Annotated in this window: 42 protein-coding genes; 11 read left to right on the top strand and 31 right to left on the bottom strand. The window is 43.8% G+C overall.

Features of this window, described 5'->3' with window-relative positions:
• The 13 genes from Q5866_RS15545 to Q5866_RS15485 all read right to left on the bottom strand — a co-directional run.
• Positions 1-459 (bottom strand): hypothetical protein (locus Q5866_RS15545; RefSeq protein ID WP_303181187.1); only part of this gene is annotated, 459 nt, incomplete at its 3' end.
• Between the two features lie 44 nt (positions 460-503).
• Complete coding sequence (locus tag Q5866_RS15540; RefSeq protein WP_186978532.1) at positions 504-1,430, bottom strand: hypothetical protein; 927 nt, start codon at positions 1,428-1,430, stop codon at positions 504-506.
• A gap of 12 nt (positions 1,431-1,442) precedes the next feature.
• Entirely contained in the window at positions 1,443-2,927 is a 1,485-nt protein-coding gene (locus Q5866_RS15535) for a RagB/SusD family nutrient uptake outer membrane protein (RefSeq protein ID WP_186978531.1), read from the bottom strand.
• 22 nt (positions 2,928-2,949) lie between these two features.
• Positions 2,950-6,525, bottom strand: a complete 3,576-nt coding sequence (locus Q5866_RS15530) for a SusC/RagA family TonB-linked outer membrane protein (protein WP_303181185.1) — start codon at positions 6,523-6,525, stop codon at positions 2,950-2,952.
• Positions 6,526-6,630: 105 nt separating this feature from the next.
• Positions 6,631-7,800 carry a FecR family protein gene (locus Q5866_RS15525; protein WP_303181183.1) on the bottom strand — a complete coding sequence of 390 codons (1,170 nt, stop codon included), beginning with the start codon at positions 7,798-7,800 and terminating at the stop codon, positions 6,631-6,633.
• Between the two features lie 112 nt (positions 7,801-7,912).
• Complete coding sequence (locus Q5866_RS15520) at positions 7,913-8,857, bottom strand: HipA domain-containing protein (RefSeq protein WP_303181181.1); 945 nt, start codon at positions 8,855-8,857, stop codon at positions 7,913-7,915.
• A gap of 2 nt (positions 8,858-8,859) precedes the next feature.
• Complete coding sequence (locus Q5866_RS15515) at positions 8,860-9,189, bottom strand: HipA N-terminal domain-containing protein (RefSeq protein ID WP_303181179.1); 330 nt, start codon at positions 9,187-9,189, stop codon at positions 8,860-8,862.
• Entirely contained in the window at positions 9,186-9,404 is a 219-nt protein-coding gene (locus Q5866_RS15510) for a helix-turn-helix transcriptional regulator (RefSeq protein ID WP_303181178.1), read from the bottom strand. The genes Q5866_RS15515 and Q5866_RS15510 overlap by 4 nt, the downstream gene beginning before the upstream one ends.
• Positions 9,405-9,511: 107 nt before the next feature.
• A complete protein-coding gene (locus tag Q5866_RS15505) occupies positions 9,512-10,063 on the bottom strand; it encodes an RNA polymerase sigma factor (RefSeq protein WP_303181176.1) in 552 nt (183 codons plus the stop codon).
• Positions 10,064-10,085: 22 nt separating this feature from the next.
• Entirely contained in the window at positions 10,086-11,666 is a 1,581-nt protein-coding gene (locus Q5866_RS15500; protein ID WP_186978528.1) for a lytic transglycosylase domain-containing protein, read from the bottom strand.
• Positions 11,667-11,676: 10 nt separating this feature from the next.
• Positions 11,677-12,390: a DUF5683 domain-containing protein gene (locus tag Q5866_RS15495; protein WP_303181174.1), complete on the bottom strand. Its 714-nt coding sequence runs from the start codon at positions 12,388-12,390 to the stop codon at positions 11,677-11,679.
• 8 nt (positions 12,391-12,398) lie between these two features.
• Positions 12,399-13,289 (bottom strand): ParB/RepB/Spo0J family partition protein, encoded by an 891-nt coding sequence (locus tag Q5866_RS15490; protein WP_227217740.1) that lies wholly within the window; start codon positions 13,287-13,289, stop codon positions 12,399-12,401.
• 96 nt (positions 13,290-13,385) lie between these two features.
• Positions 13,386-14,156 carry a ParA family protein gene (locus Q5866_RS15485; RefSeq protein WP_186978526.1) on the bottom strand — a complete coding sequence of 257 codons (771 nt, stop codon included), beginning with the start codon at positions 14,154-14,156 and terminating at the stop codon, positions 13,386-13,388.
• 144 nt (positions 14,157-14,300) lie between these two features.
• On the opposite strand from Q5866_RS15485, the gene Q5866_RS15480 reads away from it, so the two are divergent.
• Complete coding sequence (locus tag Q5866_RS15480) at positions 14,301-15,017, top strand: DNA alkylation repair protein (RefSeq protein WP_186978525.1); 717 nt, start codon at positions 14,301-14,303, stop codon at positions 15,015-15,017.
• 51 nt (positions 15,018-15,068) lie between these two features.
• Positions 15,069-16,937: an ABC-F family ATP-binding cassette domain-containing protein gene (locus tag Q5866_RS15475; RefSeq protein ID WP_303181172.1), complete on the top strand. Its 1,869-nt coding sequence runs from the start codon at positions 15,069-15,071 to the stop codon at positions 16,935-16,937.
• 70 nt (positions 16,938-17,007) lie between these two features.
• On the opposite strand, the gene Q5866_RS15470 is transcribed toward Q5866_RS15475, so the two are convergent.
• The 9 genes from Q5866_RS15470 to Q5866_RS15430 form a co-directional block, all read right to left on the bottom strand.
• Entirely contained in the window at positions 17,008-19,668 is a 2,661-nt protein-coding gene (locus Q5866_RS15470) for a zinc-dependent metalloprotease (RefSeq protein WP_303181171.1), read from the bottom strand.
• 82 nt (positions 19,669-19,750) lie between these two features.
• Entirely contained in the window at positions 19,751-20,860 is a 1,110-nt protein-coding gene (locus Q5866_RS15465; protein ID WP_303181169.1) for a TlpA disulfide reductase family protein, read from the bottom strand.
• An 8-nt stretch (positions 20,861-20,868) separates the two neighbouring features.
• Complete coding sequence (locus tag Q5866_RS15460) at positions 20,869-21,801, bottom strand: hypothetical protein (RefSeq protein WP_099291912.1); 933 nt, start codon at positions 21,799-21,801, stop codon at positions 20,869-20,871.
• Between the two features lie 18 nt (positions 21,802-21,819).
• Positions 21,820-23,313: a RagB/SusD family nutrient uptake outer membrane protein gene (locus Q5866_RS15455; RefSeq protein ID WP_303181166.1), complete on the bottom strand. Its 1,494-nt coding sequence runs from the start codon at positions 23,311-23,313 to the stop codon at positions 21,820-21,822.
• Positions 23,314-23,323: 10 nt separating this feature from the next.
• Entirely contained in the window at positions 23,324-26,968 is a 3,645-nt protein-coding gene (locus tag Q5866_RS15450) for a SusC/RagA family TonB-linked outer membrane protein (RefSeq protein ID WP_303181164.1), read from the bottom strand.
• A 168-nt stretch (positions 26,969-27,136) separates the two neighbouring features.
• Positions 27,137-28,303 (bottom strand): FecR family protein, encoded by a 1,167-nt coding sequence (locus tag Q5866_RS15445; protein ID WP_303181162.1) that lies wholly within the window; start codon positions 28,301-28,303, stop codon positions 27,137-27,139.
• Between the two features lie 120 nt (positions 28,304-28,423).
• Positions 28,424-28,987, bottom strand: a complete 564-nt coding sequence (locus tag Q5866_RS15440) for an RNA polymerase sigma-70 factor (RefSeq protein WP_099291908.1) — start codon at positions 28,985-28,987, stop codon at positions 28,424-28,426.
• Positions 28,988-29,106: 119 nt separating this feature from the next.
• Positions 29,107-29,349 carry a hypothetical protein gene (locus Q5866_RS15435; protein ID WP_303181160.1) on the bottom strand — a complete coding sequence of 81 codons (243 nt, stop codon included), beginning with the start codon at positions 29,347-29,349 and terminating at the stop codon, positions 29,107-29,109.
• Positions 29,350-29,659: 310 nt separating this feature from the next.
• Entirely contained in the window at positions 29,660-31,801 is a 2,142-nt protein-coding gene (locus Q5866_RS15430; RefSeq protein ID WP_303181158.1) for a Tex family protein, read from the bottom strand.
• 165 nt (positions 31,802-31,966) lie between these two features.
• On the opposite strand from Q5866_RS15430, the gene Q5866_RS15425 reads away from it, so the two are divergent.
• The 4 genes from Q5866_RS15425 to Q5866_RS15410 all read left to right on the top strand — a co-directional run bounded on the left by Q5866_RS15425 (position 31,967) and on the right by Q5866_RS15410 (position 34,451).
• Positions 31,967-32,614, top strand: coding sequence for an ABC transporter ATP-binding protein (locus Q5866_RS15425; protein ID WP_186978516.1), 648 nt, complete (start codon positions 31,967-31,969; stop codon positions 32,612-32,614).
• 69 nt (positions 32,615-32,683) lie between these two features.
• Entirely contained in the window at positions 32,684-33,286 is a 603-nt protein-coding gene (locus Q5866_RS15420; RefSeq protein ID WP_099291904.1) for an FKBP-type peptidyl-prolyl cis-trans isomerase, read from the top strand.
• Between the two features lie 108 nt (positions 33,287-33,394).
• Positions 33,395-34,006: an FKBP-type peptidyl-prolyl cis-trans isomerase gene (locus Q5866_RS15415; protein WP_186978572.1), complete on the top strand. Its 612-nt coding sequence runs from the start codon at positions 33,395-33,397 to the stop codon at positions 34,004-34,006.
• Between the two features lie 70 nt (positions 34,007-34,076).
• Entirely contained in the window at positions 34,077-34,451 is a 375-nt protein-coding gene (locus Q5866_RS15410; RefSeq protein WP_099291902.1) for a DUF3127 domain-containing protein, read from the top strand.
• A gap of 37 nt (positions 34,452-34,488) precedes the next feature.
• On the opposite strand, the gene menA is transcribed toward Q5866_RS15410, so the two are convergent.
• From menA to Q5866_RS15395, 3 genes are read right to left on the bottom strand one after another with little or no spacing between them, the layout of a single operon-like run.
• On the bottom strand, positions 34,489-35,409 hold the full coding sequence (menA, locus tag Q5866_RS15405) for a 1,4-dihydroxy-2-naphthoate octaprenyltransferase (RefSeq protein ID WP_303181156.1): 921 nt from the start codon (positions 35,407-35,409) through the stop codon (positions 34,489-34,491).
• 43 nt (positions 35,410-35,452) lie between these two features.
• Complete coding sequence (locus tag Q5866_RS15400; protein WP_303181154.1) at positions 35,453-36,289, bottom strand: S1 RNA-binding domain-containing protein; 837 nt, start codon at positions 36,287-36,289, stop codon at positions 35,453-35,455.
• Between the two features lie 48 nt (positions 36,290-36,337).
• Complete coding sequence (locus Q5866_RS15395; protein WP_099291899.1) at positions 36,338-37,252, bottom strand: AraC family transcriptional regulator; 915 nt, start codon at positions 37,250-37,252, stop codon at positions 36,338-36,340.
• Between the two features lie 388 nt (positions 37,253-37,640).
• On the opposite strand from Q5866_RS15395, the gene Q5866_RS15390 reads away from it, so the two are divergent.
• Genes Q5866_RS15390 through Q5866_RS15380 form a run of 3 tightly spaced genes read left to right on the top strand, consistent with a single transcriptional unit; the run spans position 37,641 to position 43,023 of the window.
• Positions 37,641-38,672, top strand: a complete 1,032-nt coding sequence (locus tag Q5866_RS15390; protein WP_303181153.1) for an efflux RND transporter periplasmic adaptor subunit — start codon at positions 37,641-37,643, stop codon at positions 38,670-38,672.
• The gene (locus tag Q5866_RS15385) at positions 38,672-41,746 is read left to right on the top strand and encodes an efflux RND transporter permease subunit (RefSeq protein WP_303181151.1); all 3,075 of its coding nucleotides are present in this window, start codon (positions 38,672-38,674) and stop codon (positions 41,744-41,746) included. Before Q5866_RS15390 ends, Q5866_RS15385 begins: the two co-directional genes overlap by 1 nt.
• A complete protein-coding gene (locus tag Q5866_RS15380) occupies positions 41,743-43,023 on the top strand; it encodes a TolC family protein (RefSeq protein WP_255469644.1) in 1,281 nt (426 codons plus the stop codon). The genes Q5866_RS15385 and Q5866_RS15380 overlap by 4 nt, the downstream gene beginning before the upstream one ends.
• 125 nt (positions 43,024-43,148) lie before the next feature.
• Here the strand turns inward: Q5866_RS15380 and Q5866_RS15375 are convergent, their stop codons facing one another.
• The 3 genes from Q5866_RS15375 to mazG all read right to left on the bottom strand — a co-directional run bounded on the left by Q5866_RS15375 (position 43,149) and on the right by mazG (position 47,786).
• Entirely contained in the window at positions 43,149-46,379 is a 3,231-nt protein-coding gene (locus Q5866_RS15375) for an FAD-dependent oxidoreductase (protein WP_303181150.1), read from the bottom strand.
• Between the two features lie 106 nt (positions 46,380-46,485).
• Positions 46,486-46,836, bottom strand: a complete 351-nt coding sequence (locus Q5866_RS15370) for a hypothetical protein (RefSeq protein WP_099291897.1) — start codon at positions 46,834-46,836, stop codon at positions 46,486-46,488.
• 152 nt (positions 46,837-46,988) lie between these two features.
• Positions 46,989-47,786 carry a nucleoside triphosphate pyrophosphohydrolase gene (gene mazG, locus Q5866_RS15365; protein ID WP_099291896.1) on the bottom strand — a complete coding sequence of 266 codons (798 nt, stop codon included), beginning with the start codon at positions 47,784-47,786 and terminating at the stop codon, positions 46,989-46,991.
• Between the two features lie 103 nt (positions 47,787-47,889).
• On the opposite strand from mazG, the gene Q5866_RS15360 reads away from it, so the two are divergent.
• Both Q5866_RS15360 and Q5866_RS15355 read left to right on the top strand, forming a co-directional pair.
• Complete coding sequence (locus tag Q5866_RS15360; protein ID WP_186978511.1) at positions 47,890-48,837, top strand: PhoH family protein; 948 nt, start codon at positions 47,890-47,892, stop codon at positions 48,835-48,837.
• Positions 48,838-48,857: 20 nt separating this feature from the next.
• Positions 48,858-49,808 carry a phosphoribosylaminoimidazolesuccinocarboxamide synthase gene (locus Q5866_RS15355; RefSeq protein ID WP_303181148.1) on the top strand — a complete coding sequence of 317 codons (951 nt, stop codon included), beginning with the start codon at positions 48,858-48,860 and terminating at the stop codon, positions 49,806-49,808.
• 31 nt (positions 49,809-49,839) lie between these two features.
• Here Q5866_RS15355 and Q5866_RS15350 read toward each other — a convergent pair whose 3' ends face one another.
• The 3 genes from Q5866_RS15350 to ftsY all read right to left on the bottom strand — a co-directional run bounded on the left by Q5866_RS15350 (position 49,840) and on the right by ftsY (position 53,058).
• Positions 49,840-51,435 (bottom strand): S8 family serine peptidase, encoded by a 1,596-nt coding sequence (locus tag Q5866_RS15350; protein ID WP_303181147.1) that lies wholly within the window; start codon positions 51,433-51,435, stop codon positions 49,840-49,842.
• A gap of 52 nt (positions 51,436-51,487) precedes the next feature.
• Positions 51,488-51,961 carry a low molecular weight protein-tyrosine-phosphatase gene (locus Q5866_RS15345; RefSeq protein ID WP_303181145.1) on the bottom strand — a complete coding sequence of 158 codons (474 nt, stop codon included), beginning with the start codon at positions 51,959-51,961 and terminating at the stop codon, positions 51,488-51,490.
• Positions 51,962-52,107: 146 nt separating this feature from the next.
• Positions 52,108-53,058, bottom strand: coding sequence for a signal recognition particle-docking protein FtsY (gene ftsY / locus Q5866_RS15340; RefSeq protein ID WP_303181144.1), 951 nt, complete (start codon positions 53,056-53,058; stop codon positions 52,108-52,110).
• Positions 53,059-53,239: the final 181 nt, after the last annotated feature.

Genomic DNA, 53,239 nt, shown 5'->3' with positions numbered 1-53,239 from the left:
ATAACTCGGTATACCAAAACCAAGCGACGGCATACGGGTTATTCCCCAAGCTAAATGCGTACCCGGCATGAAGTTTCCCGCATGCTTCCGAACAGAATAGAAAAAACCTTGATCATCATTATTATCTGTTGTATCCGGTTTTATCGTTAAAGTAGATTGAAACTTGAAAGCTACAAAACCACAATTTTCAGGAAGCGTGTACGTACCTTTCCAAATATCTCCCTCTCGTTTTAATACAACATCACCAATTGTCCACTTGTAACAATCATACGTATAAACGATTCCCACGATATCATGCTTCCCTTCCAAGGGACCACCTTTAGGATTATACGCCAAGTTTATCACACAACCTGCTACCGGTTTTTGCGGTTCGACTTCCAAACGGGAATCTTTTTGTTGCCCGAACGCAGTTGCGATTACCAGTAAATACACAATTGAAATACAAACAATTCTTTTCATTACATCCATATTTTAATTACATAATTTTTTCTTTCATTTCGCTATTACTCGTAAGTTGTATTACCTATCTTTCGGATATCTATATTGTATTTCTCCTTATAATAATTAATTAACACATTCCATTTGTTCTGAATTAATTTATACTCGGAGTTATTTAAATAGATTTCCATTTGTTCATCACTCCGGGAGAATAAATGATACAAAAAGGATTTTAGATCATTTGTTACTGCATACTTCCAAGAAGAAGGATACACGTACCATTCTTCCGCATAATTATCCCCATAATAACGACTAGGGAGAAAACCTCTTTTTCTATATGTATCCAGAGTCTTTTCTGTTAAAGGTAATTCTGGAGCTGTATTATAATCTGTTCCATCGTAAAATTCTTCAGGGATATCCAATATACCTTCTGCGATATAATAATCCCACATGGCAGTTATCAATTCCAGTTTTCTCGCCCTTTTAGTCTCGGCATTCATGGTAGTCAAATTCGCATTCATTCCTGATATCGCAACAGAATTACCATTTAACATGTAATTGTAGAGTATAAGACGTGTCATCTGAGGGGTGGAGCGATCCAAATAAATAGAATCTGCTAAAAACACGCGATAAGGTAATCCTCCTTTCTTCAAAAATTCAGGAGGAAAAAATTGCAACCAAATGGCGTCAATATAATTCAACATGGCGTCAACGTATTGTACGTCTCCCATGCTAATAACATATTTTTGAACAGCACCCGTTCCCGCTGCTTGTTTCCATAACGCATCTTTTTGTGTATAGTTATAAAGCACGTATGAATCATATGTCTCATATATCTCTTGAATACGGGCATTGGCTTCTACCGATGCATTACCCTGCGGTAACTTGTAATCCTCTATAATTTCAATAGGAATTCCTACTTCCTTGTCTTCATTACAAGAAAAAATATTCATCGAAATCAATCCTAAAATAAAATATATAGTTTTTTTCATGATTTTTACTTTTTATATTATAGTATTTCCTTGTCTATCTCCATTTTCTCTTGATGAATTTTGCAAAAGCCCAGAATTTTGCAGAAGTAAACTATTAGGCAAAGGAATCGTATAGAGAGGATCTTTTGCTTTCAACACGAAATTGTAAAGAGTACCTCCTTTTTCAAATTTATACGAATGTTTAATTTCCGGCATTCCTTGACGGCGTAAATCAAACCAACGATGTCCTTCAAAACAAAGTTCCTTTCTACGTTCCAATCGAATTTGTTCAAGAAGCTCTTTCTCGCCATAATTCTCGTCCGTGTATCCGATAATACGCTTTTTTCTGAAATTGTTTAATTCTGCCAAAGCAGATTCATTATCTCCCAGCAAAGCGTATGCTTCCATCCTATTCAAAACAGCTTCCGCAAAACGGATTGATTGTCCGAAATTATTTCCCCCGTATGGTTTAGTCATTAACACATTATTAGTAGGTATATCATTATAATCCTTTTGGGATTTGAAATTATTAGCTAAGAAACGTTGGTCATTTATTTCATCCCATAATTCCCTGAATTCGGGAGCTGTACCAGGCTGATAAGCGTAAGCACTGGAAACGGCAGATGGACCAAAAAGCCATTCTACTTCTGGATTATCATACGTGATGGGATAATACAGGTTACCACTGGCAATATAATCCAGCGCATTTACCATATCCAATAAAATAGCTCCTTGTTCAATCGCTTTATCCACTTCCGCAATACATTCCTCGTAACGTTCCATGTAAAGATACACCCGCGAAAGAAGAATGTGAATCGCTGGTTGATTTACGCGATAATTTTTACGAATAACCGGAAGGGGATCCATCAATCGAGCAGCCTCTTCTAAGCCTTTCGCTATAACTTCTTCATAAATATAAGCTACGGTTTCCCGTTTCAAATGCTCTTCTGTCAAGTCTGCGGTCAGGCGAACCGGGACTCCTAAAGCTTCCTTGTTATGATTGTACGGTTCCCCGTAAATATTCACCAGTTGAAAATAAAGCAATGAACGTACAGCTAAAGCTTCCGCCTTTACCCGCTCCTTTTCGTTATCTGGACCGACAGCATCATCAATATAATCAAGAACCGCATTACAACCTAATATTTTCGCATAAAATGCCCCGTATGTAGTAGAACTTGGAGAAACATTTATTTCATTTCCATAGCCATCATAATCCGAAGCATAAGGTTGCCACGAATAATACGGGAAGTTTAAAATTGCCGAATTACTACCCGCATATTGGTCACTCTCTCTTCCCACGTATGTTAGGAATAGTGCACAATCATCATCCATTAGCGAGGTAAAAGAAAAACTTGGTGAATTCACATCTGGATATCCCGTACCTAACAAGAGTTCCGAGAAGTCTGCCGTTGTTTTCGGAATTACCTCGCTTTGAGATTCTTCTTTCAGAAAATTACTGCAAGCTCCAGTCCCTAGCCATGCAACAATTAATAATAAAATAATTATTTTATTTCTCATAATTTCGTTATTACAAGTATTATTAAAAACTAAAACTCAAAGAACAAGATGCCGTCCGACGGGCAGGCCAATTCGCCGTTTCCGGATCTCGTCCATCCCATTTCTCATCAAAAGCAATAAAAAATGGATTAGAAAGACTTAAAGAAAAAGAAGATTGCCTAATGCCTATTTTCTTCAACCAACCAGAAGGAAGATAGTAATGTAGAGAAATCATTCGACACCGAATAAAGTCTGTTTTCGCCACTCGTAAATCCGATTGATTATACATATCATATGGATTCAATTTTTCTCCCGTGGGTAAAGTCGTACTCATCGAGTTCGGGTTTCCCGCTGGAATTGATGGGATATTGGTGATATTTTCGTCTCCCGGTTTACGCCAACGCTTGAATAGATAACGAGGAGCATTTCGCTCTGGAGCCGGAGCACCGGAGGCGGCAAAAAAAGTTGGAAGAAAAGTTTTTGCCCCGAATGACATAGCGAAATTAGCCCGCAAACACCACTTCCTGTAGCGCAAAGAAGTACTAATTCCACCTGTGATATCCGGCTCTCGGCATCCCACTTTAACTAGATAGTCCAAATCATTTTCCGTATCCTCTACATCCATATACTTAAACAAGGGACGTCCATTTTCAGCATCTAACCCTTCGAATGCGTAAGCATAAAATGTTTGATATTTTTCATTTTCCACGATAGCATTACCTTGAATATAATCAAGTCGCGTATTTACTCGTTCATTTTCTCTAATAGAATTTTTCACTTTACTAGTGTTGAAGGAAAGTGACCATGAAAAATCTTTTGTCTTAACCGGTGTCACGCTCACGTATAATTCATATCCTTTGTTTTTCATTTTCGTGCCATCTACATAAGCATTCTCCACCCCATTCTCTATAACCACATTGCGTGAAGCTAAAACGCGACTTATCTTATTATAAAAACTTAATCCCGCACTCACACGTCCTTGAAAAAATGAAAAATCAATACCCAAATTCCAGTCTTCCGTTTTCTCCCAACCCAAGTTAGGATAAGGTAAAGATTTCAATTTTAACGTGTACTGTTGAAAATAGGAATCCAAACCTCCGTCTGAGGCTATCATATAGGGAGATACAGCTTGAACTGCATTACCTCTCCAACCATAAGAAAACGAAACATCAAACATATCATACCACGAGGAAGCCCATGCCATAAAAGGTTCATTACCAATACGCCACTTCATTCCTAATGACCAACTTGGATTAAATTTCTTATTCTCATCCTGCCCAAATCGATTAGAGGCATCCAGCCGCGCATTAAAATTCAAAACGTAACGTTGCTGGTAACTATACACTAGTGTAAGATATTCACTTAAGGTGTTGGACGTTGTTGTTGTCACGGTACTTCCGGCACGCATATTCTCGTGCAAATCATTAGTATTCTCTCTCAACCCATCTACAGCTGTAACACTTTTGGGCACCGTCGCAAACTTTTCTCCCCGGTAATAGAGGTAACCATATCGCATATTCGCACTTCCCTCCATATTTGTTGAATTAACCTCAAACCCAATGTTCGCTATTAATTTATGTTGTACCCCGAATACTTTATCATACACAAGACTTGTCCTAAAAGAATAATTATTATTTTGCCCATGTTCTTGTCGCAACAATCCCCCAAACGGCAAGATACTGGCATGCTGCTCAACTGAATTGGGCAATACTTCTCCAACCTCATAACCGCGAATATTGGCAATATAATAAGAATATTCCGTCGCCCATGACTTTACTTTATTAGAAGCCAACGAGTAAGAACCTCCAACTTGCCATTCTAAATCTTTCAACAAATTCAATCGAATATTTAACGCAGCCTGCAAATTAATCCCATCTGTTTCAGTCCCAGTATTATCCATTTCATTGATGATATTGTAGTTGTATGCGTATTTATCAAGTATAGACCAACTTGTACTTCCTGATTTTTCATGATAATACAATCCACCATTTTCATCTCGTACAGGTATAGCACGTGTCGTATTCATCGCATAATCATAAGGACTAACCCCAAAAGCAAAATTTTCCGTCGTGCGATAACCACCATTCAATTGAAAATCTAGACTAAATCGATCCTCCTGTCTAAAAGTGGTATTAGAACTTACAGTGAAACCCGACATATTATTTCCCTTCGCTTCTCCTAAAGTACGATTCACCCCCATGGAAAAACGACTCGATAATTTTTTCCCGTTACTAGAAATACTCACGTTATGATTATGACTAAAATTGTTTTTAAACAAAATATCAAACCAATCCGTATTCATATTTTCCATCTTGCGAAATTCCTGTTCAAATTGTTCTCGAGAGATTTCTTTTCCTTGCAATTTTTGGATTAGACCAGCATAAGCAATTGGCAAAACATCCAATCTATAACTTTCCCTGTCTTCCCACAGCTCCTGGGAAAATTGCATATATTCCTGTGAATTCATCATATCGTACATACGATACGATGGTTTCTGCCCAACACTGATACTACCATTGTAAGAAATACTAAAACCTTCACCTTTTGCTTTTTTAGTCGTAATCACAATTACCCCATTAGCAGCTTGGGTACCGTAAATAGCCGTAGCAGAGGCATCTTTCAACACGGTAATTGTTTCAATATCATGAGGGTTCAACCAAGATATTGCATTACCCACGGTTTCTTGCAAACTCTCCATTTCTGATGAAAGAGGGCTTGCATCATCGGGAAGCGGAAGAGGATTCGCTTGTATCACGCCATCCACTACCCAAAGCGGTTCTTGATTACCCAATAAAGTCGAAGTCCCCCGGATACGAATTTTCGGGGTTCCTCCCACTTTACCAGTCTTGTTAATAACTGACATTCCCGGCACCCATCCTTGCAACATCTGGTCAATTGTGGACTCTCCGGCTACCTGTATTTCTTCCGCCCGCAATTGCGTTACTGCCCCCACGTAACGACTGCGATCAATCGTTGCGTATCCCGTCACCACAACCTCTTCAATAGTTTTTACATCCTCCCGCATGATCACCCGCAAAGTATCCTTTGCCGTTTCTTCTGAAAAACTTATAATTTGATTTTGAAACCCTACAAAAGAAAATTCCAGTTGCCCTTTTGTTACTAGTAATTCTAACGAGAATCGGCCGTTAACATCCGTTGCTGTCCCCACAGAAGTTCCTACCAACTTCACTGTCACGCCCGACAAAGGCTGCTTTTTTGTATCGTACACAAAACCTTTCACACGAACAGACTTTTTGGCACTCGTATTATCTTTCCGCGGAACAATTAAAATTATTTCCCCTTGTGCAATAGCAACCAAACGAGTTCCTTGCAAAACGGCTTCCACGGCTTTAATAGCCTGAACGTCCTTTAGCTCCAAGGATACTTGCCGAGCTTCCTTTTCAAGCTCTTCCCGCTTGTAACTGACCGAATTTCCACTCAAACGATTGATTTCCTTAATCGCATCAAGGACAGTCACCTTGTCCAATTTCAAAGAGATTAATTTACCATTCTGCTGCCCAAATACCAAGGGCGGGGTAAGCATTATCCAAATCAGTATACCGATACCGACCATTAATAATCGCCTACACGAAGCAGAAAACATCTTCGGATGTTCCATTTCACGATTTTTTTGCATAGATTTGTAAAACATTAAATTAATAATTTCTTGGTTTTCCAAGAGGTTGAATGACCGGGGCATCTTCCACATGCCACCGGTTATTTTTTAGTATATATACACTGTCGTTCCTTTAATCTCGAAACGGGGACCTCCCAGCAATGTCAATGTACTTAACACGCTTCCCAAATCCTCGTTACGATTGATTTTCCCGGTAAAGGTATGCTTCACGTTCCGGTCGCCCCGCCACTCGTAAGTCACGTTGTACCAACGTGCCAACATACGCATCACACTCTCCAAATCATCATCATCCAATATGATAATGCCATCCCGCCAAAGCGATTGTATATCCATGTTTACCTTTTTCACCGAAATATCATCAGCCCCCACTTCCCAATTAGCTTGCATTCCCGGTGCCAATACTTCCTTCAATGAAGTTTGTTCCACGGACACCTCTACTCGCCCGGTAAACAAAGTAGTCTGTATTGCAGGCTCATCGGTATAAGCCATGATATTAAACGAAGTCCCAAGAACACGGGTCCGCATCTCTCCCGCCTGCACGACAAACGGGTGCAACGAGTCGGGAGTCACTTCAAAAAAAGCCTCTCCCTTCAAATCGACCATCCGATTTTTCCCTGTAAATTTCACAGGATAACGTAACTCCGAATCGGAGTTCAAAAATACTTCCGTCCCGTCACTCAATACCAACGAATAAATACCTCCGCGAGGCACCACTATCGTGTTGTACTCCACTACAGAATCCTGCATCTCTTTCTTCATCTCGTACGCCACTTGTCCCGTCCGGATATTAATACTCGTACCAGATGTGGCTACCGAAGTATCCCTATCTCGCAAGGCAATCTTCTGCCCATCGTTCAGAATCAACAATGCCTGTGTCTTTCCCGGCTCTATGACAGCCATCCGTACAACTGTTTCGTCCTTGCCCGCCCGTTGCAACCCGAACCACAAACCAAGCCCCAGTAACAAGACCAGTCCCGCTGCATATGCCAACCATGTCCTCCTCCCGATAGATTTTCTCTCCCTCGTAAGCCGCTCCAAACGCCGCCATTGTTCTTTCCGGTCGGACAAACGCACGATATCCTGAAATTCCTCGTTCTTCTTCCCGCCCGACACTTGTCTGAACAATTCCTCGTGTTCCTCGGATTCCTCCAACCACTCCCGCAACCGCCTTCCCTCTTCCTCGTCCAACATCCCGCCTCCCAACAGCTTCTTCACTACGACATTCGCAATACTTATTTCTTTTTCTATATCACTCATACTATATCATTTTTCCGTAAACTACACCCTATAATTGCGTAACTCGGAAAAGCGGGTGAATAGAAATGTGATTTTTTTCAACAAACTTACAATCACTTGAAATCGCTATGCTTTATTTTTTTAATAATGAGATTTTTATGCTGATTATTTTTTTATATTCATTTTTCATCTCTTCTGACAAGAATGATATATCAATAAATTCAAACCACTTTTGTTGAATCTTTTGAAATTTATCAAAGATATTACCAATCACCTTTTCTTCCATTCCAGATGACCGCATCGCAATTATAAAATCAGTTTTCCCAATCTTACGCTTCTTACCGTTTAACGTCAACGCTAATTCCTCCAAATCTTCAGGCATAACCAAAACCGTCGAAAGCATATCGTATGCAGGAGTAAGAATATACCTCTCTTTTTGCTTACTATACAAAGAAAAATTTTTCAAATGCATATCAGCATTACCGGTAACCCAAGAAAACACCACTTGCTCCCAAAAATTAACAATATCCAATTTAGGAACAAACGAATATTTCTGAATGGCTTTGGCTATCTGCTCGTACGAACCTTTGTATTTATGCTCAGTAAGACGTTCTGTCAGTTGACACATATCCTCCATTCCCAATTTTTCCCCTTTATCTGTTCGATCAATACGGCGAGTAATGTAACACAATTCTCCATCGGCAAAACGAACAAGACTGTGAGGAACAACCTTTATTTTTGCCAATTCCGCCAAATGCATAGTTAAATCCTCTATTTCCGGCAGACAAGCAAAACGACTGGCTTGAGGTTTTAATATATATCGTCCCCACAAACCAACAATGGTAAAACGCTCAGCCTCATTCTTCTCTCCTCTATTTATGTCCAAAGACAATTTAGCCTGCACTCCCGTTAAAGTCACTTGACTACGTATCACCTGCTTGGCAAGCTCTGTCAAATCTTCTCGCGTATAAGGTAACTCGGGAACCTTAGGTGTACCAAATATTTTTTTTGAACACCCCTGATGAAAATCTCGTTCTCCCTCAGTAAGTTCCTTATAACAATATAAACACCTTGCCATAGTTATTCCTCGTCATTAATTATCGGCTCTACACCAACCGCACCGATACAATCTTTACAACAAGCTAATAATAAAGACATTCGATCACGTGCATCAATCTTCCAGTTTTTCTCGGCGATATTAAGCAACCAACCTTCGGGAATAAGTCCGTCGAAAAAAGGGAAAAGTACTTTATCTTGAAAAGGTTCACTTCTCAGAGGCAGTGTCAAACTAATTGGTTCCGCATTACTTGAACGCAAGAAATCGGCATCATACTGGAATATATAACCGTTTTCATTCTCTGTGATTACACCGGCTTTAATACCACGTAAAAACACAACAGCCTGTTTCATAATTCATTATTTCTATCCATGGGTACAACCCCCACTTCACTTCCAAATAAATTCAATATCTGGTTTACTTTATCCAATCTAAGAGTCTGCTTACCTTGTTCTAATTCACGAACAAAACGTAAGCCTACTCCCGATTTCTCCGATAACTCAGCTTGTGTAAGTTCATACTGTTTACGCATATTCTTTACAAATTTAGACAAAACCGTTTGCTCCATAATTTATACCCTTTAAGGTACAAATATAACACAATATTTTCAATTTACACCCTTTCGGGTATAAAACACATCTTTTGTATTATACATATACCCTTTCGGGTATAATTTCACCCCACGGACAAGAAAAGCAACAACGCCCTCAAATGTTTCAACCTCTCTCTCAACGTCTGGTATCCAACCTTTTTCAAAGTCTTCACCGTATTAGGAGAAACACACATCTCTTCGGCTATTTTTTCGACAGTCATATCCTGCATACTTAACTCGATAACCCGTCGTGTTTGAGCGGGAAGTTCACGAACGGCTTGTCGCACCTGTCCACAGATTTCGGCAGTAATTAAAACATAATCCCCGGTAACGCTCTCCTCCCATTCGATACTTTCAAGAATACGTTTCCGATTGGTTGTATCGCGCAGAAACGCCAATATTTTGTTTTTGATAACCGTGTATAAATAGGTCTTTACCGCTAACAAATTATAAAAGTTATTCCGGTTATTCCAATACAAAACAAAAGCCTCCTGAATGATATCTTCGGACTGTTCTTTATCGTGCAACATCTTGTACACGTAATAAAACATCCGCTGATATAATCCCTCGTGAAGCTCTCCAAATGCCACACGATCGCCCTTGGAGATTCGTTTTATATGTGAGTCATCAAGCACAACTTTATAGACTTTCGTCCGATTATATCTTTATCTTTAATTTTTGTCCCGGTTTCAGGTTCTTCACCATCTTCTCGGAAAGCCCGTTCCATTTCATGATATCCCGGTTGGAAACACCCGGGTATTTTTTAGCTATACTCCACAAATTATCTCCCCGTCGAATCGTGTAATAAAAGAACTCACCTTCAGCCAACGATTGGGTTTCCACTTCCGAGTTGGCGGCAACCCCCGCATACCGGGTATTAACCTTTGACTGATAATGTGCCACTTTATCTTTAGGCACGTAAACCGTCAATTTTTGTCCTATATTAATACGGTCTTTTGTCATCCCGTTCCAATACTTCAAATCAGACAACCTCACGTTGAATCTCTCGGCTATCTTCCCGATAACATCCCCGCTTTTCACCGTGTATATCAATTTGGCTTTATTACTCGGGGCTGCATGAGCGTGAGCGTATTTCTTGAAACGGCTCTTCGGGTCGGCAGTACGGTCACTGTCATTAAAATAAGAATTACGGTTATAAGCAAAAATCGTATCCTGTTTGTCAATAAAATTCGCCACGTGATTATAAGGCATCCGCAAACTATAACTTTTCCCGAATCCGGCAGGTACAATATCCGAACGGTATTGTGGATTTAAATCCCGAATCTGCTCCACGGAAACATCCATCAACTTTGCCATTTGCTCAAAATGCAAGGCGTCGGAAATCATTATCGTGTCACACATGGTCGGCAACTCGTTCTCTAGAGGGAATATATTATGCTCCTTGTGATAATTAAACGTGTACATCGCCGCTATAAAAGCCGGCACGTATCCGCGAGTTTCCCTAGGCAAGTGGAAATAAATATCCCAGTAATTCTTCTTGCTACCGGAACGACGGATAGCCTTATTCACGTTGCCCGGTCCGCAATTGTAAGCGGCAATTACCAGAATCCAGTCCTCGTATATCTTGTACAAATCTTTCAAAAAACAAACAGCCGCCTCGGTCGACTTCACCGGGTCCCGACGCTCGTCAATAAAAGAATTGATTTCCAACTTGTACATCTTTCCTGTCCCGTACATGAATTGCCATAGTCCGCAAGCCCCTGCCCTTGAAAAAGCCCTCGGGTTCAAGGCACTCTCGATCACGGGCAAATATTTCAATTCTTGAGGTAACCCCTCCCGATCCAATACTTCCTCGAAAATAGGAAAATAATAAGAACTCAAACCTAGCATAGCACCCACTTGAGCCCTACGCCTTACGGTATAAAGTTCTATATAATTACGCACGATATCATTATATGACAACTTAATCGCGGAATTCAAAGCATCCAACCGGTTCAAGTAAACCGAATCGGGAACAGCCGGACCGCTCTCGTACCCCATAAGGTAAACGGAATCCACGTAATTACCTTCCTCCAACCGCGTCACATACCATTTACCATACAAATCATCCAATCGTTCGATAAACGCTCCCGGGATAGAATCCACGAGTAGAACAGGAGCCGATAATTTCAATCGTGACGGCGGTTCAAGACGCACTTTCAATGAATCGCGATCACTTTCACCAAATACCGTGTTACAACATAAAATAGCACATACCCACAAAAATAAACAACGCATGTTTTTTCCTTTAAAAATTAAATGTTAGTGTTAATCCCACGGTACCCCCGCTGACAGGCGAGAATCCGGTAGAAGGTCGGACATTAAAAGATATATCATCATTTACCTCGAAATCATAGAAATGCGCGAATACCGTCGCATCAATAATCTGAATCAAATATATACCTCCCGAAACGATATATAGCAAATCCCGATTTCGTTTATAATTATCTTTCTTCGTTTTCAACTGTTCCTGCAAACGCTTCCGCTGACTGGAATTAAATGCCTCTGCCGTGCTACCGGGCCTCATTAATTTATCCCAACTGGCGTTCGCCGGATAGGGTGTTTCAGGATCTTTCTCCAAAGCATTCAAGTAATCCGTATAATCCACGAAAGCATTCCGGTACTTTTTAAAATACTTCATGTTCCACGACAAACCGTAAACAGTAGCTCCAATACCCCCGTACAAGATTGGCACTTTCCACCACTGACCGTTATACACCTGAGCCGAACCCGGGAGTATCATTGCCATAATGGTTGCCTTCTTGGGAGAATGTGGCTTCTTATCTTCCTTCAACGAGGATTTTAAAATCTCCGTTCCCTCGAATGATAAAGAATCCGTCTGAACAATCGTATCTCGCGAAGTTGCAGGAAACTCCACGCGATAATACTCCGACGCTTTTATTCCCGTACCAATCAGCAAAACCGGGATGATCAAAACTATGTTCTTTAAAATCCTTCTCACTACAAATTCTATTTCTTATCCATCTTATCCAGTAACTCCACGATACGTTCCAGTTCGCTGTCGGACTTAAAAGATATAACTATTTTCCCCCGCCCTTTCTCGTTACGTTTCAAATCCACTTTCGTGTCAAAATAACGTGCCAAATGGGATTGCAACGCCATATAGTCGCCTATCGGTTCACGCTTCCGTTCAACCTTTTTCTCTTTCGCTTCCTCCGGTTGCATCAGTTCCCGCACAATCTCTTCCACCTTCCGGACAGAAAAATCATATTTCAGGATTTGCTCGAAAATCATATTTTGCGTTTCCGGGTCCTCGATATTAATAATGGCACGGGCATGCCCCATACTGATCTTCCGGTCTTTAATAGCCAACTGTATCGGGGCAGGAAGTCTCAACAAACGCAAATAATTGGAAATCGTGGTTCTCTTTTTACCCACGCGCTCGCTCAAAGCGTCCTGAGTCAAATTGCACTCGTCAATCAAACGCTGGTATGAAATAGCGATCTCGATAGCGTTCAAGTCCTCGCGTTGGATATTCTCTATCAACGCCAATTCCAACATCGACTCCTCTTCCACTTTCCGGATATACGCGGGAATAGTTTCCAACCCCGCTAATTTGGAAGCCCGGAAACGACGTTCTCCGGCAACAATTTCATATTTCCCTTCCTCGACCTCTCTCACGGTGATCGGTTGCACGATGCCGATAGCCTTTATAGAAGCGGCAAGCTCCTGTAAAGCCTCTTCATCAAAAATAGTTCTCGGCTGGTTCGGGTTCGGACGGATATCACTCAGTCTCAACTCTTCCTGTAAAGCAGAAGAACCGCCCCTCGGCTTAGACTCCTCGGCAGCATCCTGCAACAACGCACCCAATCCCTTACCTAATGCACTCTTTTTCGCCATAACCTTTATAATTTTAGATTTATGATTTATGATTTCAGATTCATTCATTATCTCGCATTTTCAATCATAAATCGCAAATCATAAATCATCAATCTCTTAGTTTTTTTTATTCTTTTCCAGTAACTCGTTTGCCAAACTCAGGTAATTTACCGACCCGCGGCATTCTGCATCGTACAGGATGACAGGCTGCCCGTAACTCGGGGCCTCGGCAAGCTTCACGTTCTGTTGAATCAAGGTCTCGAACACCATATCTTCAAAATGCTTTCTTACCTCTGCCACCACTTGATTGGACAAGCGCACGCGACCGTCATACATGGTCAGCACGAATCCCTCGATTTCCAAAGCCGTGTTCAAACGTTTCTGGATAATCTTGATCGTGTTCAACAATTTACCCAACCCTTCCAACGCGAAATATTGACATTGCACCGGAATCATCACGGAATTAGCCGCCGCTAAAGAATTGACAGTCAACAATCCCAAAGAAGGAGAACAGTCTATTAATATATAATCATACTGATCTTTTATCCCGGCAAGCATCTTCGCCATAACGCTCTCTTTCTCGTCGAAATTCAGCATCTCCAATTCGGCACCGACCAAATCAATATTTGACGGTAATAAAAATAAATTCTCGATATCTGTTTTTAGAACGGCTTCCTTCGGGTCCAACCCGTCAACCAGACACTCGTAAATGGTCGCCTTCAGTTCTTTCAAATCATACCCAACACCCGTTGTCGCGTTTCCTTGAGGGTCTGCATCTACCAACAAAACTTTCTGCTCCAAGACAGCCAAACTAGCTGCCAGATTCACAGACGTCGTTGTCTTTCCCACCCCTCCTTTTTGATTCGCGATAGCTATTATTTTGGACATAAAATTCACTTTTTACGATTATGTGGTAAAAATACAATTAAAAAGAATACACACCCCTTTTTTCGTCATTTTTTTAATAACAACGGGCGCTTTTTTACTAACATTAATTACCTTTACCCCGAGAATTAAAGACGAAGAGGGAAAATGAGAAATACCACGGAAGAAATTATAAATGAAATAAATAAATACCGGGATGAAGAGAAAGCAGCTTTCCTGCCTCGTTTCTTCAAAACGGGAAAAGGGCAATACGGGGAAGGCGATCAATTTATCGGGGTTGTCGTGCCCAACGTCCGCATCGTGGCGAAAAAGTACATGGACACAGATCACGATACACTCCGGGAACTACTGGCATCCCCCGTGCACGAGTATCGTTTGGCGGCTCTCCTGATATTGACTTATTATTACGCGAAACATAAAGACGATGCATCTAGAAAAGCGTGCGTCGACTTCTATTTAAGCCAAGTCGATGCCATCAACAACTGGGACCTCGTTGATTTGAGTTGTTACAAAATATTGGGACACTGGCTGCACAACAAAGACAAACAGCTCCTGTACGATTGGGCGCACACCGACCACCTCTGGAAACAACGCATTGCCATGATATCATGCATGCACTTCGTGAAACACGGTGAATTCAAAGACGCACTGGCTATCGCCGACATTCTCCAACACCATTCTCACGATCTCATTCACAAGGCGGTCGGGTGGATATTACGGGAAACAGGCAAGGAAAACGAACAACTATTGACGGATTACCTTATTCCCCGCTACAAGAGGATGCCCCGCACCATGTTGCGCTACGCCATCGAACGTTTTGAAGAACCCAAGCGCAAAGCCTTTCTCCTAGGGGAATACAAATGACAATCTCATTTTCAATCTTAAATCTAAAATCATTAAATCTAAAATTAATTCATGGTTAGTTTTTTACAAGTTGATAGTCTGAGTAAACGTTTCGGAGAACATCTATTATTTGAAAATATAACGTTTAGTATTGCCCAAAATCAAAAAGTTGCCCTAATCGCTAAAAACGGTATGGGTAAATCCACCTTGTTACGCATCATCTTCGGTCAGGAAACCCCGGACACGGGTACGGTTATTTTTAGAAATGATGTTTCACTCGGATTCTTGGAGCAAGATCCCGAATTAAATCCCGAGAATTATGTTTTCGAGGAAGTTTTCAACACGGAAAATCCCACGCTAAAACTGATCAAAGCATACGAACAAGCTGTAAAAGATAACGACACGACAACACTGGAAGAATTAATTCCACAAATGGATGCTTTACAGGCATGGGATTATGACTCCCAGATCAAACAAATATTATCGGAATTAAAAGTTGACAAATACACCCAACGCATCAAGGAACTTTCCGGCGGACAAAAGAAAAGAGTCGGTCTGGCAAAAGTACTGATAAGCAACCCGGACTTCTTGATTCTGGACGAGCCTACCAACCATCTGGACGTGGAGATGACTGAATGGTTGGAAGACTATCTGGATAAGACCAAAGCCACCCTTCTCATGGTAACGCACGACCGTTATTTTCTGGATAGAGTGTGTGACAAAATTGTCGAGATTGATGATTTCGGTATCTTCTCGTATGACGGCAACTACTCGTACTACCTCGAAAAAAGAGAAGAACGCATTGAAGCCCGCAACGCGTCAATCGACAAAGCCAAGAACCTTCTGCGCACCGAACAGGAATGGATGCGCCGTATGCCGCAAGCAAGAAGCCACAAGGCAAAATACAGAATCGACAATTTCTATAAAATCAAAGAAGTCGCCTCGCAGAACATCTCCGAACAACAATTGGAACTGGACATCAAGGGGCAACGGCTAGGCAAGAAAATTCTGGAACTGGAACACGTCAATAAAAGCTACGGGAACCTGAGCGTACTGAAAGATTTCACGTACAAATTCGTGCGGGGCGAAAAAATCGGTATTATCGGTAGAAACGGCGTCGGGAAATCCACGTTCCTCGACATCATAACCCGCCAGATAGAACCGGACAGCGGAACCATCGAGATCGGGGAAACCGTGGTCTACGGGTATTACAAACAAGCGGGTATTACCTTCAAAGAAGACGATCGCCCTATTGACATCGTCAAAAACATATCCGAGAAAATTGACCTCGGCAACGGACGCGTCATGTCAGCCTCCCAATTCCTCGAATATTTCCTGTTCCCGGACAAACTGCAATATTCACTCGTTGCCAAGCTCAGCGGGGGGGAACGCAGGCGGTTATACCTTTTGACCGTGCTTATGAGTAACCCGAACTTCTTGATTCTGGACGAGCCTACCAACGACCTCGACATCATGACCTTGAACGTGTTGGAAGAATATTTGCAATCATTCCAAGGCTGCCTAATCATCGTGTCGCACGACCGATTCTTTACCGACAAAGTGGTTGACCGGGTATTCGCTTTCGAGGGTGACGGTATCGTGAAAGACTTCCCCGGGAATTATACCCAATATAAAAACAAAAAAGAAGAAGAAGAACTCCTTCGCAAACAAGCCGAAAAGAAAATCCCCGCCGCCCCCAAGCCCGTCCGGGAAAAAGAAAAAGTACGTAAACTGACCTTCAAGGAAAGGCAAGAAATGCAACAACTGGAAACCGATATGGAAAACCTGAACGTCGAGAAATCCAAATTGGAAGATGCTTTAAATTCCGGTACGTTAGGTGCGAATGAACTGGTCAAATCCTCCCAACGCATCGCCGAAATTATTGATATTCTTGACGAAAAAGAAATGCGCTGGCTGGAATTGAGCGAAATTGAATCGTAAATGTTTTCCCAATAGCTAAAAAAGGCTGTTCAAAATAAAATGAACAGCCTTTTTGTTTCCATGATTAAAACTATTTACTAACTTGCTTAACAGCCTCCGCCATAGATATCAAACTTTCATAGTGTACTCTATCATCGCGATTAGCAGCCCCCACTTTACTCTTCAATAAAGTAACTACCCGATTCAACATCGCTTGATTGTAACCGAAAGTTTCATCAATCATACCTATTTCCACCTCTTCCTGGAAAGGACTGGCAGCCTGCCCGAACTGAACAGGTAACAATTTCCTAGCTACAGTTCCCACTCCACTCTCTTGTTCCATTTCCTGTAAATGACGATACATCTCATCCATGAAACTTTTGGAGAATAAATTGTATGCCATAATCTCCTCTAAAGAAGGATTTAAACTTTTAATTGCCCGCGTATTCTTAATATAGTCAGTGCAGGTAACACCCATTCTATTAAAAATATTCTTCTGCAACAATTTTTCCTCTTGATTCAATTTCTTTCCTTGTATAGTCGGAGCGAAAACACCGGCATACAAATCATCGTAATAATCGCCAATCGTGTAAAGATTCTTATCTTGTGAAACATGAGAAGAGAGAAGAACCATCGCCCTTTTGCTTTCAATCACCTTGCTCACGGCAGCAATGATCTTTGCAGACGGGTACACGGCTAACTTTGTTTTATTAATCAATTCCGGACGATCGATCCACGAGCTATTTCTCAACTCTTTCAACACCCATGCCAACGCTTCTTTTTGTTTCGCACGTGCTACCGATTTCACGGCTTCACCGGCTGTTCCGTCTTTCACTTGCGACAAGTAAACACCTCCAACCTGATACAACGCGTTCAACAAGTAACGCGTGTATTGCTCTTGAATTCCAGAATAAAGTTGCATCCGGTGAGAGAAATCCGGGTCATCTGAAATCCACTCGTTCAAGTGGTTCAAGATATACTTCAAGTTCTTTATCCCGTAGGTTCCTGCCTTTACGGGATCATCACCTAAATCTTCCTCCAACGCGCTCGGGTCTATACGGAAAACCAATTGTTGACGCCCGTAACGATAGCAAGGGTCTCCGGCTTTCTCATCAATCCATTTCTCGGCGATTTTAGATTCCTCCCACATATCCTTGGCTTCCGGCACAGGAGAATACAACCATTTAATCACGTAATAATCATACACGCCAAGATCGGGAGGTGTCAATTTCACCCCTTTATCTCCCGGTTGCGCTACATAATTGAAACGAGCGTAGTCCATGATAGAAGGAGTTGTCCCGTATTTTTGAGTGAAAGAGGCGGAACGCAACGAATCCACCGGAACGGAAGCCGAAGCAGACATGTTATGCAACATACCCAAGGTATGACCTATCTCATGCGTGATAACATACGTGAGCGATTCATCAAAAACATCTTTCGGCATCTTAACGGCACGCACACGAGGATCTACTTGCGCCGTCTGAACGAAACGCCAGTTATTAATCAACTGAACAACATTATTGTAAACAATCACCGAAGCGTTAATAATCTCCCCGGTAGTCGGGTCCACCCAAGACGGTCCCATGGCATTTGCCTCCGCGTTGGGGCAATAACGGATACAAGAATATTTCAAGTTATCGGGATCAAAATTCGGGTCATCCTTCGGGAAATCCTTTGCCACCATCACGTTCTTGAAGCCGATCTTCTCGAAAGCTTTATTCCAATTCAAAACAGCCGCTTTAATCGGACCTCTCCACTCGTCCGGGAATGCGTCATCCACGTACCACACGATCGGTTTCACGGGTTCTACAAGCTCTCCGCGCTTCCACGCTTCCATGTCTTTCGGTTCTACCCTCCAACGATTAGCCAAAACATAAGTATCGAAACCGTCCTTTTCTTGGGATATCTTCCGGATAGGGAACTGCATTCTCGCACTCGCCGAGTTCAACGAGTAAAAAATTCCGACTCGGGAATCCTGTACACGAGGTCTCATTTTAGAATCCGGCAACAAAAGAAAAGTAATCACGGAACGAGTCGACACTTGTCCTAAAGGTATAGCCCCGAACAACGTCATATATTGAGCCTCCACGGGTTGAGCCACTTCCAACGACGCGTTATCTTCAAACGCTTTCACGCCTTCAAAAGTAAATTTACTTGAAACCGGAGAAGAAGTGAGCAATCCGCCACTAACTTTCGGGGCAAGCTCCTTACTATCTTTTATAAATGAAGTCACTTCAATCACCACGGCAGAACTATCCGCATTATACGAGTGAACGGAGAACGATTTTGCCGGAATATCGATATAACTTTTCTCCATGGCTTTCTTCACCCACTCTTTATCCTCTCCCATCGTGGCAGCCAAATTAGGCTTGTTGAACACGATAGACGAATCTTTCTTCACCACGCGATAAAGAACAGGCTCATTGTATTTATACCCCACGTTAAGCAACAATGGTTCAGAGGTGGCAGACAATGTTCCTCCCACTAATATATCACGCCCCATGTACTTCAACGGGTATTCCAAATAAATCTTCTGATCTATTTTATGAATGGTCAAGAAATCACCTTTCGCGGTAACGATTCCCGGACTTTCCATCAACTTTTCGTACTTACTTTTCCTCTTAACAGGCTCTTTCACCTCTTCGGTTGACGCTTTTTTCTTCTTCTTTTTGAACAATTCCCCTGCATAACTCTCTCCGGTTGCAAGCACAAGCAAAGCCAACAACAATAAAAATGAAGACAATTTTCTCATTTTTAATAATTTAAAATTAAACATTATGATTACATAAAATACAAACTTCCATATTTCAAGACGCTATAAACAATCATCGCTTCTATTCAGATTCAGCATTCAACAACTCTTGCACTTTCTTACGCAACACGTTTCGATGCAATTCTTTAGCCGCAAACTTACCCTCTCTGTCCAGAACCACTAAATAAGGTATCCCCTCAATTCCCAAATCTGTACGGATACCATCTTTTTTATAGCCACGCGGATTCCGGTAACTCTTCCACGGGAGCTGTTCTTCCTGACAGGCTTTCAACCATTTCTCTCTGGAATCATCCATGGAAATACTCACGACACGCAACCCCATATGAGCGAAATCTTTATACAATCGCCGCAAACTTTTCATCTCACTCCGGCAAGGTCCACACCACGATGCCCAACAATCAATAACCGTAATGTATCCTTTCAAAGAATCCAGTCGAATTGTATCACCCGCTTCATTCTCCAAAAGATAATCCGGGAAATCTTGACCGATAGCACTCACGGAAACTCTTTCCAACTTGTCTTTTAAAGTTTTCCCGATACTCAACTGCTGTATTTCCGGCGACAGCAAATCATACATCTCTTTTCCCCACTCGTAATGCGACTTCATTTCTTCGCTGGCTAAATAAGCGGCATACACGTTATCGGAATACTTTTTCACCAAATCACGAGCAATAGAAAAACGTAAATCATCAAACCACAACCTCTCAGACATCAAACTATCGAGCAACACCTGATCGTTCCTCGTGGAAGCCTGAAAAATACTTAACCCGGAGGCATTCTCTTCTACCACCTTATCGTAAAGGTCATTAAATGTCGCCAAACACGCTTTTCTTACCTCGTTGGCTCTCGAGCCTCTTAAACTATCACCACGAATTCCCTGCTGCGAAGAAACGGTTATACTCATCTCATTCCCATCTAAAAACAGATCCGCTTGCCGTTCGTTGATTTTCAAACGATATAACCCGGGCTCCTGAATAATCCCTTCAAAAGCATATTGCCCGTCTACCAATTTTCCCGAATACAGCACTCTCGAGTTCTCCCCGGTAACAGCCAGAGTAACCTGTCCCGTATCCACGTCAGTAACATTTACTTTTAACCGGAACGATTTTCCTTCTTGAGAGGAACACCCCATCATTCCGGTCACTAACACGAATAAAACAAGTACTTTCATTTTTTTATTCACTTTCTCGCAGCCAAATCCTCTTTAACCGAAGCGACCAACTTTTTCATATACTCATATTTACTCAATATGATTGAATGCTCGGCATGAGTCTTTTGAAAGTTTACCTCATCATCTTTCAACACCTCCATAACAAAATCAAGTACATCCGCAGATTCTGTCGGGCAGACATAAGCTTCCCCCCAATATGAAGAAGGAGTAGAACTTAAAAAACCATATTCTTCTTTAGATTTCCAAGCAAATGTCGCACCCCATAAAGAATTTCGAATATCTTGACGGTGCATAGCTTTTAACTCTCCATTCAAATTAAAATTATCCGAAAGCCTATAAAAATCTTCCAACTGCTCCGGATAACTATTCACTAAAGCATGCGCCCATTCAGACCCCCGAACTCTCAAACCAAAAGCTTCTTTATCTTCCCGTGTCATATCCTTTAATTCCGCGATACGAGAGATTGCCGCTCCCGACATTCCATAATAAAGATCTACCGGCTCATCACTAAGTATCATGTCTTCCACAAGCAAAAAGCATCTAGGTTTCATACCTGCTTGCTGGAAAGGAATAACATACTCTTCCAAAAACTTCACACCCTCCAGTATATCTTGACGCTGTTTCGAAAGAGTGTATTTCAAACTGGTCACATCTTCCTCTATAGAGTAACCTAACATCATGGTCTTATAATAAATAATCGAATCCCCGTTCGCATCCAAGCCTCTATACTCCTTTCCGATCGTGTCATTATAATAAACAGGCATTTGGTATTTACTATAAATTTCATAAATCAAATGATCCAATTCATCATTGGGATTATCCTTTATCACGTACCAATCCACATCCACGTTTGACGGAGATAACGTACTATTTTCATCATCATGACAACTTGCCAAAGCAAACAATGACAACAATAATATTCCAATTAAATTTTTCATCATCAATCACTTTTTCGATTACTATTCATATTCCACATACACGGGAGCAGGTCTTTCATTATTTACCATATTACCATCCGTAAACTGTAATTCATACGTAGGGATTGGCAAAACCCACCCACCGTTAGGATAGGCTTCCAGTTCATAATATCCATATGCTATACCAGAATCCTTAACGCGTACCTCATGTCTTATCGGCTTTGTTTCCGGGTATTTGGGACTCACTGAATAACGACGCAAATCGAACCAACGATGTCCCTCGAAACACAATTCCAAACGACGCTCATTCCGGATGAAATTCACCAAATCTTTCCCCGTTTTTGTTGCAATATCCGGCACACCACCAGCGCGATAACGAGTTGCTAGAAAAGAATGCATAACCTCTCTCGCACCCTTATCATCATCCAACATCGCTAACGCCTCAGCCTTATTCAAACAAACCTCCGCGTACCGCACCAAGTTACAATCAGACACTCCTCCATCCGACCATTTTTTAAATTTCGAAGGGTAATTCCCGTAGGAATTAATCTCAATCCCAAATTGATAACGCAAATCATTTGCTTGATTAGAAAAAGCATCTTCCAAATCGGCAGACATCGCATACGTCGGCTTCGAATTCCATCCCACCATAGCATTTAAACGATATTCTCCCATGGAAAAAATCGTTTCCGGAGATTTGGAAGAAAGCATGCTGGAACCCGATGCCAATGCATTCAAGTCCTGTAAACGATAAGCTGCCTGCATAATGGTATCGCATTGTTTATCACACTTTTCCCATTCTCCCATGTAAAGATACACCCTGCTCAACAAAGCTCTAGCCGCCGATTCATTAGCCCGATAAACCGAAGGTTGCACGACACCTTTTAAATTCGAGATAGCCTCTGATAAATCCTCCACCATCAAACCATAAACCTCTGCCACCGGATCACGGACAAAATCTTTGTCTTCCACCTCCGCGCTCACTTTAATAGGAACACCCAAATCCGTGGCGGCACTCCCCGCCACATAAGGTTCGGCATACAAATTCACCAACCAGAAATAGTAAGTAGCTCTCAAAAACAAGGCTTCCCCCTTAACCCGATGGTAGTCCGCACCGGCATCCTGAAAGGCTTCCACCTCATCCAATATCACGTTCAAAGAAGCTATATGCTCGTACAACCCACTCCACACTTCGTCATTCTCAACAGTTCCATTTTCACTCGTACTCGGTAACTTCAACCACTCGTAATACCCCAGATAAAGCGCATTCCCCATACTTCCCAAATAACTTGGTCTAGATGATAACTGCACATCATCATCCATCAAGTGAATCCACGAAGCTATCGTTGTTTCACCTTCATCTTCGTATTGACCTGTTTCTCGAGAGATCATGTAACCATCTCCTACCAGCAACTCGCTTAAATCCGAAATTGAATTTACATATTGCAAATCTCTAGGATACTCTTCTAAAAAATCCCCACAAGCCACTAACAGTACACTCCACAGAATACCAAATATATTTATTATCTTTTTCATACGCTACAATTTAAAACGTTACATTTAAATTCATTGAAAAAGTCGGACAAAGCGACATATTAATCGACGGGGCAGAACCCGATTGAACAGCCGGATCCTGTCCCTTTAACTTCTTGTCACAAATCATAAATAAGTTCGTGCAAGAGAAACCGATATACGCCGACTTCATATACATTTTCTTCGCGAAAGCCTCCGGTACATTATAACGTAATGACAAAGATTGCAACTTGAGATAATCACCGCTAACCACCCGAATATTGGAATTATCCCACATATTCCACAGGTTCTTCCCGAAATTATAAGGTTTTTCCACGCACCACATTCCCATCGTCTGTCCAAACCTTGCACCGGAAACGATACCCGGAATCGTCGTTTTGCGTTCATCACCGGGATATCTCCAACGATTTATAAACTCTTTCCTCGCGTTCGCTGTTGGCTGGGGAGCTATCGTTCCGTAAGTAGTTTCCAAATCCGGGTACATCTTTAACAAACGAACTTTAGAACCCAAACTATAAGCCAGATTAAACGATAAAGTAAATCGACGATAAGTAAAACTATTGGTCAATCCACCCTGAATAACGGGCACACGAGTACCGGAATGTTCTAACACGGTGGTAAACACATCATCACGATCCATTGCATCGTACAAAGCCCCCCTATCCAACACAACATTTCCCTCCTCGTCATAATCATACTGGTCTACATCATAAAACATCGGACACCCGTCAGTCGGATCCAACCCTTTAAACTTGTACGAATAGAAAGTATTCAAGGGACGTCCCACGATTTGGGCACTACCGTTCAAGTAATCTTCATAAGTATACCGGTCATGCATGGATTTATCTTTCACCTTCCGTCCTTTCGTCAACTGATTCAATACCTGCCCCAACTGAGGATCAAAAATCCATCGGAAACCATTAGGATTCTCCGCGGAAAGCGTGTTCACGGGAATAACTCTCAACGAGAACTCGAATCCCTTATTTTCCAAGGTTCCCTTGTTCAGCACGTAATCTTCTCGCCCGTTAACACGTGAAATTGTTTTCGTCAAGAATGTGTCATTCGTCTTCTTATAATAATAACTTACACTGGCAGATAATCTTCCTTTAAATAAATCAAAATCCAACTGCACATTGGTAGAAGCCGTTTTTTCCCATTTCAACGAGGGATTCGGGAACGTCTCAACAAAAGAAGCGTACTCACCCAAAGTAGAATTCATGTCCCCCTTGCGTATAACCAACTTCGAACTTTCGGACTCTAACATATTTCCTTGATAACCAAAAGAAGCACGTAAAGATAAACTTCCCAACCAATTTACATCCTCGAACAAATCATTCTTAATATTCCAACGTCCGGATACAGACCATATAGGAGTAATTTTATCATTCGCCTTCGTACCGAATTTATTAGACGTATCAAAACGCATATTCGCGTTAAACATATACAGCCCTTTGTAATCGTATGACAATGATGCGTAACCGGAAACCAAATTCGTTTTGGAATCAGCAAACACACCTCTAGCCTCACTCGTTTGACTCCATCTACGGAACGCTTGATAATAAGCCAAATCTATCTCCGCTACCAACAGACCTCGCTCCGGAGTATATCCCCGATACGTTTTACGTGCACTCGTGTAATGACTGGAAGAAGCCTCCGCACCGACTGTAGCCACAATCTGATGATTCCTCTCCGTATCCAAATACTTGTTGAAATCCAACTGGGCACGCAAAGTCCAAGACTCACTGTCGGAATTTTCTTTCTTCAACTCTCCTCCCACCGGACACTCGTTCACCTGATCCTCGTCTTTATCGGGATCTTTAAGTAAACTATCCGTCTGTCTTAACTTTCTCACGTAAAAAGACTCCTGACCATACCAAGTATCCACGTCCGTCGAAGAAGTGGAATACGAGAATGTCAAACCTAATTTCAAAGGCTCAATCATACGCCAATCAACAGTAGCGTTCACACTCATACTCTTGGAATCCACATCATAAGAGCTATTATTCATCTCATTAATAATACTATATGGACACCAATCATTAGAATAACCTCTACGTTTATAAAACCACAAACTTCCATCTTCATTAAAAGCGGGAAGAGCCCGGCTCGTGTTATATGCATATCCCAACACATTTACCTCGGAAGGAGTATAAGAGCGATCGGACACATTTCCATTCATACCAAAACGCAAAGTCACGTTATTCAAATTAGCCGTCAGATTCACACTTGTCGTGTAATTCTTCATTCCTTCCCCTTTCGTCGTTCCTTGGCTATCATTATATCCCAAAGAAGCGTAATATTTTAACGAAGACGATCCCCCGGAAATACCCAAAGTATGCCTATGAGACCAAGAATTCTGCAACAGCAAATCCAACCAATCCGTGTTCATCGACTCGTATCTGCCTACCTCTTTTTGGAACTGATTGAAATCAATCTTGTCATTCCAATAATCACGTAAAGCCCCCTCGTATCCGACCCACGAGTCAACCGTGTTATATACAATTCCTTTCTCTACCAATTCCCTCGACAAAGCGATTCTCTCCTTCGAATTCATCATATTCACACTTTTATCCCCGTAATGCGGACGACGCGTAAAAGTTCCCGCTACCGAATAATTAATCGTCGGGGGACCCTCCTTACCCTTTTTAGTCGTGATCACGATAACACCGTTTGCCGCACGAGCACCGTAAATAGCGGTAGCCGAAGCATCTTTCAAAACATCTATCTGCTCAATATCCTCCGGGTTCAATCCGGAAATCGCATTACCCAACAAATTCACGAAATCCAAATCATTAAGCTGCGAGGGATCAATATCCACCGGATCCTGTTGAATAATTCCGTCTACCACCCAAACAGGTTCCTGATTCCCTAAAATAGTAGAAGTCCCCCGGATTCTCAAACGTGGAACAGCACCCACTTGTCCCGAATTCTGCATAAAAATCATTCCCGGCACATGCCCTTCCAACATCTGGTCGATACTATTCAATCCCGGCACGATAATATCCTCCGCCTTGATCGAAGTCACGGCACTTGTCAGTTTCCGCTTGTCAATCGTCTGATACCCCGTACTCACGACAACCACCTCATCCAAGGTTACCTCCGATTCCTTCATCACCACGTTAATCGTATCCTTACCCGTGTAAGCGACTTCACGATTCTCCATTCCCACGAAAGAAAACAACAAGGTAAACTTTTCCATCGCCGGCAAATTCAAGACATACCGTCCCTCCACGTTCGTCACCGTTCCGAGCGTCAAACCCTTCACCAGCACCGTCACACCCGGAAGAGGAAGTTTCTTCTCGTCCGTTACCCTACCCACGATACGGATACTTTTCTTTTGTTCATCATCCGCAACTTTCACCTCACGCTTCACCACGATAATATTCCCCCTGAAATTATAGACCAAATCCGTCCCTTCAAAAATTCGCTTCAACACATTCTCCACGGTTTCACTCTCCACCTTGATTGATAACTTCCCCAATTGGTTTGTCTGCTCCGTATTAAAGAGAAAATGTAAATCCGTCTGTCGTTGAATCTCATCAAACAACATTTTCACCGTTACATTTTTCATGTCCAAACTCACTCTCTCCTGTTGGGCAAAACTACTTGCCGAAAGAGAAAATGTAAATCCAATCATTAAAACGAGAAACACTCTCATAATTTTCCAAAATTTGTGTCCACATCCCCGTAAGAATGGCGGACAATTTCCATTTTTTTGCATACATTTGTAGTTGAATAATTAACAATTATCAATAAGCTTCACGCCAATAAAGCTCAATGATGATTAAAACACACGGGAGGTGCTTCCAACGCCTTCCGTTTTTTATTATCGTGAAATCACTATTGTACGCCCCTTCACCGAGAACAACACACCAGTAGCCTCGGTTATAACATCAAAAATATTTTGTATCTCTTTATACCTTCCCAGATACCCGGAAAAATGCAATTGCTTCACGGATTCCGTCTGATAGAATACTTCCACGTCATACCACAAAGAAAGAGTAGTCATGATATTCTCCAAAGTTTCATCCTCGAAAGCAAAAACACCTTTCACCCAAGCCAAATACTGCCGGGGATCCACCTGTCGAATCGCCATCGAACCGTCTTTCGGATCAAAACAAGCAAGCTCTCCCGGCTTCAAAACACATTCATTCCCGGAACGGATAGCCTTTATCCCGACTTTTCCACTTTCCAAAACCGTTTGAATCCCTTCCGGTCGCCGTGTATTCACGTTAAACGAAGTCCCGTACACTTGCACCTGCACCTCGTCCGTCATCACGTAAAACGGGCGGGTAGAATCCGTTGCCACCTCAAAATAAGCCTCCCCGGAAAGAAAAACCCGACGTTCATTCTCGTCAAATATCACCGGGTATCTCAAATCCGTGGCTGAATTTAACGTAACCCGGGTCCCGTCGGATAAAGTTAAATGAAACTCCCCGCCCTTGGGAATTTGCAAGGTATTATACTTCAACTCAATTTTTTTCCCGTTCCCGCCGTCCTCGTACACCAAACCACCATCCGTCCTGCGTACCCTTCTCCCCTCTTCCAACCTTATCTCGCTTTCTTCGCTCTTGCCCAAAGACACTTTCACTCCATCGGAAAGAATCAACGTCGCCTTATTCATCCCGGGATAAATCACCCCGCCAATCTGCTGTGGATCCAAAGTAACATCTTTACCCGCCAGCCAAACCGCCAAACCGATCGCAACCGGTATAACTACCGCCGCCACGTACTTCAATACACGTGTAAACAACTTAGGTTTTCTCGCTTGAGTCCGATTCAAGAAACAACTCCACCCTTTTTCCATATCAATATCACGAAATTCCGGAAATTCCGAAGCAAAACGATTATCCCGCAACATCTCCTTGAAAAAACACCGATTTTCTTCCCGTTCCTCCACCCACGATTCCAACACGGCCTTCTCCTCATCCGAAATCGAACCTGCCAAGTAAAGACGGATCAATCGAACAATATTTTCATTATACACATTCATTATACATCTTTTTTTTACTCCCTATACGACAAGAGTACCCAAAAGAGGTAAAAGAAAAATCACTTTTTTTACCGAAAAAACATCAACCAATTGATTTCAAGCAAGAAAAAAACAAAAAAATCAAATCAACTTAAATAACAGAACCCAGAAAAACACATTCCCTAAACGCTCCTTCAAAAAACACACCGCGTTTCTTTTATGCGCTTTCACGGTTTGAACAGACAATGACAACAACTCAGCAATCTCGTCATTCTTTTTGCCTTTTAAATGCAACTCGAACACCTCCCGACAACGTTCAGGCAACTCACTAACAGCAATATACAACTCCCGGTAAATTTCCTCCCTCATCAAGCCGAACTCACCATCTTCCCCCTCTTGTTGATTCTCCATCATGTAAACAACATACCGCTCCTCCACTGCTTTGTGTTTCAAATAATCCAAACACTTGTTATTTACTAAATCATACAAATACGCCCGAAATCCACGATAGGAATTAAACACCTTACTCCCCTCCCATATAGCGATAAAAACCTCCTGCACGATATCTTCGGCAACCTCCCTCTGTTGTACTCGACGCATCGCATACAACACCATGTAGCTGTAGAATCGTTTAAACAACTCCCGGTAAGCCGAAACTTGCTTCACATTAATTTGCCGAATAAATTCACCGTCAACATTACACATACCAACAACTTATTCTGAATCAGTCCGTACAAAAATAATACATAATTCTATCTTTTTGAAGGGAAACTTTAAAAAAAGCATCCTCCCGATCATTACCGAGAGTATAACACCCGTGATTCTTATTTCTTTTTCTTCTCCAAATCATCCTCCGGCTCCGTTCCCAACGCTTCAGATTCCTCCTTGATTTCGTCCATGTAATTTGCCAGATTATCCCGTGCGTCGTCATCATCGTTTTCCAAAATCTCACCCAAAGCGTCAACATACGCTTCCCGTAATTTCTCATCATCCTCCGGGGTCAAATGTTTTTTTACATCTACCTCTTCTTTCCCGGAAGCACCTTTCTTATTTTCATTCTTTTCCATAATGCTTTATCTTTAATCTATATAGCATTGAAACGAAAGGAAAAGAAAAAAGTTCGGTACCCCAAATCTACCCCCATACACGAACTTTGAGTGAGTTTTAGGCGGGTTTTAGGCGGCATCGCCTGATATTCGCCTACTGTTCGCCCACACTTAGCCCACGTTTTAACAGGAATTAAGTACCCCAAGTACACGTCAACAACCCTTTACCCGGGTGATTCGGTGGGTAAAAGATAATGTATTTTCACCCCATAACATAGTTTAAAGTTAGCACGGGGGATGATATTCCCTTGCTCATCCCCGTGCAGCACGGTTAATCACGCGGGCATTGCTTCATTGACAAACCTATCCGTTTCCGGGCTTTATCCACTTGCGTGATTTTCACCATCACGTGCTGATTCAACGAAAGCACATCCGCCGGGTTAGAAATATATTTATCCGCAATCTCCGAGATATGCACCAACCCGTCCTGCTTCACGCCTATATCCACGAACGCCCCGAAATTCGTCAGGTTCGTCACGATTCCCGGAACCACCATTCCCAATTCCAAATCGTCAATCGTGTGAATATTCTCGGCAAAGCTGAATACTTTCGCCACGGAACGAGGGTCACGCCCCGGCTTTTTCAATTCATCTATGATATCCTTCAAGGTAGGCAACCCAATCCTATCGTCCACGTAACGGGACAAGTCTATTTTATTGCAAGCCTCCTCGTTACCGATCAACGAGGTCAACGGCAACCCTAAATCTTTCGCCATACGTTCCACCACCGCGTAAGACTCCGGATGCACGGACGAGTTATCCAACGGGTTCGCCGCCCCCTCTATCCGCAAGAACCCGGCACATTGCTCGAAAGCCTTCTCACCCATTCGCTTCACCTTCTTCAACTCGTTACGACTCTTGAACGCACCGTTTTCCTTGATATAGGCTACCACGTTTTCGGCCAATGTCGGCCCCAAGCCCGAAACGTACGTCAACAGATATTTGCTTGCCGTGTTGACATTTACCCCAACACGGTTCACGCAGGACTCCACCACCCGGTCAAGACTCCCCTTCAATTTCGTCTGATCGACATCATGCTGGTATTGTCCCACCCCGATAGACTTGGGGTCGATCTTTACCAACTCGGCAAGCGGGTCCATTAACCGACGCCCGATAGACACGGCACCCCGTACCGTCACGTCATATTGCGGAAATTCATCCCGGGCAATCTTCGAGGCGGAATAAATAGACGCCCCGCTCTCGCTGACCACGAAGACTTGTATCTCCCGGTCATAACGCAGATTTTGTATGAAACGCTCCGTTTCCCGTCCCGCCGTTCCGTTCCCGATCGCGATAGCCTCTATCCGGTAAGAATTCACCAGATTCGAGATCTTGTTGGCGGCTTGTTTCACCTCGTTCTGGGGCGGATGCGGGAATATCGTTTCGTTATGCACCAGATTACCTGTTTCATCCAGACAGACCACCTTGCACCCCGTGCGGAACCCGGGATCAATACCCAACACCCGTTTGTTGCCCAACGGCGGTGCCAAAAGCAATTGCCGCAGATTCTCGGCAAACACTTTTATGGCCTCCTCGTCCGCCTTTTGCTTACCCGACTGCAAATATTCCGTTTCTATCGACGACAGTAATAAACGCTTGTAACCGTCTTTCACTGCCATCGCCACCTGTTCGGCACTATCATTACGAGCTTTCACGAAAATCCGCTCCAACGACTCCAAGGCCTCGTCTTCCGGAATCCCGATGCTTACCTTTAACACACCTTCCGCCTCCCCCCGGCGTATAGCCAGCATACGATGCGAAGGCACACGCCGCAACGGTTCGGAATAATCAAAATAATCGGCAAACTTCTCGCCCTCCTCCTCTTTGCCCTTCACCACTTTCGCTTCCACGACCGCAACCCGGTCAAAAAAACGGCGAATAGTGTTGCGGGCTCGCTCGTTCTCGCTCACCCGTTCGGCAATAATATCTCTCGCTCCCTGCAAAGCATCCTCCTCGCTCGCCACGTCGCCTTTCACGAAACGGGCTGCTTTCGTCCACACGTCCCCGTGTTCCTGACGTGTCAAAATATCCGCCAACGGCTCCAAGCCCTTCGCTTTCGCCTTCGACGCACGGGTCTGCTTTTTCGGCTTATAAGGCAAATAAATATCTTCCAATACCCGAAGTTCAGTACAATTCTCGATTTGCCCTTTCAGTTCCGGGGTTAATTTATCTTGTTGTTCGATACTCTCCAGTACCGTTTTCTTCCGTTTTTCCAGTTCTTTGAACTGCTCGTACATCTCCCGCACCTGTCCGACCTGTACCTCATCCATACTTCCGGTCATCTCTTTCCGGTACCGGGATATAAAAGGAATCGTGGCTCCTTCGTCCAGCAATCCTAACAAATTTCTTACAAATCTACTCTCGAAACCACTCTTCCGGGTCACGAAAGCTATCGGATCCATGTAATACTCCATACGTCATTTATTTTAGACGGCTAATATACGCACACTTTATTTTAATCACTATCTTTACCCGCAAAATTTATGACTTACGATTCACGATTCGCGATTAAAAAAGCGTTGATTGGCGGGAAGGAATCATGTAATCTGAAATCATAAATCAAAAATTAAAATGGAAACATGATAGAGATTAAAAATATAGTCAAAAGTTACGGGGAACTAAAAGTACTAAAAGGTATCAATCTCTCGATAAAAGAAAAAGAGATTGTCACGATTGTCGGGGCAAGCGGTGCCGGTAAAAGTACATTGTTGCATATTCTAGGTACACTTGACAGCCCGGACGAGGGAGAAATCCTTTACGATTCCGTCAACGTGGCTCGCCTCGCCCCGAACAAACTATCCGTGTTCCGCAACAGTAACATCGGGTTCGTGTTCCAATTTCACCATTTATTACCGGAATTCACCGCTCTTGAAAATGTATGTATCCCGGCATGGATAAAGGGCACAGGCAAAAAGGAAGCCGAGAAACAAGCACTGGAATTACTGAAAATGCTTGGACTGGGTGACCGTACGACGCACAAGCCCAATCAACTGTCCGGCGGGGAACAACAACGGGTGTCCGTGGCACGTGCCCTCGTCAATCATCCCCGCGTGATACTTGCCGACGAACCCTCGGGTAATCTCGATACCCGCACGAAAAGCGAGTTGCACCAACTCTTTTTTACCCTGCGTGAAGAACTCGGGCAAACCTTCGTCATCGTCACGCATGACACGGAACTCGCGACCATGTCAGACAGGCAAATAAAATTAAATGACGGTATGATTTGAGATTTCGCTCAATGTTCTTACATTTGCATCTTAATGAACAAAATATTTATTTATTAATTAAACCTTTCAATGAAATATACTGAAGAGTTAGACAAAGTGAGTTACTGTTTAGGACTAAGTTTCGCTAGCAACCTCCTTTCATCAGGTGTCAACACCATCAATCCGGAAGCCCTTCTCGACGCGCTGAAAACAGTTTATGCCGGTCAAATGCCGGAAATCAAACCGGAAGAAGCAAATAACATCTTGCAAGAATTCTTTACCAAGTTACAAGACGACAGAGGTAAAGCTGCCAAGGAAGCCGGAGAAAAATTCTTGAACGACAATAAAGGACAAAGTGGTGTAATCACCCTGCCTAGCGGGTTACAATACAAGGTAATCTCCGAGGGTAAAGGAGCTACCCCGAAAGCAAGCGATACCGTGAAATGTCATTACGAGGGACGCTTGATTAACGGTGCCGTGTTCGACTCTTCATATCGCCGGGGAGAGCCTGCCGAATTCCCAGTGAACGGGGTAATTCCCGGTTGGGTAGAGGCATTGCAACTGATGCCCGTGGGTTCAAAATGGCAATTATTCATTCCCTCCGATTTGGCTTACGGTGCCCATGGAGCCGGACAGGCTATCGGACCGAACGAAACGTTGATTTTTGATATAGAATTATTAGATATAGTATAATTTAATTCACGAAAAACTATGAACGCAAAAAATTTATTTTTTACTTTAGCAATAGCCACTTTAGGCTTATCCAGTTGCTGCAATTCCAATACCCAAACCAGTGTTTCCATGAAAACCGAAAAAGACACGGCTAGTTTCTACATGGGATGCTTCTACGGGAGAAACATGGTACAAAGCGGAATGGAAGATTTGGACATGAAGGCCGTTATCGCCGGAATGAACGCGATTCTTCAAAAGAAAGATGCTCCCAATGACATGGAAATTCGCATGTACTTGAATAAATACGCTCAAAAAGCGATGATGGCTAAAGCGGAAAAAACATTGAAAGAGGGACAAAAATTCTTGGAAGAAAACGCTAAAAAAAGTGGTGTAAAAACTACCGAAAGCGGTTTGCAATACAAGATCGAGAAAGAAGGTACAGGACCCATGCCTGCTGATACCAGCGTGGTGAAAGTACATTATAAAGGAACCTTACTTGACGGAACCCAATTCGATTCCTCGTATGACAGAGGCGAACCCGCTGAATTCCCCTTGAACCGCGTGATCAAAGGTTGGACGGAAGCATTACAATTGATGCCCGTGGGATCAAAATGGACACTTTACATCCCGTCAAACTTGGCTTACGGACCTCAAGGCACCAGAAGCGGTATCGGACCGAATGAAACGTTGATTTTCGAGGTTGAACTACTTGAGATCGTAGACCCGAACGCACAAAAATAATTTATCTATTTGATATATAAACAGCTAACAAGCCCAAGGTTTCTTGGGCTTGTTCTTAATCAAAATAAAAATGAATTACGAAGTTACCGGTAAACTAATTTACAAAGAAGCCACCCAAAAGATCAGCGATCGTTTCCAGAAGAGAGAATTCGTGATAGAAGTTGAAAACGAGAAAAATCCGCAATGGAACGACTTCGTGAAAGTTCAACTAATCCAAGACAGATGCGATTTACTGGAAAACATCCAGTTGGAAGAAAATATTAAAGTGTATTTCAACCTGCGCGGAAGAAAATGGGAAAACAACGGACAAGTTTCCTATTTCACAAACCTCGAAGGTTGGAGAATAGAAAAAATACAGGAACAAGCAGCAGCAGGAGCTCCGGTTCCCGAATACCGGGTAGAGGACATCCCTCCCATGCCGGAAGCAGACGATCTGCCGTTCTAAGAAAAAAGCTAACCAATTCGGTTAGCTTTTTTCTTTATTATTTGCCAATAATCTGTCCGAATCCCAATAACAAGGTAAGTAATAAAGTGGTAATAGAAAGAAATTTCAACTGTGAATCCAACTCACGTCCTTCCCCCTTGTACACGTTTTTCAAATGAATGCCTAACAAGGGCAAGGCAATAACAAAAAGGTAAGCCATCCACTCGGCAGGATGCAGGAACGTGTAAATAAACAGACAGGCTACAGCTGCAAGAATCAATACGTAGTGATATATTTTAGCTCTTTTCACTCCAAGTATCACGGGTAAAGTACGTTTTCCACAAGCTGAATCATTCTCGATATCCCGGATATTATTCATATTCAACACTCCGGCAGATAGTAAACCGATAGCCGAAGCGGGAAACACGTATATCCACGGTAAGACACCCGCCATAGCAAAATAACTTCCCATCACGCTGACCAACCCGAAAAAGATAAACACGAAAAGATCACCTAGTCCCCTATAACCGTACGCATTATCTCCAACGGTATATTTAATTGCCGCCACGATAGAAGCACCTCCGGCGACAAACAAACTGATACTCTTCCAATTCAGTAAATCCCGAAATGCCTCGTGAATCAATAAACTCCCGGTAATCACGGCTATTCCCCCGACAACGATCATTGCCCGAATCATCTCTCTCCCGCTTAAAGCTCCGCTTTGCGCACTTCGGATAGGTCCCAGACGATGCTCGTTATCCGTCCCCTTGCTCAAGTCCCCGACTTCATTTGCTAAATTTGACAGTATTTGCAAAGCGGTAGCAGTCAACATCACCCACGCGAAAGTACTTATCTTAAAGTACCCGTCACTCGCCGCCAACAACGATCCCAACAGCACGCCGGACAAGGATAGCGGCAATGTTCTCAACCGAAAACTTGTAATATACGCCCGAACCTTAAACATGATTTTAGATTCCACAAAAAACACTTTTAATCGTAAATCATAAATCGTAATTCATAAATTATTTTAGTTTCAGTTCCTTCTCCCCGATCATCACTTTATGTTGCTTGAACAATCCCCCGACGGCTTTCTTGTAATTTTTCTTGCTACAACCGAAAAGTTGATAAATCTCCGCCGGATCGCTTTTATCGGACACTTGAAGTACTCCGCCATTCTCTTCCAGTTTCTTCAAGATTATCGCTGACAAACGATCGACCTGCTCGTGCCCGTCATTTTTCTGCAATATACAGTCGATCTTACCGTCTTCCCGAACTTGCTTGATATATCCCGTCACGTGTTGTCCGATAGACAAGGGTTGGAATATCTCGTTCCGGTAAATAACAGCTTCATGGCTTCCATTCACGATCACGTTATATCCCAAATCCGTTCGACGGGCAATGATCAACTGCACTTCCTCGCCGGGTTTATAATCTGCCGGAGTTTTATCCAGAAATCGGTTCAATCGTGTCGAAGCCACAATACGATCCGTCGTCTTATCCACGTACACGTAGACCAGATACTCTCTTCCCATTTGCATTTCTTCCCGTTGTTCACGGAACGGCACCAATAAATCCTTGCGTAATCCCCAATCGAGAAAAGCACCCACACGGCTGGTTCCCACAACTTTCATCAAGGCAAAATCCCCCACGACAGCTTTAGGCTCCGTCATCGTGGCAATCACCCGATCTTCCGAATCAAAGTAAATAAATACCTTCAACTCGTCCCCCTCCTTGCACTCGGCGGGGGCTGTTTCTTTCGGTAATAAAATCTCGCCCCAGTAATCTCCACCATCCAGATACACCCCGAAATCAACCGTCTTCACGACTCGCAATATATTATATTCTCCTAACCTTATCATATTCTGTAATTTTGCTGCAAAGATAAGGAGAATATCGCTAAATAAATATTATTTCTGCATTTTATACACGGTCGGCGACACTCCCGCCTGCTTTTTAAAATACTTCCCGAAAAACGATTGATCCGAAAAGTTCAAGTAATAAGCGATCTGTTGGACGCTCATATCCGAATATTTAAGCAAAGCCTTAGCCTCCAGCACCACGTACTCGTCAATCCAGTCAGCAGCCGAACGACCGCTGACTTTCTTGATCAACGTCGTCAAGTACTTGGGGGTCAAATTCAATTTGGAGGCGTAGAAACCGACGGAACGCTCGGACTTGTAATGCTGCATAAGCAAAGAGATAAACATCTTGAAATATTCCTCCCCGTGATTCAGACTCATCCGGTTGGCGGACAATTGAGCCAAGAAAAAATCTATAAAGATATTCAATATTTTATAAGCGAGCGAATGAATAAGTGCCTTCACCATATCGTGATAATAAGGCTTGGCGGATGAATGAACGATCTCCAAGGCAGCCTTATCCAGCAAATCTTTTATAAACGTACTTTCGTCTTGAGGTAGATCTATTAAAACCATTTCCTGCATGTACGGGTAGTATGGAAGAATCCGTTTCACGTCGATGTTCAGGTTTTTCAAGAACTCCTCCTCGAGAATAATAACTTGCAACTGGCAGGCTGTATATGATTTCAATTGAATGATAGCGCCGGAATGACAGAAGAACAAGGTATTCTTTTTGATCTCGCAGGAATTCAAATTACACGTCAATGATATTTCCCCCTCCGAACAAATGACCAGAATAAAGGCATTGATTTTACACGGGTACTTGAACAGCTCGATTTCCTTCCCCGGGTCGCAGGAAATAATAAAACACTCCCGGTTATACACGGCTCCCACTTGACTCAAATCATTCATCGCGAACAATTTCTCCAAAGAGAAACTGCCAAAACGCTCTTGTTCCATCATTCAATTCTTTTTCTGACAAAAATAACAGATTTATTCAAAGAACCGGAACAAACCCGACAAAAATACCACGGCAAACGCGTCAAAACGCTTTTTGCCCGGTTCATAAAGTTGAGCTTTTCAGCTCTTAAAGTTTATAAAGTTCATAAAGTAACGGGCGTCCTTCGGACAAGGTTTACCGGCAGCCATGCTGCCGTGGACAAAGCGCCCGCTAGGGTCCATAAACCTTATGAACTTTATAGACTTTATAAACTTTTGACTAAAAGGGCGAAAAGCGTTTTGACGCATTCGCACTGACAAAAAGACAAATAGACCAATCAAGACATAAAAACGACCTTTATAATGCGAAAGTAAAAGAAGATTTTTGTACCGGAAATTAAACGAAAAAATCATGAAACAACTCATCAGACGAACCTCACGATGCTACCTGCTTGTCATTATCATCGTTTTCACGGGCTGTTCAACACGAAAAGCCCCTACAAGTGTAACCCCTAAAAAAGTAACGACAGAAATCGTTACCCGTTCCAAAAATATCGTGCAACGCTCTTACGTGGGCGTGATAGAAGAGGAAGCCGGTGCCGCTATCAGTTTCGGGATAGCCGGAAAAATAGAAAAGATACATGTACGGGAAGGAGAACCCGTGCGCAAAGGGCAACTTCTGGCACAACTGGACGACGCTTCCGCCCGCGATCTTCTGGATGCAGCTTCCGCCACGCTGGAGCAAGCCAAAGACGCACATTCCCGTTTAAAACAAATGTACGACGGGGAGAGCCTTCCGGAAATAAAGATGGTAGAGATAAACACCAAACTGCAACAGGCTCTATCGACGTACAACATCGCCCGCAAGAACTATGACGATTGCATGATTTACGCACCTTTTGACGGGGTAGTCGGGAAAAAAAACTTATCAGCGGGAGAAACCGCAATCCCCGGACAACCTGTCTTGACGCTGGTGCAAATCAACCAAGTGAAAGCCAAATTTACCGTGCCCGAAATGGAAATATCGAACTTGACTCCCGCCTGCCATTCCTGTATACGGGTGGCAGCATTAAATAACCGGATGTACGAGGGCGGCAACTTGGAAAAAGGAGTCGTGGCTAATCCCGTGACACGCACCTATGATGCCCGTGTCGTACTCGCGAATCCGGACAAAGAACTATTACCGGGCATGGTATGCTCCGTCACCGTGACGCTGGGTAACGATACCCGAATAACACTCCCGTTGACAGCCGTGCAACGGGATGCCCGAGGACAACTGTTCGTGTGGAAAGTCGCAGCCGACAGCACTACCTTCCGCGCACCGGTGACAACCGCAGCAACCGCAGGCAACCGTATAGCGATCACCAAAGGGCTGACACCGGGAGAACGCGTGATTACCGAGGGATATCAAAAAATAAGTGAAGGCAATAAAATCATATTCTAATGAAAAAGAAATTTAATTTTGTTCATTGGACCATGGTGAATTACCGGATCTCCATGCTGATCGTTATCCTCATGTTTATTTTCGGAATCCTCGGGATCAACCGGATGCCTAAACAGGAATTTCCGGAATTTACCGTCCGGCAGGGCGTCGTGGTCGGGGTATACCCGGGTGCATCTGTCAATGAGGTGGAAGAACAATTGACCAAACCGCTGGAACGTTTTCTATTCACTTACAAAGAAGTAAAACGGGCTAAAACGATCTCCACGTCCCAACACGGGATGTGCTACATCATGGTAGAACTGAACGACAACGTGAATAACAAAGACGAAGTCTGGTCTAAAATCAAACACGGACTCTCCCTGTTCAAGTCGCAATTGCCCTCGGGAGTAGTGGCTGTCATTGCCAACGACGATTTCGGGGATACTTCCGCCCTGCTGATCGCTGTCGAATCCGACAAACGCTCTTACCGGGAATTACAAATCTATACAGACGAACTGGGTGACCGGCTACGGCAGGTAGAATCCGTTTCAAATATCCGTTCATACGGTGCCATAAAAGAACAGATCACCATTTACACGGATCAGGAACGTATGGCAGTGTACGGTATCAACGAAAAGTTATTATCGGGCATCCTGTTTTCGCAAGGCTTCACGACAAGCGGCGGTTCTGTTGAAAACGAGGAAATAAATATACCTTTGCACATCTCTCCCGCCTTGTGTAGCGAAGAAGAGATAGCAAACCAGATTATCTATTCTGACCCGCGCAACAACGTGGTACGGATAAAAGATATTGCCCGTGTCACGCGGGAATACGATATGTCGGAAAGTTACATCAAAAACAACGGACATCCCTGTGTCATTTTATCCCTCGAAATGCGCGGCGGGTATGATATCGTGGAATACGGCAGAAACGTGGACAAAGTACTTGATGATTACCGGGAACACGTGCTGCCCGCCGACGTGTCCATCAGCCGTATCGCCGATCAGGCAAAAGTGGTCGGGGACTCCGTTTCCTCGTTCCTGCACGAGTTGATCATTGCCATGATTATCATTATTCTCGTGATGATGATTTTATTTCCATTCCGTTCCGCGCTCGTCGCCGCAATTACAATACCCTTTGCAACTTTTATTTCCGTGGGAATCATGTATTTGTGCGGCATACCACTCAACACGGTGACTCTCGCCGCACTTATCGTGGTGCTGGGAATGATTGTTGACGACTCCATTGTCATCATCGACGGTTATCTGGACTACCTCAATAAAGGATATTCACGCTGGTACGCCGCTATCACGAGTGCCAACCGGTATTTCCTGCCGATGCTGTTAGCCACGGCATGTATCTGTGCTATATTCTTCCCCATATTATTCACGCTAACCGGTCAGATAGGGGACTTTGTCACCTATTTCCCTTGGACAATCACGATTAATCTTATGGTTTCACTCGTGCTTGCCGTGACGATCATTCCGTTATTAAACACGTGGATTATCCGGAAAAGATACATCAAAACCGACAAGAAAAGACTCACGGATCATGTACAGAGACTTTATGAACGTATTCTGGGATGGACATTCCGTCATCCGCGGTTGACTATCGGTTCGGGAATCGCCTCTGTCCTTGTTGCAATAATGATCGTTCCCCTACTGCAATATCGTATGTTTCCCGTTGCCGATCGGGATCAGTTTGCCGTGGAGATCTATCTGGCTGAAGGTACTCCTTTGTCCCGCACGGAACAGGTGGCAGACTCGGTCTACGCTCTACTGAAAGAAGACGGGCGGGTTACTTCCATCACCTCTTTTATCGGTTGCTCCTCCCCGCGTTTCCAAACGTCATATGCGCCGCAGATGCCGGCAAAAAACTACGCTCAATTCATCGTGAACACGACTTCCATTGAAGATACCGAAGATATTTTGGATAAATACACGAACCGGTATGCCGATCTATTCCCCGATGCCCACGTGAAATTCAAACAACTGGATTTCCAACTGGTTCCGGAACTGGAATTCCGGTTCCAAGGGGAGAATATCGACTCTCTGCATCGTGCTGCCGACCTGTTGATGTCCCGCATGCGCCTCATGCCGGAATTGGCTCGCATCTACACGAACTACGACGTACCCCGTCCGGTAATGGAAATCACGCTCGATCCGGTTGCCGCGTCACAACTCGGGCTTACTCGTACCGCAATGGCTCTCAACTTGTCGATAGCAACCACCGGTATTCCCGTCGGTTCCGTTTGGGAAGGAGATTACGCCCTCCCGGTCATCATGAAAAATGCCCGCAAAGACAGCTTGACGGCACAAAACATCAAGGATCTTTATCTCCCGGCAACGACCTCCCCAACCTCCGTTCCCGTGCGGCAAATCGCAGATGTAAAACCCGCATGGCACGAGAGTAAAATCGTCCACCGCAACGGGATGCGCTGTCTTTCCGTGATAGCCGATTTACGCAGGGGAGAAAACACACTGGAAACCCTGTCCAAAATAAACAAGATGATTGACGGGGAATTGCAGGGACAATTCCCGGCAGGCCTGTCCCCGGAAGTTGGCGGGGAATACGAATACGACATGGAAACACTCCCGCCCATCATGTCTGGTCTGGGGATAGCGATGGTCATTATATTCTTCTTTATTCTAACCAGCTTCAGGAAATTCGGGATTACCGCCGTTGCCATGCTCGCCATGTCGTTATGCCTGTTCGGCGCCATGATAGGACTATGGATCGCCGGGAAGACGATTAGTATCACTTCCGTGTTCGGTTTCATCACCCTGCTGGGAATGATCGTGCGAAATGTCATACTCATGTACCAGCACGCGGACGACCGCCGCGTAAATCACCGGGAAACAGCACGGGAAGCCGCTTACGACGCGGGCAAACGCCGTATGGTTCCCATTTTCTTGACAACGGCAACGACAGCCGTGGGAGTTATCCCGATGATCTTCAGCAACAGTACGTTCTGGACGCCTGTCGGTGTCACGATCTTTGCCGGGGGTATCGGTTCGCTGCTGCTGGTAATCACGATTCTCCCCGTGGTATATTGGAAACTCTATTCAAAAAACGATAAACGATTGAAATCATGAAACATATTTACCTTTTCCTGTTTTGTATGGTATTCCTGCCTTTCATCACGCGTGGGCAGGTGTACACGCTGGAAGAATGTCTGGCGGCAGCCCTAGAAAAGAACAATAGCATCAAAAACAGCTTGTTGGAAGTTGAAATGGCTCGACAAACCCGTAAAGAGGCTTTCACCTTTTACTTCCCGCAAGTATCGGCCTCGGGTATGGTATTTCAAGGCAGCGAGAAATTATTGCAAGCCGATCTCGATCTGTTCGGTCTAGCGGAAATTCCCCTGTCTTTCATAAAAAAAGGGGCATTCGCGACAGCCACTGCCGTACAACCCGTTTTTGCCGGATTACAGATCATCAACGGCAACAAGCTGGCAAAACTGGGCGAAGAAGTCCGTGTTTTGCAACATCGCTTGACCGAAAATGAAGTGAAACAAAAAACCACCGAATACTACTGGCTGATTGCCACGTTAAACAATCATCATTCCACGCTTGACGTGGTAGACAAATTGCTGGCGGAGATTTACCGTCAAGTAGAATTGGCCGTAAAAACCGGACTCACTACCCGTAATGATTTGTTACGGGTTGAACTCCGGCAACAGGAAATAGCCAGCCAACGACTGAAAGTTGAAAATGGGCTGCGTGTCACCAAAATGGTATTGGCACAATATATCGGGGCTGATTTCACGTCATTTGATATCGCCACGAGTGAATTTACCCAACCTGAATCACCCCTTAATTATTATATCACCCCCCAAGATGCCGTACAACAAAGGATCGAATACCTATTGGCACAGAAGAACGTGGATGCCCAAGGGTATCAAGTCCGGATGGAACGAAGCAAACATCTTCCGAAGGTAGGCGTCGGCGTGGGACACATCTATTACAACATCATGAAAAAAGACGTGAACACAGAACTCGCTTTCGCCAGCGTATCCGTCCCGATCTCTTCATGGTGGGGCGGCTCGCACGTGATAAAAAAAGCCCGCATAAAAAAAGAACAGGCAGAGAATGATCGTAAAAACGCAGAAGAATTACTCGCCGTAGAGATCGAACAATTGTGGAGCGAACTCACGGAATCCTACGCACAAATCGAACTGGCACGCAAATCCATCGCATCCTCGACCGAGAACCTGCGATTGAACAAACAACATTTCAATGCCGGAGCATCCTCGTTAAGTGACTTACTAACCGCAGAAACATTGTACACGGAAAGTTGCAACAACTACACGTCCGCCTGTGCCGACTACCAAACAAAGCTATCCAACTACTTGACACATACCAGACCATGAAATTTGCCTTCAGCAAAGTTGCAGGTTGCATTTGCCTGCGGCAAGTTGCAAGTTACTTTTCTAGCGTTTTAGACTGTATTCCAGCACCTCCTCCGTTTATAGAGGAGGTGCTGTCACCCTCATCCTTATTTAAATGCTTTCTCCGATAATCCCGGACCATTCAGTTTCAACTTGTCAAAATATTCCGGTACCGGGCGTCCCATTAACTTATCGACATACATCTTGGCAAGATATTGCGACAGCATGAACCCATGTCCTCTCATTCCAACGAACAATCCCAATTCGGGATCAATGATATAACGGGGTTCCGTGTAATAACCGGACCACGTGGCTTGTATACTCACACCCGCCAACTTAGGCATCCAGTCCACGAAGAACTCACTGATAATCTCTATAAACTCCTTCGTGTTTAAGATCAGATTCTTGTCCGTCCGCAAGGCATCCACCCGCGGGGAAGCACATCCGATAATTTGTCCCGTGTGTACCAATTGTTGCCCGTACACGGCAGAGAATCCCTTGTACTCCTGACGGTCAATCAACATATCCAAACTATCGCCGTTCTTGCCCAACATCGGCAGACGGCGGGTAATAAACGCTTGGTGGCGCACGGGATACAATCCGGCGTGCATACCCAATCCCTCGCATATCTTCCCCGCTCCCGCACCCAAGGCGTTCACGAATACATCCGTGCGAAATTCCACGTATTTCTTATCATGCGTCAGCACCAGAATACTGTATGTCGATCCCTCTTTCATCACTTCGAGCACCTTGCAATCCTCCGCTACACGACCTCCGGCGTGGATACCCATGTTGCGAATCAAATCGACCACCTTACCCGGCGTCGCCTGCCAACAATCATTCGTGATCAAAGCCCCGAGATAACGTTTGGATTTCGTGTCAAAATAAGGAGAAATTTCTTTCTGAAAATTCTTCGGTTCGACCATATAGGCATCCGACCAAGCACGGCTGGCATCCAAAGCGTTGAAGGTAGCCTCGTCATGTGCCAGATTAATATATCGTGTTGTCTTGTAGTCAATATTGGAAAGTCCTTGCAACTCCTTAAATATCGCGTGATTATGCTCTGCAATTTCTGCCAGCTCCGGCAACGAGAATGCCGTCCGACCTCCGCCGATGTTTCTCCACGAGGACCCCCTGTCCGCGTTCACGAGCACGGGATTCAACCCCGCCTCTGCCATATAACGGAACAAAGCGCTACCCGCAATACCACCCCCGGCAATCAAAGCACCCACTTCAACTTTCTTGAAATCGGAACGATTGGCAACCCGGTATTCTTCCCCTCGCTTCGGCGGGTATAATTCACCAAGGTTCAATTGATTCGACAACGGGGCTCTCGGTGTGGCATCTCCCACGACTTCGATTCCTTTTGCCCTCAAAGCCGTTTTCAAACGAGGGATACAACGTTTGCCGCGGCACGGTCCCATCCCCAAACGAGTCGTGTGCTTGATCTCGTCGATAGAAATAAAGGTACGATCGCCCACGATCTGCATTACGTCGTCCAACATCACATCGTCACAATGGCAAATAAAAGTAGCACCCTTCTCGTCTTTCAGCAAAGGCTCCAATTCCAGACATTCCGGGTAATTCTCTTTCACCACGAAACCTCTTACTTTCACCAGCTCTTCACCGTGAATATCCAACGCTTTCACCCGCGCGATATTCGTCTTGTTCGGTTTATGCAACACTTTCTCGACGATACCTTCTCCCAACTTCTCCCCGTAATTGTTCACGAGATAAACCGTTTCTTTTTCTTTTACCTCGTACTCGATCGGCAGGAACAAACTGTCTTTCCGCAAGTCGTAACCGAATATGGCCAAACCCGGACACTGGTAAACACATTCCATACAACCGATACACTTATCGTAATCCACGTGCGGAACCGTTGAAGTAGAACTCTTCGTGATTGCCCCGTGCGGACACGCAAATGAACAAGGATTACAAGCAAAACCGTACAGGCAATCCATTTGCACAAAACCTCTCTTCTTCATACGCTCCGCATCCGGCAGACGGGGAGCCTCCAGTATCCGGACCGGATGTTGTTGCGAGTCGATATATTCTTTGGACAAGACCAAATAATCATCATAACTCACCCGGGTACCCATATCCAACATGATCTCCGCGGCAGCCTGTTTCCCGCGTAACACGGCACTCGTTCCCTCGCCGATACGCACGGCATCCCCCGCCGCATAACAACGTTCGCCAAACACGGCACGCCCTTTCGTCAACAATTGATTGTCAGGAATCAATCCCGTGCATATATTAATCACATCAATACCTTCCAGTATCTTTTCCGTACCCGGTACCGCTTTAAAATTCTCGCACTCGGCAATAACCGCACCCTTGATTCCGGTATGTTCTTCATTCGGAATAGCCTTCAACAACATGTGCGAAGTCATGATCGGGATAGCCAAACGACGTACCCGGTTCGCCTGCACGGGGAATCCACCCTCTTTCGGCATCGCCTCAATGATCGCCTTCACGTGGGCACCCGCCTGCATCAACTGGTAAGAAGTCAGATACCCGATATTACCGGCTCCCACGGTCAACACGTTCTTACCCAACAACGTCAATTCATTGTTCATCATTTTCTGAACCACCGCTGCCGTGTACACACCCGGAAGGTCGTCATTCTCGAAAGCGGGCATAAACGGAACCGCACCCGTGGCAACCACCAGATAGTCGGCATCCACGAAAAAGACGGTATCCGTGTCCAGATTCTTCACGGCAATCCGCTTTCCCTCCAGCACATCCCATACCGTGGAATTCAAATATATACCCTCCATACTCTCCCCCGCCAAAGTTTTGGCTATATCGAAACCACGCATGCCGCCAAACCGCTTCTCTTTCTCGAAAAAGAAAAACTGGTGCGTCTGCATATTAAACTGTCCCCCGATCTTGTCGTTATTATCGATCACGATGTTATCCACACCGTATTTATTGAACTCTTCCCGCACGGCTAAGCCCGCCGGACCGGCACCAACGATAACGACCGTGGTGCGAAGTATTTTCCGGGTATCCTGCCCGTGCGCGTCACAACGTTCGGGCATTTCCCCCTGTGCAAGCTCCCTCACCTCTTTCACCCCGTCCACCTTCGTCACGCAAATACGCCGCACCTTGCCGTCTACCAGCATTTCACAAGCACCGCATTTACCGATACCACAAGCTAACGAACGTCCGCGCCCGTCAATGCTATGGCTATGCACGGGATAACCCGCTTGATGCAACGCAGCCGCGATAGTATAACCACTTTCTCCCTCTATTTTTTTCCCGTTAAAAGTGAAAACCACTTTATCCCGCTTCGGTACATCCAGAATTGGATGCGAATTAATTTTCGACATAAGTATATTATTAGTTAGGTTATTAGATTCTTCTGCAATATAGAATATCGAACAAAAAAAAAAGCTGACTTTTGTCAGCTTTTCCAATTTATTGTTTTTTTAACATCTAATTCTTCTCTCGTGCGAACGTAAATTTACCCTCGATACCCTGTCCGTCCTTGCTCAGACCGACAATTGTATCATCATCCACGAGTACCCCGAACCAACTGTCCAACTCGTAATCGATCTCGTGTTCGGAATGAATAATATCAAATTCCTCGGCATCCAGCTTTACCTTATGCCCCTCCAACGACCCGATCAAAAACTCTTGAAGCATATACGCTTCATCATCATTCAATTTGTCCGTAAAAATAATCCTACCGGACAGCTCATCTCCTTCCTGTTTCAAGAATAATTCTCCCTCGGCCACACCGTAACCGTAATCCTCCTTGTATTTCCACTTACCCGTTAAATCCACCTTATTAATTTTAGATTTTAAATTTTAGATTCCAGCCACACGAAGCCGATACTCATTCAAAGATTTCATGATTTCCGATTCCAGATTAAATGCTCCCCACCGAACCATGCTTTTTTTTAATCGTAAATCGTAATTCATAAATCGTGAATTAATTAATTTCTAACCGCTTCTTGTCTTTTCGCTTCATTCCAATACACGTCCATTTCCTCCAATGTCATATCATTCAGCTTCTTTCCGGCAGCATTTGCCTGTTCTTCCACGTAAGAGAAACGACGAATAAACTTCCGGTTCGCTTTTTCCAAAGCATCTTCGGGATTAATCCCGTACAAACGTCCGGCATTAATCATCGCGAACAAGAAATCCCCGAATTCCTCCTCCATGTGTTCTTGGTCAGCCTTCGCGACCTCTACTTCCAACTCCCCGAGTTCCTCCCGTACTTTAAGCCACACGTCTTCTTTTTGATGCCAATCGAACCCCACGCCTCTCACCTTATCTTGTATTCGATAAGCCTTCACCAATGCCGGAAGTGCATCCGGTACTCCTTCCAACACCTTATGATGCCGTCCTTTTTCTTTCAATTTCAACTGTTCCCAATTGCGGGTAACATCATCCGCGTTCTCCACTTTCACCTCGCCATAGATATGAGGGTGCCGGTAACGCAACTTCTCACAAATTTCCTCCAACACCCCGGTAATGTCAAACTCACCCCTCTCCTCCCCTATCAAAGCATAAAAAGCAATATGCATGATTAAATCCCCCAACTCCTTTTTCACCTCCTGCATATCCCCTTTCACGATCGCGTCACCTAACTCATACACTTCCTCCACGGTCAGCGTCCGCAACGACTCCAACGTCTGTTTATGATCCCAAGGACATTTCTCCCGCAAGGTATACATGATATCCAGTAACTCGGCGAAAGCCTCTTTTTGCTTGCTAAAATCCTTCTCCATGACTAACTCTACGTTAATGAAAAAATTTCAATTCTCAACTTTCAATTTTCAATAGTTTTCCCTACTTTGCACCTGCAAAAATAAGCTATTTATTTTAAGTTTCATGATAGAGAAAAGAATTAGTATTGGAAACATTGATCCTATTGACTTTTACGGCATTAACAACGCAAAATTCATCACGTTAAAAGAATTTTTCCCGAAATTGAAGATCACCGCCCGCGGAGATGAAATCATTATTCAAGGCGAAGAGAATGATATTGACGTGCTCGTTGCCAAAATTAATGCCCTTCTGGAACATTATAATAAATACAATATGCTCACGATAGCAAACCTCAAAAGGATCATCCTCGAGGACAATATCGTGGAAGATCCCGAAGATCCGGCGTCGATTATCGTCTTCGGGAATAACGGGAAAACCATACGGGCCAGAACCCCCAACCAACATAAATTAGTCGATCTGGCGAAAATGAACGATTTACTTTTCGCCACGGGACCCGCCGGATCGGGAAAAACCTACACGGCAATAGCCCTAGCGGTCAAAGCCCTGCGAAACAAAGAGGTAAAACGCATCATACTCAGCCGTCCTGCCGTGGAAGCGGGGGAAAGTCTGGGATTCTTACCGGGTGACATGAAAGAGAAAGTAGACCCGTACCTGCAACCCTTGTACGATGCCCTTTCCGACATGATTCCTCCCAAGAAACTAACGGAATATCTGGAAACGGAAATTATCCAAATCGCCCCGTTGGCATACATGAGAGGACGCACCTTGAACGATGCGTTCGTCATCCTCGACGAGGCACAGAACACGACCAAAAATCAATTGAAAATGTTCCTTACCCGCATGGGTATTAACGCGAAGTTCGTTATCACCGGCGACATGAGCCAGATAGACTTACCCAAACGCGATGATTCGGGACTCATACATGCGTTCAAATTACTGCAAGGCATCAGAGGGATCGCCTTCGTTGAGTTTGATAATAATGATATCGTGCGGCATCGGCTGGTAAAGGATATTGTCAACGCGTATAATAACGAAGAAAAAACTAAATAACGGATCTTAAAGCAAATAACATGGAAGCGATTGTAAAAACAAATTTCAAATTTCCGAAACAGAAAGATGAATACGTCGGTAAAGTACGCGACGTGTATAACATCAACGACGAATACCTCGTTATGCTGGTATCCGACAGAATTTCCGCTTTCGACGTGGTACTCCCGAAAGGAATACCTTACAAGGGACAAATCTTAAATCAAATTGCTGCAAAATTTCTGGACGCAACGGCTGACATCGTGCCGAACTGGAAAATTGCAACCCCCGATCCGATGGTAACCGTCGGTCACAAATGTGAACCTTTCAAGGTGGAAATGGTTATCCGCGGTTATTTGGCAGGAAGTGCATGGAGAGAATACAAAGCAGGAAACAGAACGCTTTGCGGGCTGCCTTTACCCGAGGGTATGGTAGAGAACCAGAAGTTTCCCACCCCGCTTGTCACTCCTACCACGAAAGCTATGGAAGGACACGACGAGAATATTTCAAAAGAAGAAATCATCGCTTCCGGCTTAGTTAGTAAAGAAGACTACGAGGCCATCGAAAAATACACGATTGCCCTTTTCCAAAGAGGTACGGAAATTGCCGCGAAAATGGGATTGATACTGGTTGATACCAAATACGAATTCGGTAAAAAAGACGGAAAGATTTACTTAATCGACGAAATACATACGCCCGACTCTTCCCGTTATTTCTATGCTGACGGCTACGAGGAACGCCTTACCAAAGGTGAAAAACAACGCCAGTTATCCAAAGAATTTGTACGCGAATGGTTAATGGATAACAGTTTCCAAGGGAAAGCAGGACAGCAAGTACCCGAAATGACACCTGAGGTTGTAAATAACATTACCGAACGTTACATAGAATTGTACGAGCATATCACCGGAACAAAATTCGAGAAGGCAGAGAACAACAACGTTCTTGCGCGTATCGAAAAGAACGTGAACGACTGCTTGGCAACACTGCTAAAATAATAAATAAAACCCGCCTTTCGGCGGGCTTTATTTATTTTATCTCTTCTGCCAATTTCATTGCCTTGTACCCGTTCAACATCCCTCCGCTAATACTCATATCGCTGAATTTTATCGACTGTTTGCCGAACTTGCAAACTTGATCACTAGGCGTCACCGTTTTCATTAGCACCTCTTTCACCTGTGCCGCGGTCAGACGAGGGTAATACATCCGGATAAGAGCCGCCACTCCCGCGCATACCGGGGATGCCATACTTGTTCCCGACTCTTGACTATATTTTCCATAAGGAACTTGACTATATATACTATGTCCGGGTGCGAACAAATCAACAGTCTTTTTCCCGTAATTGGAAAAACTCACGAACTTATTATTTGCATCCTCCGCCCTTAAGTTAGAGCCATGCGCACCGACACATATATAACAAGCCTGTGTTTCCGGCTTTGAGGGACGCAAGGGGTAAACATTCACTTGATCCGTATTCCTGCCATTATTCCCGGCAGCACGAACAATCAAAACATCATGGGCGGCGGCATAATCCATAGCCTCTTCTATCCACTTCTGTGTTTTACCGAGAGCCGTGTATTTCCCGAAACTCATGTTTATCACCTTAGCCCCGTTATCCACGGCATACCGTATAGCTAAAGCAATATCCTTATCCTCCTCGTCGCCTCCCGGCGGTACGACTTGCAACAACATAATCCGTACCCCTTGGGCAATACCGTACACTCCCGATTCGGGTTCCGTTACCCCACCGATAGTAGAAGCGACATGAGTACCATGCTTACTGCTCGAAGCGAGAGGAAAATAAGGATTACCGTACTTCTGGTCATTAATATTATACGGATCGTCCCCGATCTCTTTACGAATATCAAAAGCTATCGTGAATAACTCCTCGGCATTCTTTATGTTATGCAAGAGTTGTTTCTCTTTAGAAAGAATCTTTTCTACCGTATCCGGTTCTGTCCGAGGTAACTTTCCGGCTCTAAACAATTCAAACCTTTCTTCCTCTGTCAACACCGGCTCCGCCGCCTTTTTAGCCAAATGCTCCTTATAAGCCTGTTTAAACCAAGCTTGTTTCTTTATCTGTTTAATCTCCTTCAACTCCTCTTGAGCCTCGATACTCTTTCGTTCGTACTCGACCTCTCTGATTCCGTAGGTTTTATGCAACGTCACGAATAAATCCCTCTCTTCCGGGGACATCTTTTTCATATTCCCTCTATAAGTCTTCAGCAACCAGCTATATGTCCGCAATTCTTCGGGCACACCGCGCGATAAGGATTTTCCATCCCGCGTACCCATAAAATTCCAACCGTGGATATCATCCGCGTACCCGTTACGATCGTCGTCTTTCCCGTTTCCGGGAATCTCCCCGGAATTACGCCATAACACGGGAGCCAACATTTGGGCTGTCGTGTCAAAACCCGAATCTATCACTGCGACAATCAAAGGTACAGGCTTCTTACCCGATAACAACTCTTTGTAAATACGGTGTACCCCCGTACCGAACATACTGTCTTGCTCTACATCCCGCAAAAACCAATCTAAAGGATATTTCTCCCGCTGTGCCATACTTATTTCCGGCAGTACGAAGAGAAGTAAGAACACCAACATTTTCATTTTCTTCATCATTCCGTTTTAAAAAATTATCTTGATATTCCCCAATACCTCTTTTATCTCCTTTTCAATCTTTCAACTGTTCCAATAATCCCTCCACGGCATCTTCCAGTAAATCCAATACCAATTCAAACCCCGCAGCCCCACCATAATAAGGATCCGGTACACTATCCCGGTAAGAGAAACCCCGACAGAAATCCGTCATTTTATAAATCTTTCCTCTCTCTTCTTCCGTAGTTGCCATACGTCGCAAATCCCGCACGTTCTGGTCATCCATTCCGATAATCATATCAAAATTCTCAAAATCCGCATCAGGATAAAACTTTCGGGATAAACTGGTCAACTCGTATCCCCGGCGGATAGCATGTGCCTGCATCCGTTCATCTGCCGGATCACCCGAATGATAACCGCTAATCCCGGCCGAATCAATATAAAATTGATCCTCCAGTCCCCGTTTCGCCACGTAATGCTTCATAATCGCCTCCGCACTGGGAGAGCGACATATATTTCCCAAGCAAATAAATAATATTTTTTTCTTCATAGTAAAATAGTCCGTAAAGTCTATAAGGTCCGTAAAGTCACAAGTGTCCTTCGGACAATATTTATCGGTAACATAAGCTGCCGTAAACAAAGCGCCCGCAGTGTCCATTGACTTATGGACGTTATAACTTTATGAACCTTACAGACTCAATTAAATAGAGAATCCACGAATTCTTCCCGGTTGAACACCTGCAAATCGTCTATCTTTTCTCCAATACCTATATATTTCACCGGAATCTTGAATTGATCCGAAATACCTATCACCACTCCACCTTTTGCAGTACCGTCCAATTTGGTAATCGCTAAAGCGTTCACCTCCGTTGCCAGAGTAAACTGCTTCGCCTGCTCGTAGGCATTTTGTCCGGTAGAACCATCAAGAACAAGTAATATTTCATGAGGTGCATCAGGAATAACCTTCTGCATCACTTTCTTGATCTTGGTCAATTCGTTCATCAAATTAATTTTATTATGGAGTCTTCCGGCCGTATCAATCAACACGACATCAGCATTCTCTGCCTTGGCCTTACTTAACGTATCAAATGCCACAGATGCAGGGTCTGCACCCATTCCCTGTTTCACGATAGGCACTCCTACTCGTTCCGCCCAAATCACCAGTTGATCGACCGCCGCGGCTCTAAAAGTATCTGCAGCTCCCAACACAACCGATTTTCCGGCTTCTTTAAACTTATGAGCCAACTTTCCTATTGTCGTCGTTTTCCCGACGCCATTCACACCAACTACCATGATCACGTATGGTCCGTGTCCCTCGGGTAAACTCAAAGAATCATAATCTGTCGAATTATTTTCTTTCAATAAATCGACTATTTCTTCTTTCAACACCCGATTCAACTCATCCGTGCCGATATACTTGTCGCGCTGTACTCTTTTTTCTATTCTCTCTATTACACGAAGAGTAGTATCCACCCCCACGTCAGAGGAAATTAACACCTCTTCCAAATTATCCAGTACTTCGTCATCAACCTTTGATTTTCCGACAATTGCCCTGGATAGCTTCTTGAATACACTTTCTTTCGTTTTCTCTAACCCTTTATCAAGGCTCTCTTTCTTGTTCTTATTAAATAAACCGAATAATGCCATTTTCACATAAATTGATTCAGAGCACTAAGGTAGAAAAATAAATTGAGAATGTAGAATTTACAATTGAAAATTGAAAAAATCGAAAATGGAATACCATTTACATCATAAAAAAAGAGCGACTCGTTTGAATCGCTCTTCTCTAAATCTGGCATCGACCTACTCTCCCACCTCTCGGCAGTAC

Origin of the sequence: uncultured Butyricimonas sp., from assembly GCF_959596855.1 — a bacterium.
Lineage (GTDB): Bacteria > Bacteroidota > Bacteroidia > Bacteroidales > Marinifilaceae > Butyricimonas > Butyricimonas muris.
This window is presented reverse-complemented; position numbering and strand designations above follow the sequence as displayed.

What these genes read in the sequence shown, in the direction of transcription:
- Q5866_RS15540 (WP_186978532.1), bottom strand. Translation starts at nt 1,430, where the DNA reads ATGAAAAAAACTATATATTTTATTTTAGGATTGATTTCGATGAATATT.
- Q5866_RS15535 (WP_186978531.1), bottom strand. Translation starts at nt 2,927, where the DNA reads ATGAGAAATAAAATAATTATTTTATTATTAATTGTTGCATGGCTAGGG.
- Q5866_RS15530 (WP_303181185.1), bottom strand. Translation starts at nt 6,525, where the DNA reads ATGGAACATCCGAAGATGTTTTCTGCTTCGTGTAGGCGATTATTAATG.
- Q5866_RS15525 (WP_303181183.1), bottom strand. Translation starts at nt 7,800, where the DNA reads ATGAGTGATATAGAAAAAGAAATAAGTATTGCGAATGTCGTAGTGAAG.
- Q5866_RS15520 (WP_303181181.1), bottom strand. Translation starts at nt 8,857, where the DNA reads ATGGCAAGGTGTTTATATTGTTATAAGGAACTTACTGAGGGAGAACGA.
- Q5866_RS15515 (WP_303181179.1), bottom strand. Translation starts at nt 9,189, where the DNA reads ATGAAACAGGCTGTTGTGTTTTTACGTGGTATTAAAGCCGGTGTAATC.
- Q5866_RS15510 (WP_303181178.1), bottom strand. Translation starts at nt 9,404, where the DNA reads ATGGAGCAAACGGTTTTGTCTAAATTTGTAAAGAATATGCGTAAACAG.
- Q5866_RS15500 (WP_186978528.1), bottom strand. Translation starts at nt 11,666, where the DNA reads ATGCGTTGTTTATTTTTGTGGGTATGTGCTATTTTATGTTGTAACACG.
- Q5866_RS15490 (WP_227217740.1), bottom strand. Translation starts at nt 13,289, where the DNA reads ATGGCGAAAAAGAGTGCATTAGGTAAGGGATTGGGTGCGTTGTTGCAG.
- Q5866_RS15485 (WP_186978526.1), bottom strand. Translation starts at nt 14,156, where the DNA reads ATGTCCAAAATAATAGCTATCGCGAATCAAAAAGGAGGGGTGGGAAAG.
- Q5866_RS15480 (WP_186978525.1), top strand. Translation starts at nt 14,301, where the DNA reads ATGAGAAATACCACGGAAGAAATTATAAATGAAATAAATAAATACCGG.
- Q5866_RS15475 (WP_303181172.1), top strand. Translation starts at nt 15,069, where the DNA reads ATGGTTAGTTTTTTACAAGTTGATAGTCTGAGTAAACGTTTCGGAGAA.
- Q5866_RS15470 (WP_303181171.1), bottom strand. Translation starts at nt 19,668, where the DNA reads ATGAGAAAATTGTCTTCATTTTTATTGTTGTTGGCTTTGCTTGTGCTT.
- Q5866_RS15465 (WP_303181169.1), bottom strand. Translation starts at nt 20,860, where the DNA reads ATGAAAGTACTTGTTTTATTCGTGTTAGTGACCGGAATGATGGGGTGT.
- Q5866_RS15460 (WP_099291912.1), bottom strand. Translation starts at nt 21,801, where the DNA reads ATGATGAAAAATTTAATTGGAATATTATTGTTGTCATTGTTTGCTTTG.
- Q5866_RS15455 (WP_303181166.1), bottom strand. Translation starts at nt 23,313, where the DNA reads ATGAAAAAGATAATAAATATATTTGGTATTCTGTGGAGTGTACTGTTA.
- Q5866_RS15450 (WP_303181164.1), bottom strand. Translation starts at nt 26,968, where the DNA reads ATGAGAGTGTTTCTCGTTTTAATGATTGGATTTACATTTTCTCTTTCG.
- Q5866_RS15445 (WP_303181162.1), bottom strand. Translation starts at nt 28,303, where the DNA reads ATGAATGTGTATAATGAAAATATTGTTCGATTGATCCGTCTTTACTTG.
- Q5866_RS15440 (WP_099291908.1), bottom strand. Translation starts at nt 28,987, where the DNA reads ATGTGTAATGTTGACGGTGAATTTATTCGGCAAATTAATGTGAAGCAA.
- Q5866_RS15435 (WP_303181160.1), bottom strand. Translation starts at nt 29,349, where the DNA reads ATGGAAAAGAATGAAAATAAGAAAGGTGCTTCCGGGAAAGAAGAGGTA.
- Q5866_RS15430 (WP_303181158.1), bottom strand. Translation starts at nt 31,801, where the DNA reads ATGGAGTATTACATGGATCCGATAGCTTTCGTGACCCGGAAGAGTGGT.
- Q5866_RS15425 (WP_186978516.1), top strand. Translation starts at nt 31,967, where the DNA reads ATGATAGAGATTAAAAATATAGTCAAAAGTTACGGGGAACTAAAAGTA.
- Q5866_RS15420 (WP_099291904.1), top strand. Translation starts at nt 32,684, where the DNA reads ATGAAATATACTGAAGAGTTAGACAAAGTGAGTTACTGTTTAGGACTA.
- Q5866_RS15415 (WP_186978572.1), top strand. Translation starts at nt 33,395, where the DNA reads ATGAAAACCGAAAAAGACACGGCTAGTTTCTACATGGGATGCTTCTAC.
- Q5866_RS15410 (WP_099291902.1), top strand. Translation starts at nt 34,077, where the DNA reads ATGAATTACGAAGTTACCGGTAAACTAATTTACAAAGAAGCCACCCAA.
- Q5866_RS15400 (WP_303181154.1), bottom strand. Translation starts at nt 36,289, where the DNA reads ATGATAAGGTTAGGAGAATATAATATATTGCGAGTCGTGAAGACGGTT.
- Q5866_RS15395 (WP_099291899.1), bottom strand. Translation starts at nt 37,252, where the DNA reads ATGATGGAACAAGAGCGTTTTGGCAGTTTCTCTTTGGAGAAATTGTTC.
- Q5866_RS15390 (WP_303181153.1), top strand. Translation starts at nt 37,641, where the DNA reads ATGAAACAACTCATCAGACGAACCTCACGATGCTACCTGCTTGTCATT.
- Q5866_RS15385 (WP_303181151.1), top strand. Translation starts at nt 38,672, where the DNA reads ATGAAAAAGAAATTTAATTTTGTTCATTGGACCATGGTGAATTACCGG.
- Q5866_RS15380 (WP_255469644.1), top strand. Translation starts at nt 41,743, where the DNA reads ATGAAACATATTTACCTTTTCCTGTTTTGTATGGTATTCCTGCCTTTC.
- Q5866_RS15375 (WP_303181150.1), bottom strand. Translation starts at nt 46,379, where the DNA reads ATGTCGAAAATTAATTCGCATCCAATTCTGGATGTACCGAAGCGGGAT.
- mazG (WP_099291896.1), bottom strand. Translation starts at nt 47,786, where the DNA reads ATGGAGAAGGATTTTAGCAAGCAAAAAGAGGCTTTCGCCGAGTTACTG.
- Q5866_RS15360 (WP_186978511.1), top strand. Translation starts at nt 47,890, where the DNA reads ATGATAGAGAAAAGAATTAGTATTGGAAACATTGATCCTATTGACTTT.
- Q5866_RS15355 (WP_303181148.1), top strand. Translation starts at nt 48,858, where the DNA reads ATGGAAGCGATTGTAAAAACAAATTTCAAATTTCCGAAACAGAAAGAT.
- Q5866_RS15350 (WP_303181147.1), bottom strand. Translation starts at nt 51,435, where the DNA reads ATGATGAAGAAAATGAAAATGTTGGTGTTCTTACTTCTCTTCGTACTG.
- Q5866_RS15345 (WP_303181145.1), bottom strand. Translation starts at nt 51,961, where the DNA reads ATGAAGAAAAAAATATTATTTATTTGCTTGGGAAATATATGTCGCTCT.
- ftsY (WP_303181144.1), bottom strand. Translation starts at nt 53,058, where the DNA reads ATGGCATTATTCGGTTTATTTAATAAGAACAAGAAAGAGAGCCTTGAT.